Consider the following 46,098-nt stretch of genomic DNA (forward strand, 5'->3'; position numbering starts at 1 on the left):
TTTAAGTTTTGCTTTAAAACTGTTTTTTGCTTTTGGTATTGCGTTTGAAATACCTGTTGCCATCATGCTGTTATGCTGGAGTGGCGCAACAACAACGAAAAGTTTAAAAGAAAAACGACCTTATATCGTGGTAGGTGTATTCGTGGTTGCCATGTTCTTAACACCTCCTGATGTACTGTCACAAACATTACTAGCATTACCCATGCTGTTATTATTTGAATTAGGTTTAATTTTGGCTGCATTCTATACCGCCAAACCTCAACAGGAATCCGAGGAATAAAATGAAAAAACAACTCATTCCCTTCGTTGCTCTTTTAACTATTGCTGGTACTGCACAGGCAGACGAAGTTAACTTACAAGCATTGCAAGCCTGTACTTTTGTTGAAAATGATTTTAACCGCTTACTTTGTTACGACAACGTAATGGCAGGTAAATCACTTTCAAAACCGGCTACAAAAAAACAAATTGAGCAACCTGTAACTAGCTCAGCAGCTCCTGTTGCCGCAGCAGCCGCAACAAGTGAACAAGCTCTAAAAACAAAAAATGAAGACTTTGGTTTAGAACACAAAGAAGTTGCAAAAAAAAATGATGACGAAATAACCGCAGTGGTTAAGAGCGTTAGAAAAGCGCCTTACGGGGAGCTGATTATAGAACTAGAAAACGGTCAACAGTGGCGCCAAGTAGGCTCAGATAGAATGAAGCTAGAGGTGAGCGACAAAGTCATAATTGAACGAGGCGTTTTCAATTCATTCTTGTTAAGAATCGAAGGGCAAAACCGTTCAATTCGTGTTAAGCGTACTGACTAATGAACTATTCGCTAGTTGATGCTGGCGTCAATTTAAGCAATCATCAATTTGATGATATTCATCAAGCTGTGTTACAACGTGCCGCAGAGGCAAATGTAACACAGATGCTTCTTATTGGCTGCGATCTGCAAAGTAGCCAAGCCTCTCTTAAACTCGCCAAACAGTTTAAGCAATTTTGCACAGCTGGGGTCCACCCTCATGATGCAAAAACTGCAGATGATCAGCTTGAAGCACACTTAACAACTCTCAGCCAACACCCTGAAGTGGTTGCAATTGGCGAGTGTGGCCTCGATTACAATCGTGACTTTTCTCCTCGCGATGTTCAGCGCAGCGTTTTTAGACGCCAGTTACAGCTTGCTGAGCAACTAAATATGCCTGTGTATTTGCATGAGCGAGATGCCAGCGAAGATATGCTCGCAATCTTGAGTGATTACAAGGTACGAGGCGTACTACACTGCTTCACGGGTGACGAAAACGCACTCCAAAGTTACCTAGCAATGGGGCTTTATATCGGTGTTACGGGCTGGGTCTGCGATGAACGCCGTGGTGAACAACTACAAGCCTTAGTACCAACTATCCCTTTAAATCGCTTGTTAATTGAGACTGATGCGCCCTTTTTAATGCCGAGAAATATTAGGCCTAGACCTAAAACTCGCCGTAATGAGCCTCAGAACCTTCCTTATGTATGTCAGCAAATTGCTGATTTAAAAGGCTCAGAATTTACTGAAGTGGCAAAACAAACTACACTAAACTTTCAGCAATTATTTTCCATAAAGGGTTAAGATGAAGCGCCTATGGTCACTTTGTGGCGTAATCTTCGTTGTTTTATTTACTCCTTACTTGCAGGCTAACTCCATTGTTGTTAGTTCACAATTCAAATCTCAACATACGCTTAATGTTGAGTACACCCTTGATCCTATCACTCAACAGCAAGCCTTTAGCAGTAACAATGTAACTTGGCATTCAAGCCAAGGCGAAACCCTAAATCTAGGTATGACTCTAAAACCAATGTGGCTCAAGCTATCGATAAGAAACACCTCATTAGATGTTATTCCACTGATATTATCGATAGATAACCCTTTACTCGATGAAGTGAGCGTGTTTCATCTTCAAGGTAGCCAATTAATATTTAACACAAAGATTGGGGATGCAGTCCCATTATCTAATCGGCAAATCAAAAATGAGTCTCTGTTAGTCTCATTAACCATTCCAAAAGCCAGCCACTCCGTTGTTTATCTTAAAGTTAAAAACAATGGGGGTTTAAGAGTACCTCTAAGCCTTTGGAAACCCTCAGAATACCTAAAGCATAAAAGTAAATTTAATTTATTGTACGGTTTATTAGTCGGTTTTATATTATCACTCGCACTCACTAATTTAGTGCTTTATGGCTTTTCTAGACGCCGCTATTTCGCCTATACAGGATTATTACTTACCTTGCTGTGGCTTTCTTTGGCTTACCTTTATGGCTTTGGTTATCGTTATTTACAACCTAGTGGCTCATCGTTTCAACAACTGACAATCCCAACTCTATTTTTTATCTGTGGTGCGTTATTTGTACCATTGCAAGGCTATATATTCGGCTTTACCAAATCTCGCTTAAACCGTTTTCAGTATTGGCTAGCATGGGCAGTTGTGCTTGCCACTATAACAATGTGGTTTTTGCCTATTCATATTGCTATCACACTCTGCTTATTGAGTTTACCTGCGGTGCTTATCATTTTTGCAGGTATTGCTCTAAAACAGTTTAATCATGAATATAAGCAGCCGTGCATTGGCTTTTTTGTTGCTTTGTTCGCTTTCTTCTGTGCCATTGTTTACAGTGCACTCGGTGTATTTAATCCATTTGATTTAAATATCGGAATGCTTTCGCTCACCTTCGTTTGCTTTTTAGTTTGTAGCTTGAGCTTGAGTTATGCGGTAATAAAATTGTTTTTGATGCAACGCGACGCTGAAGTCGCAGCGCAACAAAATGCACTAGCAGAGAGTAAAGCACAAGATACCTTAATGCGTGAGCGCCTTGAACTGCAAGAGCAAGCACGCCAAGATCTTGAAGCTAATATTGAAGAGCGTACCTTTGAGTTACAAGTGACCTTACGCGAGCTTGAAGAGAAAAACCGAGAGCTTGAACAACTCAATATGGAAGATGCTCTCACTAAAACCAAGAACCGCCGTTACTTCGATAAAAAGCTACTGATGGATATTCGTCGCTCGCGACGTGAACAAACACCTTTAGCCATCATCATGTTAGATATCGACCATTTCAAAGCAATTAATGACACCTACGGTCACTTAACCGGTGATCAAACCATTCAAGCAGCTGCCGATGTCATCAAACAGCATCTTAAACGACCTCTCGATGAAGTGGCACGCTACGGCGGCGAAGAATTTGTCGTGCTGTTGCCTAATACGCCACTGGCAGGTGCATTAGAAATTGCCGAACAAATACGCAAAGCAGCCCAAAATACTGATATAATAGTTGCCGGAACAACGATTAAATTTACTTTGAGTGCAGGTGTTTACAGCGCAATTGCTGAAGACATTAATAACCCAAGTTTTTTCACTGACTATGCCGACAAAGCCTTATATCATGCCAAGCAAACAGGTCGAAATCGCGTAGTGAGTTATCCTCTACCAGACTAGGAGTATACAAAGCATGGCCCAATCAGGACTCGACCTTTTCCCTTATACACGTATGCGCCGCATGCGTCGTGATGACTTCTCTCGTCGCCTAATGGCTGAAAACCAACTAACTGTAAATGACCTTATTTTTCCTGTATTTGTGCTAGAAGGTAAGAACCGCCGCGAAGCCATTGAGTCTATGCCAGGTATAGATCGTCTTTCTATTGATTTGTTGCTTGAGGAAGCGAAAGAGCTTGTAGAGCTAGGTGTACCTGCCGTCGCTATTTTCCCGGTAACACCGAGCGATAAAAAATCCCTTCTTGCTGAAGAAGCCTATAACCCAGATGCATTAGCACAACGCACTGTACGCGCACTTAAAGAAGCTTTTCCTACATTAGGTGTGATCACAGATGTTGCACTTGACCCATTCACTATTCATGGTCAAGACGGCATCATCGATGAAGACGGTTATGTGATTAACGATGTAACAACTGAAATCTTAGTTAAACAAGCGCTATCGCATGCCGAAGCTGGAGCTGATGTAGTTGCGCCATCAGACATGATGGATGGACGTATTGGTGCAATTCGTGAAGCTCTCGAAGCCGAAGGCCATATCCACACTCGTATCATGGCTTACTCAGCTAAATACGCTTCAAGCTACTATGGCCCATTCCGTGATGCGGTAGGTTCTGCAGGCAACTTAAAAGGTGCCGATAAAAAGACCTATCAAATGGACCCTGCCAACTCTGATGAAGCGATTCGTGAAGTAGCCCTTGATCTGCAAGAAGGTGCAGACATGGTGATGGTAAAACCAGGTATGCCATATTTAGATGTAGTACGCCGCGTAAAAGATGAGTTTGGTGTGCCCACATTTGCTTATCAAGTAAGTGGTGAATATGCTATGCATAAAGCAGCCATTGATAACGGTTGGCTTGCAGAAGATGCAATAATCATGGAGTCATTATTAGCATTTAAGCGCGCTGGCGCCGATGGCATCCTGACTTATTTTGCAAAACAAGCTGCAAAATGGTTAAAAAACAACTAACTTAAAAAAATGTTCTTAAAATAGGTCATTATTTCTATTTTATTAACATTTTGTATTTAATTTGTCATAGATTTTTCTTAAAGTACTGTGTCCCATATTGGGACTTTAATAATACATACACGGGAAAAATAATGATAAATACAAAATTAACGCCGCTCGCGCTTGTTATTGCAAGCCTGAGCGCGCCTGCTTCTGCCAACCTAATCATCTCTGAATATGTTGAAGGAAGCTCTAACAATAAAGCGGTAGAGCTATACAACACATCGAGTACTGAACTATCGCTTGACGGTTACACCATCTCTTTATACTCAAATGGTAACGGCGATCTAGCAGACCCTAATAACAGCTTAGCTTTAACCGGTACTCTTGCAGCAAATGCAACCTACGTTATTGTAAATGCGGGCTCTGCTGATGAGTTAAAAGCCAATGCAGATACTGAATCAACAATCACTTACTTCAACGGTGATGACGCATTAGTGCTAACTAAAGATGGTGCAATTGTTGATAGCTTTGGTCAACTGGGCGTTGATCCAGGTTCAGCATGGGATGAAGGCGGCGTTTCAACACAAAATAAAACACTGCGTCGTAAAGCAACGGTTACTACAGGCCGAACTGATGCAACCTCTGCGTTCAACCCAAGCGATGAGTGGGAGCAATTCGACCAAGACGATTTCAGCAATATTGGTCAATATGGTGAGAGCACAGAACCAACGCCTGAGCCAGAACCTGTCACTCCCCTTGAGTGTGGTGCAGCAAAAACCTTAATCAGCGCAATTCAAGGTGAAGGCGGCGACAGCCCGCTTATTAACACTGAAGTAGAAGTTGAAGGTGTTGTTACAGCTGACTTCCAAGGTGATGATCAACTAAAAGGTTTCTTCATTAGCTCACTTGCTGCTGATGTTGATACAAACCCACTAACTTCTGAAGGTGTATTTGTTTATTTCGCAGATACCGACGTTGCAGTTGGTGACCATGTGCGTGTAAAAGGTAGCGTTGCTGAATACTACAGTGCAACACAACTAGGCGATGTTAGCCAAGTTGAGATCTGTGCGACAGGTTTATCTACTGATGCAACCGCTATCACTTTACCAGTTACTGACGTGGCAGACCTTGAAGCTTACGAAGGTATGTTAGTAACCATCGCGCAACCTTTAGTCGTTAATAACAACTACGGCCTTGGTCGCTATGGTGAAGTTGACTTAGGTACTGAGCGTTTATACCAAGGAACTCAAGTAGCGCTTCCAGGCGATGCAGCAAATGCTGTTGAAGCTGAAAACCTGAAAAAACAAATCTTAATCGACGATGGTTCAACAAAGCAAAACCTTGATCCTATTGCTTACCCAGGTACGGGCCTTGATGCCTATAACACATTACGTTTAGGCGATACTGTTAATACGATTACCGGTGTAATGGGTTACAGCTTCGACCGTTATCGTATTCACCCTACAGTACAACCTGAGTTCACTGCAACTAACCCTCGTACAGATGCACCAGAGCTTAACGAAGATGCAGATCTACGTGTAGCAAGCTTTAACGTATTAAACTACTTTAATGGCGACGGCCAAGGTGCAGGCTTCCCAACTAGCCGTGGTGCAGATAGCGAAGAAGAGTTTACTCGCCAAGAAGCTAAATTAGTTAGCGCAATCACGGCTATAAATGCTGATGTGATTGGCTTAATGGAAATCGAAAATGACGGTTTCGGTGAAAATAGCGCCATTGCTAGCCTAGTATCTGCACTTAATGATGAAGATGCAGAAAATACCTACGCATTCGTTGATTTCGGCGTTGACCAAATTGGTACTGATGCAATCACAACAGCACTGATTTATCGATCAAATAAAGTATCTGAAGTTGGTAAGGCTGCTCATACTACAGTAGAACCTTTCGATTACAGTAATCGCCCGCCAATTGCACAAAGCTTCCAATCTCTTGAAAGCGAAGAAATTTTCACTGTTGCCGTTGCCCACCTAAAATCTAAAGGCGGCTGTGGTAGCGCTGAAGGTAATAATGCTGACCTAGGCGATGGTCAAGCATGTTGGAATGAAATCCGTGTTGCGGGTGCAAATGCATATGCTGATTGGTTAGCAACTTACCCAACTGAAGTTGAAGATGAAGATATCATCCTAGTCGGTGATATGAACGCTTATGCGATGGAAGATCCTATCCGTGCATTTGCAGATAAAGGTCTGAAAAGTGCAGTTGCTGAACTAGACGGCGACACATTAGGTTACTCTTATAGCTTCTCTGGCCGCATTGGTAGCCTTGACCACGCACTAGTCTCTGAATCTATGCTTGCTAAAGTTGTTGCTGCTACGGATTGGCATATCAATGCCGATGAGCCAATCAGCCTAGACTACAACCTTGAGTATAAATCATCGACACAACAAGCTAGCCTTTACGCTGACGATGCATACCGTGCATCTGATCACGACCCAGTGATTGTTGATATCCAATCTGCTGAGCCTGTTCCAGAACAACAAGCGCCAGTAATCGAAGTTCAGCAATCATTCGAAATCGTTGAAAACAGTGAGGTGGGCGCTGTGATTGGTCAACTTGTTTTCTCTGATGGTGACGCTGATTATACACCTGTCGTTAGCTTTAGCATTGAAGGTGAACATGCTGACGCGATTGCAATCAGTGCTACAGGTGAAATCACAGTAGCCAAAGAGCTCGATTTTGAAGAAGAAGACAAGCTTACATTAATGATCCGTGCAGAAGATAGCGCAGGCAACTTATCAGAAGCACAATTACTCTACATCAACATTACCAATGATGTGGCAGATGATGTAACCGAAGAAGTTGAAGAAGATGAAACTGAAGAAGAGTCAAAAGATGATGATTCTGGTTCATTTGCTTGGTTAAGTCTACTTGCTTTACCATTTGCACTTCGTCGTCGCATGAAAAAATAAGCGACACTGCATTAAGTAAAAAGGCCGCTTATCGCGGCCTTTTTTATACTTCACACTCTAAAACTGATTCAACTCTAGAGTTGGCTTTTGCCTTATAGAGTCTTTCAATCTCAATTTTTTGCTCATCGCTAACTTGCCAATTAAAGAATTGGCAGCTTTTTCCATTTACTAAATCCACTTTAAAAATAGTTAGAAATGCGAGCTGAGAGAACTCAACTGCAGCAATATCTTCAGTGTTAATATAACGCTTTTTAATTCCACGCGAATAACAAATTCCCGCTTTATAACAGTGCAAAAAGCGCAGTTGTAAGAAATTTAAAATAGTTATAAAGAGCAAAATAGGTAAAAGAAACAAAAGTAGCGATGTTCCAAGAAAAGTAACGCTTAATAAAACAAGAATAGCAAACGCTATCTTGGTTCCCTGTAGAGTCCAATTAGGACTTAACTTTATCGTTTTCATGAGGCTGAATCTTAAAATTTTAATGATAATAAGCTGACGTTTAATACAAAATGATTAAAGAATCATTCGATTGCTATTTTACAGAGTCTAAAAAAGGGACACAAGGTACAAAAAAATACTTTTGTACTAGAAAAAAGAAACTGGACCACAACTCATTATAAAACCGCTACTTTTTACTTATCACAGATTTAAATTAAAATATTATAATTTATACCACTCATACCAATCCGCTTAATTAAGTTGTCTATTTTGAGGCAATAAAACCTCAAAATGATTAAGTATTTTTGCGGGTTGGTATCACACCAATTCGTTTAATAAGCGGTCTATTTTAGGCAATAAAAAACCCGCAACAAGTGCGGGTTTTTTTAAAAGAAGTTAAAAGGCTAATTACTTAGCAGCTTTTTTCTCTTTTTCTGCAGCGATTACTGTTTCAGCAACGTTTGCAGGACATGGTGCGTAGTGTGAGAACTCCATAGAGAACTGACCACGACCAGAAGTGATAGTACGTAAGTGGCCGATGTAACCGAACATTTCAGAAAGTGGTACATCACCCTTGATGCGAACGCCCATTGCGCCAGCTTCTTGGTCTTTAATCATACCACGACGACGGTTAAGGTCACCGATTACGTCACCTACATTGTCTTCCGGAGTGAATACGTCAACTTTCATGATTGGCTCAAGAAGTTGTGCACCCGCTTTAGGGATAGACTGACGGAAAGCGCCTTTAGCAGCGATTTCGAACGCGATTGCTGATGAATCAACTGCGTGGAAAGCACCGTCGAAAAGTTCAACTTCAACGTCTAATACTGGGAAGCCAGCTAGAACACCTTCTTGCATCATTGATGCGAAGCCTTTCTCAACTGCAGGCCAGAATTCTTTAGGTACGTTACCACCAACAACTGATGAAGAGAACGTGAAGCCTGAGTTTTGCTCGCCTGGCTTGATGCGGTAATCGATCTTACCGAATTGACCAGAACCACCAGATTGTTTCTTATGCGTGTAGCTATCTTCGATTTCTTTCGTGATAGTTTCACGGTAAGCAACCTGAGGTTGACCAACAACTAGGTCTACGCCGTAAGTACGCTTAAGGATATCTACTTTGATATCTAAGTGAAGCTCACCCATACCTTTAAGGATGGTTTCGCCTGAATCTTCGTCAGTTTCAACTTGGAATGAAGGATCTTCTGCAACCATCTTACCGATAGCAACACCCATCTTCTCGTTACCGCCTTTGTCTTTAGGAGCAACAGCGATTGAGATTACTGGATCAGGGAAGATCATCGCTTCAAGTGTACATTCGTGCTTAGGATCACAAAGAGTGTGACCAGTTTGAACGTTCTTCATACCAATAACAGCGATGATGTCACCCGCTTGTGCTTCAGTAAGCTCAGTACGCTCGTCAGCTTGCATCTCAACCATACGGCCGATACGCTCTGTTTTACCAGTTGCTGAGTTAAGGATTGTGTCACCTTTCTTCATGCGACCAGAATAGATACGGATGAACGTAAGTGCACCGAAACGGTCGTCCATGATTTTGAATGCTAACGCTTTAAGTGGCTCATCTGCAGAAACAGTTGCTACTTCACCAGTAGGCTCACCTGTTTCAGGATCAGTTAGAGGTTGTGGGTCAACTTCTGTAGGCGAAGGTAGGTAATCTACAACCGCATCTAGTACTAGTTGCATACCTTTGTTTTTGAATGCAGAACCACAGTATGTTGGGAAGAACGCAAGGTCACGAGTACCTTTACGGATACAACGTTTGATGTCTTCTAAAGAAGGCTCTTCACCTTCCATATAAGCCATCATTAAGTCTTCGTCTTGCTCAACAGCAGACTCAACAAGCATTTCATGGTATTCATCAACTTTGTCTACCATGTCAGCTGGAACGTCTTGTACTTCGTAGTTTTCAGGAAGACCTGTCTCATCCCAAACGTATGCTTTTTTCTCAAGTACGTCTACTACACCAGTGAATTGGTCTTCGATACCGATTGGTAAAGTCATCACTAATGGAGTTGCGCCTAGTACTTTTTTAACTTGATCAACTACACGGTAGAAGTCAGCACCCATACGGTCTAGTTTGTTTACGAAGATTACACGTGCAACTTCTGATTCGTTCGCATAACGCCAGTTAGTTTCTGACTGCGGCTCAACACCACCAGAACCACAGAATACACCGATACCACCGTCTAGTACTTTAAGTGAACGGTATACTTCTACTGTGAAGTCAACGTGTCCCGGAGTATCGATAACGTTTAAGCGGTGGCCTTTCCACTCACAAGTTACAGCTGCTGATTGGATTGTAATACCGCGCTCAGCTTCTTGTTCCATGAAGTCAGTAGTAGACTCACCGTCATGCGTTTCACCACTTTTGTGAATTTTACCCGTAAGCTTAAGGATACGCTCGGTGGTAGTAGTTTTACCCGCGTCAACGTGGGCGAAAATACCTATATTTCTGTACTTCGATAAATCTGCCATTATTTTACTCTTAATAAAGTCGAAAAATTATTCGGCGGGAGTATAGCATTACTTAAAGCGAACATCACCATCGAAGTCGCTTAAAATGCAATCAATTTTATAAAATTTTTCTATGCTCAGGATAAGCGGCACTTTTTAACGTGCCGAACAGTGAGTTTATGCTACTAAAATCGCTAATTTAGCGCTGATTTGGCATTTAAATGATGTGATTAGCTACTTGTCATTTTATAACAACGCTCGGGTCGCCCGATACTTCCGTAGCTCTGATCAGCACTGACTTGCTCAGCTTCAAGCAAGTATTCAAGGTAACGACGGGCTGTTGAGCGGCTTACGCCGACTAAACCACCCATTTGCTGAGCAGTAAAAGCCGTGCCAATATTCGCTTTAAAAGCTTTTAAGATCTTTTGCAAAGTGAGCTGATCCACCCCTTTTGGCAACCTGACCGGGGTTTTTAACTGTTCTTGCGATCCAAATAAAGTATCGACCATAGATTGGGTTACTTCATCGGCATCTGACAAACATTGTTGCCTTGCTTCGAATCGCGCCAGCGCTTGATCTAAACGATTTAGCATTAATGGTTTTACTAAGAAGTCACAGGCACCAAGTTGCATGGCTTTTTCCAGTGTTTCTACTTCTTTTGCTGCAGTTAATAGCATTACTTCGCTTTTCATTTCTTCGCGGCGTAATTCATTAAGTAAATCAAGACCGTTGCCATCGGGTAAATGAATATCGAGCAAAATTAAATCGGCATTAATCGCCGATAATAGCGCTTTCGCAGTGGCAAGATTGCCTGCAATACCAACAACCTGATATTGCCCCTGACGCAGTGCTTGCCGCACCCCTTGTTGGCCAGCAACGCCATGAGGAAGTAATAAGTATTGCGCCAATAATTGGGCTACTTCAACTTCGTCTTCAACAATGACAACTGAGTAAGTCATGTTCTTTACCTTTTATTTATAGGCTGATCATTTTTTATTATTTTGGAATGTAGACACTTAAGCGTGCCCCCATCAGATCAGACTCACCTATTTCTAAACTACCACGACACGAATCTAAGTTGGTTTTAACTAAATAAAGGCCGATACCATGCTCAGCCCCTGACTTAGAACTGTATTGTGGTGTAAATATCACATCCTTGTCATCGCCTAAACCAAAACCGCTGTCTTCAACATCAAACAATAATGTTTTACTGGTTTCGTCAACCGTAACACGAACCTTAGGGGTACGTGTATCACTAGCTCGAATAGCAGCTTCAATTGCGTTATCAATCAAATTGCCAAGTATCGAGACAACCCGTTCAAGCATATCTTTACGGGTGATCGATCCTAATAAGCTATCTGGATTAAGCTCAAGTATCACGTTTAATTCACGGGCTTTATGGTATTTACCAACCAATAAACCTGCTAGTACCGGATCTTGGATCCTTTCGAGCAGATGATGGATCTGCGCTTGCGAGCCTTTACTTTCTTGACCAATTAGCTCAATCGCCTGATCCGTTTGCCCCATCTGAATTAACGCACCAATTAAGTTTAGCTTGTTCGAGTAATCATGCGTTTGCACTCGTAATAACTCAGCAAAGGCTTGCACTTTGGTTAATTGCTGCGATAAATATTCAAGCTCATCCGCAGGGCGCATACTCAGCAAAATGCCATCAGCCTGACCTTGCACTTGCAATGCATATCGCGACAACACAATGCGTTTATCGGCGGCAAACAATTCAAAACCAACAATCGGACGCTGTTGGTTATGCATTAAAAACTCGCTATGTTCAGGAAGTAAATCTGCAAGCTTAAGAGGCTGATGAATACAGCTAATCGGTTTACCGAGAATTTCGCAAGCACGTTGGTTTAAGTTACGCACGTTACCCTCAGGATCGAGAGCGATAATGCCGCTACGAACAGTGTTCAAAATAGCATCTTGCTCCGAGAACAACCGTGCTATTTCGTCAGGCTGTAAACCAAAAATAGCGTTACGTACCCGTTGACCGATATATACCGCAGCCAGAATGCTCAAGCCCACTAACAACAAGCCCCAAAGCATAATTTCAGCACTGCGAGCACGAATAAGCGGTTCAATTGACTGCACTAAAAAGCCAACCGAAACCAAGCCGATAACTTCGCCCTGCTCTGAAAGCACAGGGACTTTGCCACGAATAGACTCGCCCAAACTCCCTTTTGCAATCGACACATACCGCTCACCACGTAGCGCCGCTTTACTATCACCACCCACCATCGGCTTACCGAGCTTGTCGGGGTCGGGGTGAACAATGCGGCGAGTATTTTTATCGCCAATTACGATAAAGCTGGCAGCGGTGAGTTCACGAATATGCTCTATTTGCGTATTTAACTCATCAAGCCCTTGCTTGGTTTGCAATGCATTTTGTACGTCATCCCGTGAGGCAATACTGGTTGCGAGCGCAAGCGCTTTATCACCCATGTGGTTATGTAAGCTTTCTGCAGTGATCTGATACACCAATGCGCCAAACAACACAGCCTGTAAAACACATAGACCAGTAACCCAAATAATGAGTCGCGTTTCTAAGCGCTTAGGTTTTTTAACCATATGCTGAAATGGGTTTAGCTTATTGGTGTATCTCATATCAGTGCCTTGTTCTACGCATGTTGCTCTGCTTGCGTAGCTGCTTTTTCTTTACGACGTTGGACAATATAGTCTTTCAGTGGGAACAACAACACTAAGATCGAAATCACAAAAATACTCAGTGTTAATGGGCGGTCCCATAAAAAGCTCAGCGAACCATCTGAAATCATCATGGCACGGCGGAAGTTTCGCTCAATCATATCACCGAGGATAAAGCCAAGTAATAAAGGTGCCATCGGGAAAGCTAACAATCGAAGCACCAAGGCCACCAGCGCAAAGCCCACCATCATAAATAAATCAAAGGTGTTAAATGACACTAAATACACACCAATTAAGCTGAAGAATAAAATCATCACTGTCAGCACAGATTTAGGCATTGCCAACACTTTAGCAAAATATGGGATCAACGGCAGATTCAAAATCAGCAGTACAATATTGCCAAAGTACATACTGACAATGACAGCCCAAAACACGCTTGGGTTTTCTTGCATTAACATAGGGCCCGGCTGAATACCGTAGGCAATTAATGCACCTAGCATAATAGCTGTTGTACCAGAGCCTGGAATACCTAAAGTCAGTAGTGGTACAAATGAGCCAGTACAAGCTGCATTATTAGCCGACTCGGGTGCCGCTAAGCCACGCATCGAACCCTTACCAAATTTATCTTTCAGCGCTTTTGGAGCAAGGTTACGCTCAGTAGCATAGGCCATAAAGCTGGCAATGGTTGCCCCTGCGCCCGGTAAAACACCGACTATAAAGCCAAGTAAAGATGAGCGGCCAACCACAGGAGCCATATCTTTTACTTCTTCTTTAGTCAGTTTTGTTGAACCAATTTTTGGCGTATCAGGATCGTCAATTTTTTTATCTGGCTCAGCTTCTGGGCGCGCCACATTAATCAGTGCCTCAGCCAACGCAAACGTTGCCATTGCTACTAATAAAAAGCTAATACCATCTAATAAATCAGCTTGGCCAAAGGTAAAGCGCTCGGTACCTGAAGAGGGATCAATACCTACCGTTGCCAGCATTAAACCAAATACCGTCATCATCATGGCTTTTAAAAATTGCCCTTTATTAGAGAACGCAGCGATAGCCGTTAAGCCTAAAAACATCAGTACAACATAATCAGGCGACTGAAAACTTAATGACACTTTCGCTAATAATGGCGCAGCCACCATCAATAAAATGGCGCCAATGGTCCCGCCTATAAAGGATGAATAAGCTGCAATCGCAAGGGCTTTACCGGCCTTACCTTGTTTTGCTAGTGGGTAACCATCAAACGATGACGCTACTGTCCCCGCTACACCCGGCGCATTAATCAAAATAGAAGAAGTAGAGCCACCGAATATAGCCCCGTAGTAAACACCGGCCATTAAAATCATGCCCGAATCAGCACCGATGCTGTAAGTGATCGGGATCATCAACGCAATCGCGGTAATTGGACCAAGACCAGGTAGCATACCAATGAACGTGCCAACAAAGCAGCCTACAATCACATATAACAAATTGTTCCAGTCGAGTACGGTCGACAAACCTAACATAATTCCATCAAGCATAACTTAACTCCACAGATTGCCAGGTACTAAGTAAATGCCCAGTACTTGTGTCATTAAAAACCAAAAAACCACGGCCACAGGCACAGAAGCAAACAACAACACTGCCTTACGGCGTTCGCCCATGATAAAAAAGCCCGTAATTAAAAAGGCACTGGTGGCAATTAAAAAGCCGAACGGTTCAAGCATGGCGCTATAAGCAACCATTAAAACCAACAGTGCAAAGGTACGTAGTAAGTTGCCCTTACTGAGTAGCTCTGCTTTTTCTGCAGGCGCTTGCTTTAATAAGTTGGCACCAATCGATAGTACACACACCACGATACCGAATACTGCATACACTTTTGGTAAGGTTGCAGAAGTAACGCTTTCGTACTCTTCAAATGGCATAAGTGGAATTTGCCAAGCCACAAGGGCGTAGAGGGTAAAGAGGACCAAGAATAAACTTGGTCCTATTAGTTCACGGTTTAACATCGTCTAACCTTAGCCTCGGATAAAACCAAGTTCTTTCATTACAACGCGTAATTGCGCTTCTTGCTGCTCAAGCGATTTAATAAACGCTTCTTTTTCTTGAAATAGATTTAGCCAACCATTGCGGGCACGAACCGCTTCCCATTCAGGGGTTTGTTGCAACTTACGTAGCTTTTCTGTGTACTCTGCAAGTTTGTCTGCTGGTAAATCTGGGGTTGCAAAAAAGCCGCGCCAGTTTACGAACTCCATGTCGTAACCTAGCGACTTTAAGGTTGGAATTTCTGGGTAATCTGGCAATTTATCTGCAGAAGTCACCGCTAAAATACGTGCCTGACCACCATTAGCGACTTCGAGTGCTTCACTTAAGCCTGTTGAAAGTAAGTTGACCTCACCCGACAATAAACCAGCTTTCGCTTTACCACCGGCATCGTAAGGAATGTAACGTAATCGACGACCATCAAGACCCGCCGCTTTCACCGCTTGTGCAGCCACTAAGTGATCCATGCTGCCGCGCGCAGAGCCACCTGCTACTTTTACAGAGCCTGGGTCTTTTTTCATGGCATCAATAACGTCTTGCCATGTTTTAAATGGCGAGTCATTACGCACCACAAATGCACCATAATCAGCAATCATGCTGGCAACTGGTGTTAAATCGCGATAGCTGTAAGGAATTTTGCCTGATAATGCGCGCAGAACGATAGGCGTTGAGTTAACCATCAACATATCGCCTTTTTTAGTGCCCGACTCAATCAAGTAAGCAATTGCACGGCCACCGCCGCCGCCCGACATATTCTGAAACGATGCATTATCTTCAATGCCCGCTTTTACCATTGCTTCACCAACACCACGTGCTGTGGTATCCCAACCGCCGCCTGGGCCACCTGGTACCAAAAAGTGTAAGTTTGCCAATGCCAATGGGCTGGCTACTAATAATGAAGCTGCTAAAACAGATCTTTTTAATGATTTAAACATAGTCATAATGCACGACTCCTAAAATAAGTACTGCATACGAGCACTGATGCCCATACCTGAATCTTCATCACCTACCAGCGTAGAAGCACCGGCACCATCAACATCGCTGTAAATCAGGTTGCCCATAAATTTGATATCGCTGCTTAGGTAATATGATGTGCCTAATGTATAAGTGGTTACATCGGTACCTTGCTGTTTGCTGCTGGCGTTCATTTGTGACACACGTGCAACCAGCTCCCATGCATCTTTAATCCCTTTTGGTTGTACAAATAATGCTGAGCCTGCTTTGTAACGGCGCTGCTCACCGCCTAAGAAATAACTCGCCGAAACATGAAAGCCATCAAAACGCTCACCATCAAGTTCGTTGCTACTATCAACCGTATCGAGGTAACGGCTGGCATATTCAGCCTCTAGAGTGAATGCATTCGCTTGGTAGGCAAATTCAAGACCGCTTTGCGACATGCTATTTAGCGCTGCGGCTTCACCACCGACTGCGTAATCCACTAAGCGCACATTGGTTTCACGCACTTCACCACGGGCAAAACGAGCGCTCAAATCATTGTCGCCCATATCACGATAAGAATGCCAAGCACCTAAATGGATCACATCACCCGGCGCTGCACTTGACCAAGTTAAGCGACCTGTTACAGCCAATGTCAGTTTGTCATTTTCGTCATGGCCTGAAGCACCAAACGCATCGTTTTTGTAAACACCCACCGCGTAACGTAAGCCTGAATCTTTAAAGTATTGAGAAGCTGAGATACCCCAGCGGAAGAAAGGCGAGAAGGTGTTAGCAAGGGTGCTACGCTCAATGGTATTAATGTGTTTAGAACTGGTTAGCGCATTGAGCGACATGTCTTCACGGATTTTACCGGCTTTTACTTTTAAGCCGTTGTCGAATGCATAACGTACCCGCGCTAACACGATTTCAGCCGAGCCTTCAGAAAATTCGAGTAGTAATTTGTGATCCCAGTTACCATGTTCACTTTCAACATAAGTACGGATACGACGTGGGAAGAAGTCGCTGCCTCCAGCGCCATCATTGTCGGCATTGTAAGCACCGTCGAAATAGTTGTAATCAAGTTGCACGCGACCACCAAATTCTAGGTTGAAGCCGCTAGATGTTTTTAATGAATCCACTTCTTTTTGAAGTGCATCGAGTTGTTGCTGTAGTTGTTCAGTGTCGCTTTGTGCGAATGCTGATGTACTTGCTAACGCCGCTGCAACGGCTAAAGCGAGCTGTGTGTTACTTGCTTTCATGAATTACTCCACACCAGATTATAATTATTTGTTGTCGTTGATCGGCCTACTGCAAACGGCGATCTGGTTTGGAGCATAGTGTTAACGATAGATTAACGAAATGTTTAGGGGGTAAGTTGCATTGATGGTGATAAATGGCTTTTTGTTCATAAAACTCATGAACAAAAAGCACATTACTGGGGGTTAGTATAAAATCTAGGCAAATTAGCTGCTTAAAAGTCGCAAAACTAGCTAAAAGTCATCTCAGGAACGTCACCAGATACAATCAGCTTGCCCTGTGTTTTAGCAATAATCTCATCAACCGAAACACCCGGAGCACGCTCTAATAAATGAAATGCACCGTCTTTAATTTCTAAAAGTGCCAAATCGGTGATCACTTTATTGATACAACCAACGCCCGTTAACGGCAAACTACATTCGGTCAGCAGTTTTGATTCACCATGCTTGTTGGCATGGGTCATGGTACAAATAATGTTTTTAGCACCGGCCACTAAATCCATCGCACCGCCCATCCCTTTAACCAGCTTTTTCGGGATCATCCAACTGGCTATGTTGCCGTTTTGGTCTACTTCAAACGCGCCCAGCACGGTTAAATCAACGTGGCCGCCGCGGATCATGGCAAAGCTTTCTGCAGAGCTAAATATAGCCGCCCCCGTTGCAGCGGTGACCGTTTCTTTACCTGCGTTGATCATATCAGCATCAACTTGGTCTGCACTTGGGTATGGCCCCATACCGAGTAAACCATTTTCTGATTGCAGCATCACTTCGATGCCATCAGGGACATAATTAGCGACCAAGGTTGGAATACCTATACCTAAGTTAACGTAGTAACCATCCTGTAGTTCCATCGCCACGCGTTTAGCGATTTGTTCTCGTGATAATGCCATCAGCGTGCTCCTTATTGATTCTCTTGCTTAGTGGTAACTTTCTCGATGCGCTTTTCAAATTCACCTTTAATCACTCGGTCAATATAGATACCCGGCGTGTGAATTTGGCTTGGCTCTAGCTCCCCTGGCTCAACAATTTCTTCAACTTCAAGAACCGTAATTTTGCCAGCGGTTGCTGCCATCGGATTAAAGTTCATCGCCGTATGACGATAAATGCAGTTACCATAACGATCTGCTTTCCACGCTTTAACTATCGCAAAGTCGCCAGTAATGCTTGGCTCCAATAAATAGTCACGACCATTAATATTGCGGGTTTCTTTACCGTCAGCCACCGGTGTACCGACACCCGTTGCGGTATAAAATGCAGGAATACCCGCGCCGCCAGCACGCATTTTTTCAGCTAAGGTGCCTTGCGGTGTCAGCTCAACTTCTAGTTCACCATTTAATAGTTGCTGCTCAAATAACGCGTTTTCACCAACGTAAGAGGCAACCATCTTGCTGATTTGCTTGTCTTCAAGTAGCACCCCTAAACCAAAACCATCAACACCACAGTTATTCGATACCACGGTTAAATCTCGGGTGCCTTGACGTTTAATTTGCGCAATCAAGCCTTCAGGAATACCGCATAAGCCAAATCCACCGGCTATCACTGTCATGCCATCTTCAAGGCCAGCCATTGCTTCGCTATAACTTGTAACTACTTTATCAAAACCTGCCATTGGCTCCTCCTATTGTGCAGTCCAACCGCCATCAATGGCGATTGCTTGGGCGGTAATATTGCGTGCTGCATCGGCCATTAAAAAGCTAACGGTATGCAGGATCTCATCTAAGCCGATAAATGCTTTTTTCGGCATTGGTGCTAGCATAATTGTGTCGATCACTTGTTGCTCAGAAATGCCATGTTCTTTGGCTTGCGAGGCAATTTGTTGCTCCACAAGCGGCGTTTTTACATAGGCTGGACACACAGTATTAATCGTGATGTTGGCATCACCAGTTTCGAGTGCCATGGTTTTAGCAAAGCCGATTAAGCCATGTTTTGCAGCGATATAAGCCGACTTATATTTAGACGCCACCATGGCATGAATTGAGCCAATATTAATGATGCGACCAAAATCTTGCTCACGCATGCGAGGGAGTACCGCCTTGGTCATCATCGCCGGGCCAACGAGCATAACTTGCTGTAAGAACTGCCATTTATCAGCAGGAAAATCTTCAAGCTTCGCAACGTGCTGAATACCCGCATTATTAATAAGTACATCAATTGGCTGATTAAGCTCAGTGAAAAACTGCTCTATTGCATCACTATCAGCCACATTAAGCGCATACCCTTCGGCGCTACCACCTTGCTCAACAATGCCTGCCGCCGCTTGTTGTGCTGCTTGCTGATTTAAATCAGTCACAATAATAGTGTGACCTTGCATCGCCAGTTGCTGGGCAACATATAGACCAATCCCACTGGCTGCACCGGTAATTAAAACTGTTTTGCTCATCGGGTTACTCCTCTAAAAACTCACTGATAAGCTGCGCTTTCGGGGCGATTGAGAAAATGCCATCAAGGTGTCCCCAGCCCCCTTCAATTTCTGAAATCTCAACGTCTTTACCTGCCGCTTTCATGGTGTCAAAAACGGTGCGCATGTTTTCAGGGCGAAGCAGTAAGTCGTTCGTTGCGGGTAGTAATAATGTTTTGGCAGAGACATTTTTAAGTGCCGTTGTTAAATCGCTTTGCATACCAGCGGTAAATAGTTGTGATGCCCGGACCAAATAAAGTACATGGTTTGCATCTTGGGTTTTAGCTCGTGCCATTGCGCGCTGAGCGAGTACTTGGTTTAACTTAGGCAAGGTACGAATATCTTTTAATGCACCTTCATCCAATACATTAAAGTCAGGGAAGCTCGCGTTATAAATAATTGGATGCATCGCATCTTGCGTAATATTAAGCATGGTTGCCGCTAAACCATCTAACGGGCGCTCTTTGCCGTAGTAATTACCTTGCTGCCAGTTTTTATCTAGACGAATTGGTAACGCCCATTTTTCAAGTGCAGCGACTGTCCATGCATCCATCGTTGCAGCGCCAATCACATGAATTAAACGCTCTACTTTATCTGGGTAACGAGTTGCCCACTCAAGTGCTTGAAACGACCCCATTGATGCACCCATCACAGCATGTAACTTAGTGATACCTAGGTTGTCGAGTAAACGCTTTTGCACATTCACAAAGTCAGTAATCGTAACCACAGGGAAATCCAAACCATAAGGTTTACCTGTTTTTGGATTAGTTGACGCAGGGCCTGTGGTAATAACATTTTCATCATGCCAGTTGGCATTTACTAAAGTATCTGAGCTAATCACATAATATTTATTGGTATCGATAGCTTTACCTGGGCCGATAATCGCATCCCAATAACCCGGTAGGGCATCATCTGCTTTATATTTACCTGCGGCATGAGAAGTACCAGAGAAGTAATGAGTGATTAAAATCACGTTATCTTTATTGGCGTTTAGTTTACCGTAGCTTTCCCAGCCAATATCCACTTGCTCTAACGTCACACCAGACACGGTGGTAAAATCTTTTGTCGTAAAATGCTGCTTTTCCACCAGCATGGTGTCGGCTTTATTTGCAGCGCCAAACGCAGTGCTACTAAATACAACCAGCCATAGCAAAATTATTAATTTGGTTTTCATTGCTGTTCCTTAAAAGATAATAAAGAGTCCGAGTGCCAATGCGACACCGATAAGCGGAATGACCGCAGTCAGCGCTGCCATTGACCAATACGCTCGTTGATGCGTTTCTTTACAGATAGCGCGTATTGTTGTGACCACATAACCATTATGCGGCAAGGTATCGAGGGCTCCAGAGCTAATTGCCACTACTCGGTGCAGTTGTTCAGGGTTTACACCCATGTCTAAATAACCTGGTGCGACAAGGGGTAATGCAATGGCTTGCCCGCCAGAAGCAGAGCCAGTTAAACCAGCAATTACACTAACCGCAACCGCAGCACCAACCAACTCATTCCCCGGCATATGGGTCATCACATCGACAGCGGCGGTAAATGCCGGTGATACTTTCGCCACAGCGCCAAAACCAACCACAGCAGCGGTATTACCGATTGCCACTAAAGCGCCGGTTGTACCAACATCAATAGCGTTACCCATATCGTGAAAATGCTTAAAATTGATAATCACAATACTCAGTACACCACCAAGCAAAGCGACAATAAGCGCGGTTTGCTGCAGTACATCATGTAGCGTAAATGATAAAAGCAGCACCACAATCAGTGGGATCACACCCGTAATTGGATGCGGACGACGACGCTCAATAATGACAGGATCATCATCACGCGCTTCAAAGGTTTCGCCTTTAGCAACGGCTTTTTTGATCATCTTGTTCAACCAAAAGTAACCTGCTGTCGCCATGAAAATAGCGACCACTAAGCTCACTTCCCACGCTGCATAGGGTGACGTACCAAGGTGCTTAACCGGGATCCAGTTTTGAATTTCTGGCGAGCCTGCCGAAGTCATGGTAAAGGTCACCGAACCAAATGCCAGCGTTGCTGGAATAAAGCGGCGCGGTAAGTTTGCATCTTTAAACAGACTTAATGCCATTGGATAAACGGAAAACGCAACAATAAAGACGCTCACGCCACCGTAGGTTAAAACAGCACAGGCAATCACAACCGCAAGAACGGCGTGCTTCATACCTAGTTTACCCACAATGTAGCTTGCAACACTGTCTGCAGCACCGGTGTCTTCCATGAATTTACCGAACAACGACCCCAGTAAAAACATAAAAAACCACGCACTTAAGAAGCCTGCAAAGCCATCCATATAGGCGTTAATAAAGTTTGTATCTGCCGATACAGGGAAAATGGCCATGCCACTACTAAGTGCAACTAACAGTGCACAGATTGGCGCAGCGATAAATAAATTTACCCCACGCAGCGTTAAAATGATCAGCAGTATTAAACCGCCTAACAGTCCTATCATGCTCAGCATAGACATTCCTATAATTATTGTTATTACACAGATGAGGTGACATCGGAATAATGCTTTCAGTCTTACCCTAAGCGTTCAAAAAATACATAACACTAAGGTACTATCTGCTTTAAAAATAGCTTAATTGCTTGATAAATAAAGGGCTGTGACGGGTATAGCACTATGGTACTAATTCAATTTTTGCAACTATCTTCTACATTAATTGACAGGTGACACGGGCAAATCTTATTCAGTCTTCGGCAACATCGATGTGAGTGGCCATAAGACTAATGACAACAATAACAAGGAATACAACATGATAAAGCTTAACCCAAAAGTCGCGCCACTTACTCTGGCTGTATCACTTGCTTTGGCAGGTGTCAGTGCTCAAGCGGCAGAACAAGCCGAACCTGCAGCAAAAAAAGGTGAACTTGAACGTATTCAGGTAACAGCACGTAAAACTGTTGAAAACCTGCAAGAAGTGCCAGTCGCAGTCACTTCAATTGGTGCTGAAGAGCTGGCTGAAAATGGCATTGTCGTTATGACCGAAGTTCAGCAGTTCTCGCCAAATACCACCTTACAAGCAAGCCGTGGTACTAACTCTACAATTACTGCGTTTATTCGTGGTGTAGGTCAGCAAGATCCACTTTGGGGGTATGAGCCAGGCGTAGGTATTTATATCGATGATGTTTATCTTGCTCGCCCACAAGGTGCCGTGCTTGATCTGCTTGATGTGCAACAAATCGAAGTATTACGCGGCCCACAAGGGACGCTTTACGGTAAAAATACCATTGGTGGTGCAATTAAATACGTCACCAAAGAAATGAGCGGTGATGCTACCTTAAATATACAAGGCACTGTAGGTAGCTATAACCAAAAAGATTTAAAAATCACTGGCCAATTACCGATTGTTGACGAAAAACTTTACGTGGGTTTTGGTTTTGCAACGCTTAACCGTGATGGCTTTGGTGAGTTTTTAACATCGGCTCTTGATAACCAAGACCGCGAAAACTACAACAAAGACGTAACCGCAGCTCGTGTTACACTCGAATACACACCGACTGATGACTTATTCTTCCGCCTCGCGTGGGATAAAACAGAAGACAAATCAAACGCAAAAGGTGGTTACCGTTTACTACCAAGTATTCTTACTGATGCACCAGTTCCAGACAGCGTGTATGACTCATACACCAGCTTACCAACATGGAATAAAGTTGAACTTGAAGGCTACAGCCTAACTGCTCGTTGGGATATGACTGACCGCACTAGCATTAAATATATTGGTTCAAGCCGTGAGAGCTACTCACCAACCAATATCGACTTTGATAACACGTCACTGCAAATTTTCGATGTACCTGCTATTTACGATGATGAGCAAACGACTCACGAGTTACAGCTAAATCATCAAGGCGATAACTACAAATTGGTTTCGGGTCTTTACTACTATGATGGTGAATCTTGCGGTCAATTTGAGGCTATTTTGGGTATCTTAGGTCAAAGCCTAGGTGCTCCGGGTCTGACTCGTGAAGTAAGCGGCTGTAGTAACTCAAACAGTAAAGCAGCGTATATCCAAAGCTCGATTGATTTAACCGATAAATGGTCAATGACACTCGGCGCACGTTACACCAAAGACAAAAAAGAAGCGCAGGTTAACAATGGCCTAATCTTTGACATTGTTTACCCTGAATCAGGTTGGGTACCAGGTTACACTCGCCCAGAAGGTCAGCTTGTACCAACGGTACTCGATGATGAAGAAGAATGGTCACGCTTCACACCACGTGCTGGCGTTGAATACCAGTACAATCGTGACATCATGTTCTTTGCAAGTTATGCGCAAGGCTTTAAGTCAGGTACTTTCAATCCACGTGCAACCACTGCAGAGCCAGCTGCAAAGCCAGAAATCGTCGATTCATTCGAAATCGGTATGAAGAGTGAGTGGAACAACAACTTACGTGCAAACGTCACGTTATTCACCCTTGACCATAAAGACCGTCAATATATTTCGGTATTACCGGGCGATAGCGCAGCAGATCTGAACCAACGTTTAGGTAACATTGGTGAGTCAACCTCAGATGGTATCGAGCTTGAACTAAACTATGTTGCATCAGAATCACTCAGCTTTGATGCGTCAGTGGGTTACATCGATAGTAACTTCGATAACGTAATTGATTACGACCCAGAAACCGGTGAAGCATTCGATAAATCAGACCGCTTTACGGTATCAAACACACCTGACTTAACCTTTAACCTGGGTGCAACGTACCGTATGTACACAGAAATGGGTGACTTCGTTATCAATGGTAACTACTACCACAGAGGCGACTACGCGCTATTTGAAGAAGATAGCCTACTAACGCAAGATGCTTACGGTATTTTTAATATGGGTATTACTTGGTACAGCACAGATGGTCACTGGACGGCAGGTCTTTACGGTAAAAACTTAACGGACGAAGAGTACATGATTGGTGGTTACCAGTTCGTGGCACCGGATCCAACAGACCCAACAGATACCAGCAAATACACACCAGGTTTAGGTGGTGATAATACGCTAATTGGTTACTACGGCGACCCTCGCACTGTAGCCTTCACTGTTGGTTACCGTTTCTAAAATAGAATCTAAATCCTTGTGTGAGAAAGGTTTGTCTGAAACTTCCCCTCAGGCAAACCTTGTTTCAAAAGGCAAAATCACTTATAACATAACGCATTGGAGAATCGAGGGAATGTCTTTAGCTGTGAACACCATAATCGCCGATGATCACCCGTTATTTAGAAGTGCGCTGCGTCAAGCTGCCGCGACATCAGTGCCTGAAGAACATATTAAAGAAACCAGTGACATTGATGGTTTGTTTGCACTGTTAAGCGCTCATCCTGAGATTGAACTGATATTTTTAGACCTTACGATCCCAGGTGCAAATGGCCTGCAAGCCCTTTCGCAACTGCGTAACCACTACCCTGATATCTTGGTAATCATGGTCTCTGCCAATGAGACACCCGCCATAATCAAACAAGCGATGAGCCTTGGCGCTGCTGGCTATATTCCTAAGTCATCTTCTTTAGATGTTATTAGTGAAGCAATTAGTCATGTACTCAATGGCGACACTTGGTTACCACCTGAAGTGGATTTAACCGATGTGGTGATCAACGACGAACAAAGCGAATTTGCTCGTAACCTTGAAAAACTAACTCCGCAGCAATACCGCGTACTAGCGATGATTGCCGACGGTTTATTGAATAAACAAATCGCCTTTGAAATGTCGATTCAAGAAACCACAATAAAACAACATGTGTCAGCGATTTTACGCAAACTCAATGTTTATAACCGTACTCAAGCAGGCATTTTGTTTAACCAGCTTTCGCAGGTTGGCAAAATCGAAGAAAGCTAATTTAAGCATTCACTCCCAGTTTTAAAACTCGCTTTCCCAGTAGCGGGAAAAGCTCACGTTCCAAAAAACAAAAAGTTATTAATTTTCAATACCTTAATTTTTGGCACAAAATTCGCCTTAGCTATTCCATGATTATTTAAATTTATCAGTATCATGGATTTAGACAGCACACTAAAACGCAAACCTCAGCAATCAAAAGCTAAAAAATGGCTTATGGCTGCAGCCATTGGCGTGTCGGCTCTTGGCGCTTTAATGGTGTATCAATGGGCTACACCCACTGTAGTTGCTGCAAGCCAACTGCAAATAGCAACCGTAGAACAAGCCGATTTTGTGGTAAAAATACGTGGCTTTGGTCGTTTAAAGCCAAAGTATCAACGTTATTTAACCAATACCGACACCGCAATGGTCGAAGCTATCCATGTATACCCCGGCACTATCGTTAAAAAAGACACAGTGATTTTAAGCCTCGTCAACCCACAGCAAGCACAGCGTTTATCGGTCGCTCGGCTAGAACTTGCTCGCCAAAAAGCCAGTGTTAATGAGCAAAGAATTAACCAGCAAAGTGAACTACTTGAGCGCCAAGCAAATCTCGCCATATTAAAAAGTGAGCTGCAAAGTGCAGAGCTTAGAGTCGATGCTGAAAGCAAACTGATCGAGCAAGGGATTGTTTCAAGCCTCGATTACAAACGAAGCATGCTAAACGTTGCACAGCTTACAGAGCGCGTAAGTATCGAGCAACAACGCCTTGCACAGCTTAAAGAAATGCACTTACAACGTAGCAAAATACAGCAAGAACTATTAAGCCAATTTGAGCTTAATTATCAAGTTGAGCAACAGGCTTTTGATCAGCTGCAAATAACGTCAGGTATCGATGGCATGCTGCAAGAATTGAATGTTGAACTTGGCCAAAACCTCGTGCCGGGTACCCGCCTTGCGGTGGTTGGCTCAAATAAAGCACTCAAAGCAGAGCTAAGCGTTAAGCAAGCAGATGCCGAAAAAGTGGCACTCAATATGGCAGCGAAAGTAAATACTTTTAGCCAAGCAGACCACGGTGAAGTTGATGCCAAAGTCACCCGAATTGACCCTATTGTTACCGATGGCCGAGTTATTATCGAACTTGATTTACAAGGCACACTGCCCGCTAATGCTCGCCCCGATTTAAGCATCGAAGGCTATGTCGTTAGCAACATTATTCCCGATGCATTAACCATTAACGTGCCACAAAAAGCACAAGCACACAGCGAAGCCACGCTGTTTAAACTTAATCCAAATACCCTGTTAGCAACGCCAACCAATATCGAATTTGGTACACTCAGTGACAATCAAATTCAACTTTTGAGCGGTGCCACCGTGGGCGAACAGCTGATCATTTCAGACCTTTCTAAATGGCAGCATTTGGCAACAATAAAAATCGAACAGGACAGTTTATGAAAACCAATACGCTTATCTCATTAAACAAAATCGCCAAAGTTTATCGCGGCCAAAATGTTGAAACCTATGCATTAAAAGACATCAGCCTGAATATTAACCAAGGTGACTATATCTGCATTAGCGGCCCATCTGGCTGTGGTAAATCGACGTTACTGTCATTATTAGGCTTACTCGATAGCCCAACTGCTGGCGACTATTTCATTAAAGAAGTCGACACAAAAACCCTTGATATGGATCAGCAAGCTGAACTTAGAAACCTTCACATTGGTTTTATATTTCAGTCGTTTAACCTAATTGATGAATTATCGGTATTTGACAACGTAGCACTGCCGCTCACTTATCGAGAGCCAGCCATGAGCCCAAGCGAAATTGAGCTTGCTGTAAAACAAGCTCTTGATGAAGTTGAGATGGGCCATCGTGCTCAGCATAAACCAAACCAATTATCAGGTGGTCAGCAACAGCGTATTGCTATTGCCCGCGCATTGGCTGGCAAGCCAAGTATTTTATTGGTGGATGAGCCAACCGGTAACTTAGATTCAAAAAATGGTGATGCCGTCATGGACTTGCTTGATGAGCTGAATAAAAAAGGCACCACGATTTGTATGGTAACCCATGATTTACGTTATGCCGGACGTGCAAAGACGCAACTTAAATTGCTAGATGGTGAAATTGTTTCTTACTCTGAAGCTCGCCAAGCACCTAGCAGCGACACTGCTGAGCAAGTACTCGAAAGTGCTGAGGTGATGTAATGAAATTAACCAAAACACGCGCCCAACTGAGCTTAGCGTGGGCATCATTAATGAATGCACCGGGCTTTGTAACAGCAGTTATTGCAACACTTGCTTTAACACTGGCCACCTTATTTGTGGTGCTTAGCCTTGTTAACAGCTACTTTTTAAAGCCCCTTGATGTGTACGATGAAAGCCGCATGGTGGTGGTTGAGCAATCACTTACTTATGATGACTACGATGCTACCGGCTTTCAAAGCTATCAGTCGATGGTGCATTGGCTTAAGCATAATCAAAGCTTTGAACAAAGTATGATGATCAATGCGGGTGAGCAAATCTTTGCAAACCTAGATGGCGAACCGAAAGAGCCTGTGCTGTATGTTGGCGGCAACTATTTTGACTTATTAAACACACCATTTTTAATGGGACAAGGTTTTGACCTTGGAGAAACACTCGAAACTCCTGATGACCGCGTTGTTATCTCTGCTAACTTTTGGCGCAAGCATTACAACAGCGACCCGAACATTATTGGTAAAACACTTTCAGTCATGGCGGGTGAAACCGATTATGTTCACCGTATCGTCGGTGTTGTTGATGACTCATTCAGCCCTCCTTACATGTTTAAAGCAAGCGATGTTGAAGTATGGTTTCCATCAAGTGCGGACCGCCGCTTCTTTCACAATGATGATTGGCAAAGCCCGTGGACAAACACTTTTAAAAACCTAAAACTGATTGCCGTTTTAAAGCCTGGGGTCACCATAGATCAAGTTAAAGTCGATTTAAAACAGCAAATTGATACGGTTAAATCAGAGTGGCTAAACAACGGGGGGATCACCGATGTAAAACCTGAAGTAACTCCTTATCGTGACGTTGAGCTGGGTAATAACGATGACTTAAGCTTAATGATGTTAGCCGGTGCAGTAGGGCTACTGATTATTGCAGTACTGAATGTAAGCACTTTATTCTTCTCGCGCGCTCTTGCTCAACATAAAACCCTCGCCTTACAGGCGGTATTAGGCGCTAAACGCAGCACGCTATTTAAAAGTATCTTTTTACAGTCACTGATTTTAATGACCTTATCGGTAAGCATTGCGCTGTTTTTATCGGTATGGGGCATACGTTTATTTAAAGTACTAGCAGAAGGCCGACTGCCACTGGTTAATAGCTTGGCCGTGGATAGCACGTTGGTCATTGTTGCCATCATACTGTGTATTGCTCTTGCTTATATTTTCTCTGTAATTACAGCGCGTTTGGTGAATTACAAAACCCTAAATACGCAAATGCAGAACAGTGGTAAAGGCGGGGTTTCACAGGTATCTGGCCGTACAGTGCGTATTTTAATTGGTTCACAAATGTTTGTTGCCGCGCTGCTTGTGAGTTTTTCGGTGATGGTAGTGAGTAAAGCCATGGGCACGATTAACCGCCCACTCGGCAGTGATACCGAAAACCTATATTTTGCCAACCTTTTCCAGCCAAATAATCAGATGTCATTGGCGGAGCGCTACGAACATATGCTGCAATACAAGCAGGTTTTGCTTGATAGCCAAGGCATTGATGATGTTGCCTTGGGTCACAGCCCAGTATCAGCAAGACAAAATGCCAACACCCTGACTGATGTAAACGGTAAAAGCTCAATTTTCTTCCCTAGTCAGTGGGTAGGGCCTGATTACTTTGCGTTAGTTAACACCAAAATTCTCGCTGGCCGCACCTTTAGCGAACAAGCTATACGTGGTGAAACTAACGAGATACTGGTATCAGTCAGCGTGGCAGAGAACTTATTACCAGGCCAAGACTATCGAAATATTATCGGTAAGAGCTACCAAGGCTTAGAAGAAAAGATGTATGAAGTAGTGGGTGTAACCGAAGATTTTAATCACCCTAAATACTACGATGAATCGTTTGGTCGTCACATTTGGTGGCCAGCAACACCGTATAGCTACATGTTTACTATCAAAGCTTCTGAAGGCGTTAAGCTGACTAATAAACAAATACTTAATACGCTAAAAGAAAAGAACAGCGACCTAACCATGTGGCAGTTTAATGACCTGCAAGAAGAGTACGACAATTTACTTTATATGAGCCGTCTGACTGTGGTTCTGTGTAGTACCTTAGCGCTATTTACTCTATTATTAGCAGCAATCGGTATTTTTGGGGTACTGAGCTACAACCTGGGTCTGCGCCGCTATGAGTTTGGTATTCGGATGGCATTAGGTGCAAAAAAAGCACGCTTATTCAAGCTGATGAGTGTTGAAGCTATTATCCCTGTGCTCATTGGTTTTGCGGTTGCTCTCGCCGCGGTAATGGTGGGTTTTTACATGTTACAAGGACAGCTCATGTCTTGGCTGATACTTGATGTAAGACTGCAATTACTCGCTTGGAGTATAACCTTATGTATTGCGCTATTCGCTTGCTTTAGACCTTTGGTTTTACTGCTTAAAGCAAAACCTATGGCCGCACTACGTAACGATTAACAGCACAAAATGGTGGCTTAAGTTTTAACTTAAGCTACCTCAACAGGATAATAAGAAAACATCATGGACAAAATCTTAGTCATAGACGATCAAGCTGATGTGCGTCTGGCTGCTACTGTTGCATTACAACAACTGGGCTTACATTGCCTTGAGGCCGAAGGCCCTGAACATGCCCTTGAATTATTAAAATCAGAGCACATTAGCCTGATTTTGCTTGATATGAACTACAAGCTCGACACGACCTCAGGTGAAGAAGGGTTACGCTTTTTAAAGCAACTAAATCAATTAGGTTCGACCATACCTGTCATTGTGATGACCGCATGGGCCAGCATTGACGTCGCTGTTAAAGCCATGCAATTAGGGGCAGTCGACTTTGTTGAAAAGCCATGGAATAACTTGCGCTTAACCGCCGTTGTACAACAACAACTCAAGCTCAAGCAAAGTAATCACGACAACGCATGCTTAAAGGCGCTTACCAGTGACACACAAGCACATTACATAGCTCAATCAGAAATCATGCAGCTGTTGCTTGCCAAAGCTGAGCGCGCAGCTAAAACCGATGCCAGCATTTTAATTACCGGCGAAAATGGCACTGGCAAAAGCTTATTGGCACATTATATTCACCAGCACTCACTCAGAGCTGATAAACGCTATGTCAGCGTGAATGTTGGCGCCATTGCGCCGACGCTATTCGAAAGCGAATTATTTGGCCATAAGAAAGGCTCTTTTACTGATGCCAAAGAAGACCGCCTAGGGCGTTTTGAAATTGCCGAAGGCGGTACCTTATTTTTAGATGAAATTGCGACTTTAAGCCTTGAGCTGCAAAGTAAAATGCTCCGTGTGCTAGAAAGCAAAGAATTTGAAGTGCTAGGCTCAAGCCAAACCAAAACCGCGGATGTTCGGATTATTTCTGCTACCAATAGTGAATTAGCTACGACCATTGAGCAGGGTGAGTTCCGCCGTGACTTATTATTTAGGCTCAATACCATTGAACTACACATTCCACCGCTTCGCGACAGAAAAGACGACATCGCTCCTTTAGCTGAACACTTGTTGTTAGTGCATGGTAAAAAATACCAACGCGCGAATATGGCGCTCAGTAATGATGCCCTAAAGGCGCTAAAAAATTACAGCTGGCCTGGTAATATTCGTGAGCTAAGTCACTGCATTGAACGCGCGGTGATCATGAGCGATAACAACAATGTTCAAGCCAATGACCTCATTTTAGATCAACCAAGTTGCGAGCAAACAAATAGTAATGCAGAACAAGCTTTGCCACTATTGCCCCTTGAAGAGCTTGAAAAACAGATGATTCAGAAAGCACTGCTGCAATTTAATGGCAATGTTATCGCCGCAGGAGAGTTTTTAGGATTAAGTAAATCGGCTATTTATCGTCGCATTGATAAACATCAGCTCGATTTAAAAGAAGTAGAACGCTAAATGAGTAGCAAGTTGTCGTTAGAGCAGCGTATTCGACGCTATTTTTATATGGTTATAGCGGTGCTATTAACACTTGGCATTGCCCTTTCGCTCAGCTTAAAACTAGATTGGTTTGCCAGTATCAGCCTGTTATTGCCGTTTATTGGGATAAGCGCTTTTGCTTTAATTAAAAGCTACCGTGTGATCACCGATGTGGTTGAACGCTTTGGTCTGCAACTAGATGCACTGGCAAATGACGAAAGTAATAGTTGGCATTTAGCATCTTACCAAAGTGGACGAGTCGCAGCGCTTAAGCAAGATTTTGCCAAGCTCAGCAATAAAATAGCCAAGAACAAACGCCATTATATGCAAACAGAAGAGTTTGTTTTTGAGTTTGCCAGCATGCTGGACTTACCCATCGTTATACTAGACCCCCATGGCTTGATTTACTTTAGCAATAAGGCGTTTATCAACAGTATTAACCATCGCCAAATTGAAGGTAAATCGGCCAGCGACTTAGGCATTGCTCTGCATGATGGCGAATGGCAACAAAACAGTGACTCGCTGTTTAAACAACGTTTTCAAATCTCATCGCAGACTTTTTGGCGGACCGGCAGAAACTTTGAATTACTAACCTTCTTTTCAATTGAGCAACAGCTTCGCGATAACGAACAACTTGTTTGGCAACGTTTAATTCGCGTGTTAAATCATGAAGTGCGTAACTCACTCACGCCGATTTATTCGATGAGTCAATCATTGCAAACCCTCAAGCGCCAAGGACAAATTAGCAGTCACGATGATCTCGCTCAAGATATGCTGCAAGTAATAGAAAAACGCGCTCAGCACTTGCTTGATTTTGTAGCCAGTTACAGTGCGTTTGCCAAGCTACCACCCGCACAGAAGCAGGCAATCAGTAGCGAGCAATTAAACACGCGTTTAAGTGCTATCTTTCCTGAACTAGTGATAAATAGCAGTGAAGAGTTACTTATTAATGCCGACTTCGGCCAACTAGAACAAGCATTAATAAACCTGATAAAAAATGCTTTTGAAGCAGACAGCAATTCAGCCCCTACCCTCACTTGGTCAAGACAAGGTGATAACTTAAATATTGCAATTAGCGACCAAGGTTGTGGTATTCAAAACCCCGATAACTTGTTCGTGCCATTTTACTCAACCAAAGCAAATGGCACAGGTATAGGACTTGTGATCACCCGAGAACTTGTGCGCAACCAAGGTTTTGAGTTATCGATAAACTCAAAACCCCAGCAAGGCACACAAGCTATAATTACTGTGCCCTGCTAACTTATTTTACAAATGTGGCTTTCACACGCTTAGATAAACCTAAATAAAAAGCAAAACTTCAGCGCCATTTTCTAGGCATTTATATGAGCCAAATTAAAAAAGCCCTAAATAGTGAATTTTATTTGGCTCAAGCCGCGAAATTCAGTAATTTGTCATATAAAGCTAAACGTAATTAGAAAATAACAATGAAATGGATGCACTTACAACTTAAGCTACTGGCTGTTTTTTTATTCTTTGTGAGCTGCTTTGCAGCCGCAGAAGAGTATCAAGTTGCGCCCGCAGCTAACTGGGTAAAACAACATAAGTTACTCACCCCTGAGATTCCTCGAGACCAAATACGAGACGGGACTTTCTACCTGATGCTCGACACTCAGCTTCAGGTATCTGAGCAAGCCCCACAGCAACGCTTTAATCGTACTGTAATGCAAGCGGTCAATCAGTCTGGGGTTGATTATATTAGCCAGCTGAATATTGATTTTGACCCAAATTATCAATCTCTTACGCTCAATAGTTTAGGCATTATTCGTGACGGCCAATATATAGATAAACTAAATAGTGCCGAGCTACAGGTGTTACAACGCGAGACTGACTTAGCAAGTCGTATATACAATGGCACCTTAAGCCTAAATGTCATTATTGATGATATGCGGGTCATGGATATTTTAGATTACAGCTATACGGTTTCGGGCAGTAACCCGGTTTATCAGCACTTCAGCACCAAGCGCACACTGAACTGGTCGGTGCCGATAGTGCAGCAATTTATGCGGGTAAAGTGGCAAAAGCCTACGCCCTTATATATCAACTTTATGAATGGCGAGTCGCCAGTTACTAAAACCAAGTTAGATACGGGCTTTGACTACCAGATTAGCCAACACAATGAGCCGACCCTTAGCTCTGCAAGCGAAGTACCGCATTGGTATTCGCCTTACAAGGAAGTGTACTTTTCTGAAGTAAATAATTGGCAAGAGGTAGTCAATTGGTCGTTACCTTTGTACCAATCTGCCATCGAAGTGAGCCCTGCTATTGAAACAATTGCTCGTCAAATTAAGTTTCAACATGCCGATTTAGAGTCTCAAATTGTGGCTGCCCTGCGCTTTAGCCAAGACGAAGTACGTTATTTGGGCCTAGAAATGGGCACCAACTCACACCAGCCTACTCCAGCATCAGAAACTCTGGCACTGCGCTATGGCGACTGTAAAGACAAAACCGTCTTGCTCATTTCTTTACTTAAAGCGCTCGGGGTAGAGGCTCATCCTGCTTTAGTTAACACTGAAGACCGAAAACGTACTGCTAGTTTACCGGTCTCTCCTAGCTTATTTGACCATGTCATTGTCACCTTAGAGCATCAAGGTAAGCGATATTGGCTTGATCCGACCATTTCGTATCAGCGCGGCGATTTAGAAAATTTAGCTCAACCGAACTACGATGTAGCGTTAATAATTAAACAAGGTGAAACAGGCTTTACGGATATGTTCACTGAGCCTGCCCTAAAACGCATACAGGTTTTTGATAATTATCAGATCCCAGAAGGTATTGATGAGCCAGTTAGTTTCTCAACTCAATATAAATACGGTGACTTTGAAGCAATTAGCCGCCGCAGTTCAATCGCTAAAAACAGCTTAAAAAGCATAGAAGATGATTACCGCGAATATTATCAAGATACCTACAAAGGCTTAAAAACTGCCAAACCTATGCTAGTTGAATCCCCAGAGGACACCGGTCAGCTAATTACCAATGAGCACTATACTATTGATAACTTTTGGCGACCTGAGGGTAATGATTTTCAAAACGACTTTTACGCCAGTGAAATTCAAAACTCAGTTTATAAGCCGGAACAGCGAGAGCGTAACAATGCACCAATGTGGTTTCGTTACCCAAATAATATCGAAACAACCATAAAGGTTACGTTTACTGACTCTAATTGGCAGTTTGATGATGAGCAGGCCACAATCGATAACCCATTTTTTCATCTCGAGAAACGCGTGACATTTAAAGACTCGGTGTTGACCTTATACTTTGATTACAGTGCTAAGCAGGATCATATTCCAGCCGATCAAATAGACCTTTACCTAAGCGAGCGTAAAAAACTCAATAACGCGACCCATTACGGCATCATTAAATACGGCACAAATAGCGCCACAACCACACCAGCGGATGACGAAACCAACTGGTATAGCGTTTTTATTTTAAGTTACTTAGCGGCAATCATCTTTTTCATCGCGGCTTGGCGTTTTGAAGTTCGAAAACGTCCAGAATTTGAAGGTGCGCAGTTTTACCCTGTAAGCAACAGTAAATTTTACCTTTATAGTTTATTCAGCTTGGGCATATTTATTAATTACTGGAGTTATCGCAATTGGAAGTTTATTAAGCAGCAACAAAACAGCCATATGATGCCCATTGCCCGAGGTATTTTTGCGCCTTTATTCTTTTTTGCACTGTTTCTTCAACTTATAAAACATAGCGAACAAACCTTTAACAAAAATAAAATATTACCAACTGCGGTTGCTTTTGTAATTTGGCTAATGATTATTGTATGTGAAATAGCAAGTTCACTAGGTGACTATGGTATGTGGCTATTCTTAATCATTCCTTTATTGTGGCTACCAATTGTTAATTACATTCAAAACCTGAACCAACCTAAAGATGCGTTAGGGTACAACTCAAAATGGCGTGCAAGACAGCTGCTAATTTCTGTATTCGCGACGCCTTTACTACTTTATGGGCTAATTGCTGAATTATACTTATTGCCTAATTCAACCATAGTTACAGGTGACAAACTTTGGTCTTATCAGGTTAACTTTTTAAAGCGTCAAGAGATTATGCCTAGTGATGAAAATGTGGAGTATTTTTATAGCGATGCATTTTTTGATTTCAGAGATGATGGCAATGGCATGACGAAAAATACGCTTTTTAGTTACTGGAAAAATGAACAAGGTGTAATTGAAAAAGATCTGCTCTACTTTAATGAAATAAAAGAAGTGAAAGCAGACTATGCAAAAAGTCCTCTAACAACATCTTCACTTACCGTTATTGATCATGACGGTAATGAGATGCTTTTATTCTTAAGCAATGAAGACGACCTAGATAGACGCTTTGTTGCCAAGGTTAAGCAACGCCTCAAAGAGTCAACCTTAGCAACTGAGCAAAACGCAGATTAAGTCAGTCGCTTAATCATGCGTTTTAAGGCGGGCGCTTTCAGAGGCTTATAAAGCAATGGATAGCCCGCATCGAGCACTAACTCGCGTATGCCTTCATCATGATTCGCGGTATTAACGATGGCTGGTAAGCGTGTTAGTGCCGCTTGCTCAATCACTTCAAGTCCCGTTACTCCATCATCAAGCTGATAATCAATAATCAACAATTGCGGCAGGGCTTGACTTGCCTTTAACTGCTCAAGCTCCGCTAAGTTAGTGGCTATTGAAATTTCACAGCCCCAATTTTCGAGTAGCTGCTTTAATGCCTCTAACACGTTGCGGTCGTTATCAAGCAACCAAATACGCAATTGCCCCAGCTCTGTTTCTTGTGATGCTTCAGCGCCTTTCGCTTGCGCAGGCGCAGCACTCACTCTACAAGGCAGGGTAAGGGTAAATTGCGTGCCTTTACCAAGTTCAGACCCCATCACTAAGGGTATTTTAAGTAAGTCACATATACGTTTAGTGATTGCCAACCCTAAGCCTAACCCCTCGGCGCTTGGCTTTGCACCAAGCTGTTTAAACTCTTGGAAAATAGTTTGTTGATCGCTCGATGCAATACCAATCCCTGTGTCTTCAACAATAAAGGATACATGGTCATCGTCGTACTGCATTTTTAAGCGCACTTCACCTTGCTCGGTATAACGAATCGCATTACTCAAAAGGTTACGTAGTACTCGACGTAACAGCGCTTTGTCGGTATGCAAGCGCACATCACAGGTTTCAATAATGAACTTTAAGCCTTTTTCACGGGCAAGGGCTTCGTAGTCATTACGCAGAGGCTCAACCAACGAACTGGCAGCAAACTCGCTCATTTGTACTTTAAATGAGCCTGAATCGAGCTTAGTTAACTCTAAAATACTCGATAATAACTCTTCGGCGCTGCCCAATGAATTCTTAATATTCATCGCCAGCTCTTTAAGTTCGGTGTCTTGGGCTTTTTCATTCATTAAAGAACAAAACAAACTCGCAGCATTGAAAGGTTGCAGTAAATCATGGCTAGCAGCGGCAAAAAAGCGTGTTTTACTGACCGTTGCTTGCTCCGCCACTTGCTTTGCCATCGACAACTCTTGGTTTGCTTGAGTCAATGCCAAGGTGCGGGCTGCGACTTTTTCTTCAAGGCTAACATTTGCTTCGGTTAACGCTTTTTGTTGTTTTACGAACTCGGTGATGTCGGTATAGGTTGTTACAAAGCCGCCACCTGGCAGTGGGTTACCTTGCATTTCAAACACGCGACCATCATTGTGCGAGCGCTGGTATTTATAAGCACTGCCTTGGCGTAAATAGGCTAAGCGTTTTTCAACTTCGCTGGTCATGCTCTCGCCGCTAAATAAACCGCGCTCGGCATTAAAACGAATAATGTCGGCAACCGGGCGGCCTATGTAAAGCGCATCATCTGGGTAGGCGAACATGTTTTTGTAGCCTTGGTTCCAAGCTACCAAGCGCAGCTCACTATCAACTACACTGATCCCTTGTTGAATATTTTCGATTGTTGATTGCAGTAAGTCACGATTAAATTTAAGCACTTGGCTTGCTTCATCAACAAACTCAGCAACCTGTTCTAGAGGCTGGCGCTGCTCATTTTTCGCCACATCTAAAATAAGTCGTGCCGATGCGCCGCCGATCACCGCTGACATCTCGCGCTCAACTAATAGCTCTAACTCGACATTGGCAGGGCGTTTCCACTTACTTTTATCATCCGGAAAATAATGATTTACCAAAGACTGTGCTGCTTCTTTTTCGGCAAATCGTTGCAATAGTGCACCTAGGTCATGGTAGCTCAAAGGCTGTAGATGATTGCTTACCTTCGAATCATTCAGCTGCGAAACAAACTTATTACTCTGTAAGCGTTCAGCTAAGGTTGCACGACTAAATAAAGGCACTAAGAAATACACTAAACAGTTCGCACCTAACGATAGCAATAGAGCTTGGCTAATGCTTTCCATGCCTAGTGAGAATAAGTCGGTTGGCGCTAACCAGCTTATTCCCCACGGTCCATTCACAAGCCATAAGCTATCGCTTCCTAAACCTCCAGCGATATTCGGCAGTAAAAGTGTGTATCCCCAAATAATAAAGCCGCTTAAAATCCCCAATTGCGCACCGCGACACGAGGCTTGTCGCCACCATAAGCCTATAATCATGGCCGGCGAAAATTGCGCGACTAAGGTGAACGACATCAAACCCACATTGGCAAGGGTTGTACTTTCGCCCAGCACTCGGTGAGTGAAATAGCTTAGCAATAAAATCAATACGATAACGATTTTACGTGCATGTAATAGGTTATTTTTATCAAGCCCGCGACTGCTCGATGTAAGTTGCGAGCGGCGTAAAATAAATTGGTTAATAAAGTCATTAGTGATCATCACTGAAAGCACAATTGATGACACTATTACCATACTGGTTGCCGCTGAAAAGCCACCTAAAAAGGCTAATAACGCCACAAAGGCATCATCAGCCGCCATAGGTAAAGCCAATACAAAGGTGTCGTAGCCGACTTCTTGACCTTGAAAGTAAATTAATCCGGCATATGCAATAGGTAAAATAAATAGGTTAATAAGTAAGAGGTAAATCGGAAATAGCCAACGCGCCGAGGCCAGCTCTTTATCGTTATTTTTTTCGATAAAGCTCATGTGGAATTGTCTTGGCAAACATAAGGTCGCCAAAATACCAAGCAAAGTATGAGCAACATACACATAGGTTGGACTTTGTGTGGCCGCCACTTGCTGATCAATATTTAGGTCATGCGCTTTTTCAAACAGCGCCACTGGGCTGTCGAATAGAGCAAAGCATACATACAAACCCACCGCTAAAAACGCCAACAACTTAACCACAGACTCGAAGGCAATACTGGCTATCAAACCTGGATTATGTTCGCTGGGCTTTAACCGCCTCGCGCCGAATAAAATAGCAAACAGAGCCAATACAATCGTGATGTAAAAAGTACTATCGGCCCATACTTCATGGCTTTGTGTGGCAGCGCGGTCGGTAAGTAAGTTGATACTTTGTGCAGTTGCACTTAGCTGTAAAGAGATATAGGGCACAATGGCAATCACTGAAATCAATGAAATGAGTCCAGACAAACTCGACGACTGACCATACCGAGTCGCAATAAAATCTGCCATTGAGGTTATTTTTTGCTGCCGACAAATATGCGCTATGCGGCAATAGACTTGCCAGCCAAAAATGAATAACAAAATAGTGCCAGCATAGGTCGGAGCCAACCACCAGCCGTTGTATGCAGCTTGTGCTGTAGTGCCAAAGAACGCCCAAGAGGTGCAATACACCCCAAGTGATAAACCATAGGTTAAGCCTTTAAAAGGCAATACTTTTCTTTTATCAGCCCAGCCTGCAACCGCAAATAAAATTGCCAGATACACAATTGCAAGAAGGCTTATTGACCAAATTGAGAACATCGCATGTGATTATTTTAATTGTTATAGCCCCAGCATAGTTTTTATTGCACGTAATTTACAGCCTAACTTTAGTGCTAATGCATTGTATTACGGAAGTTTAAAAAACAAACACAAAGAAATGAGAATTATTTTCAATTGAGTATTGACAGATACGTAAATCTAATTGATAATCACTATCAACAAGACAATAAAGTGTTATGACTTGTTCGGAATAAACTGATTTGTTTCTCGACCCTGAAACACGTGTGGCCCACGATAAAGCTAAGATCGCCTGTTGCTAATCGCAACGCCCCTTGATATTGGCAACAGGTGATCGCCCTACTATTTTACTTGCTACATTGCTCATATCGGTGACGGTAGATATGAAACTCAAAAAGCCCTTACAGGGCTTTTTTTATGTCTAAAATTCGTACCAAACCTGCAAAAAAACTAAATGAGAATTATTTTCAAAAAGGTGTTGACAGTATTGCAAACCTAATTGATAATTAATCTCAACAAGCCAAGCGAAGTATGATGACTTGTTGAGATTGAATTTGTTTCTCCCCAGAAACGCGTGTCGCCACGTTAAAGCTTTAGCTTATATGTTGCTAATCGCAACGCCCCTTGATATTGGCGACATATAAGCGACCCTACTTATTTTACTTGCTACATTGCTCATATCGGTGACGGTAGATATGAAACTAAAAAAGCCCTTGCAGGGCTTTTTTTATGTCTAAAAGTTAATGCGTTAACTTTATCGACGGTTCTTACGTGCACGTGCACGGCGTTGTTTTTTCTCTTCTTCTTTAGCGGCTTTTTTCGCCTCTGCAGCAGCGCGAAGCTGTGCAACCATTTGCTCTTCTTCTTCACGCATGGCCGGTGTTTCCATGGTAATACGACCAATAATGCCATCGCGTAATTCGTTGATAAGAATTTCAGACATTTTGTAAGTATCGATTTGATTACCACCGCGGATACAACCACGCTTTTTACCTGCCATTTCAACAAACTCCCAGTCAGACTCTGGTAGCTCATCAATTTTATAGCGGCTTTTTAAAAGCTCTGGGTATGCATGCAGTAAATATTCAGCGGTGTAACTTGCCACTTCTTCGTAGTCGATAGCGGTATCACGAATTGCACCAGTTGCCCCTAAACGATAACCAGAGTTTTCGTTCTCTACTTTAGGCCATAACATACCTGGCGTGTCGTAAAGCATAATGCCATCGTCAAGCTTAATACGTTGCTGCGCTTTGGTTACCGCAGGTTCATTACCTGTTTTTGCCACGATACGGCCGGCCAAGGTATTAATAAGAGTTGATTTACCAACGTTTGGAATACCCATGATCATGGCTTTAATTTGTTTATCAGCGCCTACTTTATGCGGCACTAACTTTTTACAAAGCTCATTAATACGGTGCACTTCACCCGCTTTATCATTACCAAAATCAATCGCTTTCACACCACTTTGCTGCTCAAAGTAGTCTTTCCAAGCTTGCGTTAACTTAGGATCAGCCAAGTCCGCCTTGTTCATGATTTTGATCACCGGCTTGTCGCCACGCAGCGCAGTAACCATTGGGTTTTCACTACTGTAAGGAATACGGGCATCAAGTACCTCAATGATCACATCCATCTGTGGCATGATTTCTTTAATTTCGTTTCGGGCTTTGTTCATGTGACCCGGGAACCACTGGATGGCCATTTTTAACTCCTACAAGATAATTTCACGGTATTTTAACTGGCTCGGCAACGAATTGCGCTATAATGACGCAAATTTTTTCAAGTAAGCAGTTATGGCTCTTAAATCAACCATTATTAAAGCGCAATTATCGTTAAGCGATATGGATCGCCACATTTATCAAGATTTCAATTTAACTCTGGCACAACACCCATCAGAAACCGAACAACGCTTGATGATCCGCTTGTTGGCTTTTGCACTAAATGCCCGTGAAGGCTTAGAGTTTACTAAAGGCTTATGCGCCGATGATGAACCTGAGCTTTGGCACATTAACTATAGCGAAGAAATTGAATTATGGGTTGAGCTTGGTTTACCTGATGAAAAACGCCTGAAAAAAGCCTGCAATAAGTCGAAGCAAGTTGTTTTATATACCTATGGTGAAAATAACCAAGCGATTTGGTGGCAAAAACATCAACCTAAGTTGTATGATTTTAAAAACTTAAGTATTTTTAGTCTCGATTATGCTGCGACTCAGGCATTAGCCGACTTAGCTGATCGTAATATTAAGCTCACTATTACCATTCAAGACGGTGAAGTATGGGTTAGCTCAGACACAGCAAATATCGAAATTAAACCGCAACAGTTAATGTAAGGAATGCGATGGCTATTAGGCAAGTTGTAGTATTACACGGACTATATATGTCAGGCTTTGTGATGCGCCCACTGTGCGCGCGTCTTGAAAAGTCAGGACTAAAAATACTCAATTTGACCTATAACACGCTCTCTCCCGATAGAGCGGCGATTTTCGATAAGATTGATCGCTTTATTGGTGGTAAACCTACCGCCTTAGTTTGCCACTCAATGGGCGGCTTGGTTGCTCGCGCTTACTTAGAGGCCAATTCTCTTCAAAGCCGCCATGTCGAAAAGGTGATCACCTTAGGCACCCCGCATAAAGGCAGCCATATTGCCAAACAAATGCAGCTGAAGGGCTTTGAAATGCTGTTAAAAAATAGCGTGGAGTTTCTATTATCTGAGAATGGCAATTGGCCGTTTAATGCCAAGCTTTATAGTATTGCTGGTGACTTACCCATAGGGCTAATGCCACTGATTGCTAAAGGCAGTGTCTCTGATGGTACAGTTTTGATAGATGAAACCAAGCTCAATGGCATGGCAGAACATAAGGTGTTTCATTTGAGTCACACCAGTATGATCTACTCACGCCAAGTGATGGATTACATCATTAAGCTTATAAATCAAAGTGAGTGATACTTTAATCTTCAGCACTTGCAGCCACTTTATATGAGATTAAAACAATGATCCCTAAGATCAATGGTACAGGTGCTGCAATATAGCCAAAGGTATCAAAGTTTGCGAAGCTAGCACCTGCTAGATGACCTACCAAACCGATAACAAATGCAAGTAATGCGATCACGACAACGACTATTTCAGCTTTGTTTTCTTTAACTGTTTTACCGTCCATTTTTCTTCTCCTGGTTAAATGCGGTAAAGTCATTATGCGCTTCTGGTTCGTTGTTTTTTTGACCTAAATCAAGTTCTAAATCAGCGTGTTTCTCAGCAGGTGCAAACCTTGTTTTAGATCATACTTTCTGCCTAATTTTAAAATATTCGTAAAATAAGGTAGATTTTTTGCTCAGTTGCCCCAAGTCTATTAAAAGTAATTCAAAGTTATATTGATAGTGCATAAATGGACAACACCAACCTTTGATAGGTAAAACCTATCACTGTGTTCGAATTAAACCATTTTACAGATTAACCAAGATGGCTAATACTTAACACCAAGCACTAGCAAGTAAACACTTAACGGTTTTTTTAAGGAGCAATCTATGTCACAGGTAAATGCAATTGGTTTAAACAGCGCAAAAAGTGAAGATATCGTAAATTCACTAAACTCTTTACTAAGCTGCTACCAAATTCAATATATGAACGCACGCGGCTTTCATTGGAATATCAAAGGTCGTAACTTTTTTGAATTACACCTTAAATTTGAAGAAATTTATAACTTACTACTTGAGAAAGTAGACGAGATTGCAGAGCGTATTTTAACGTTAGGTGGTACACCGGTACATGCATTCTCTGAATACATTGAAGCAAGTAAGATCAGTGAAGCTAAAAATATCACTGAAGGCACTGCTGCAGTAGAAAACCTTTTAGCAGGTTACAGCACGCTTATTCAAATGCAGCGTGAAATCTTAGCACAAGCTGGTGATGCAGATGACGAAGGTACAGCATCATTAATGGGCGACTACATTAAAGAACAAGAGAAACTTGTTTGGATGTTAAAAGCTTACCTAGGTTAATATTCAGAATTGACACGAAAAAGCCCTCTCTTGAGGGCTTTTTTATATTCAGAAGGTATTATTTTAACCACTTTCTTAAATTATCGTACTCGGGTCTTATTTGAAAAAAGCTTTCAGCGTCTTGGTGAAAGTTAATATCCATTTCGACACCAGACCAAACTGTTTCTAATAAATTGCGGGCAATGATATTCGCTTTGATGTAATCAACGCGTTTGTAGCCTCGTGCTTTGACAGCCTGAAAGTATACCTTAGCAGTTTCAATACTATCGGCAGTTGCTAATTCAAATTGTTCCAAATTAACCACAGCATACTGAATTGAAAACTCTGGGTACTTCATGATTTCTTGAGCAACTTCAATACTAAATGAAGCAACGGCTTCTTTATTAAAACTGCCACTCATTTCCACATAAATCACCGGCGGCTCAACAAAATAACGCCAATCACCATGGGCTTTAAACATGCTTACCCCTTTGAAATACAACTTAAGTTTACGCTTATAAAATTTATTTACCTATTTATCTAAGCCTTTATTCGATAATAAAGCAATAAAAAAGGCCATTTCTAATGCCTTTTCTTCAAGGCTTTTAAAACGACCCGATGCACCACCATGGCCTGCATCCATGTCGGTTTTAAATACCAAAATGTTGTCATCGGTTTTAAGCTCACGTAGCTTAGCAACCCACTTCATTGGCTCCCAGTATTGCACTTGAGAGTCATGAAACCCGGTTGTAACAAGAATATTAGGGTAAGCCTGTGGCTTAATATTATCGTACGGTGAGTAAGCCTGAATCACATCATAAAACGCAGGATCATTTGGATTACCCCATTCGTCGTATTCATTGGTCGTCAGTGGAATACTCTCATCAAGCATGGTGGTTAGCACATCTAAAAATGGCACATGACACCCAATACCTAAATAAAGCTCAGGTGCTTGGTTAACCACAGCGCCCATTAATAAGCCACCAGCACTGCCACCAGACGCGAATACTTTCTCTGGGTGTGCATAGCCTTGCTCAGTAAGCGCATGCGTAACATCAATAAAATCGCTAAAGCTATTTTGCTTATATTGCTTTTTACCTTGCTCATACCAGTGACGCCCTAGCATTTCACCACCACGAATATGTGCAATCGCATAAACAAAACCGCGGTCAAGCAAGCTTAGTGAGCTACTTGAAAAACTAGGATCGATGGTAATACCATACGCGCCATAGCCATATTGCAACAGCGGATTACTTCCATCTTTATTAAATTGGTCGATACGATAAACCAAAGATACCGGCACTTGCTCGCCATCTCTTGCAGTAACCATTAAACGTTCTGAGCGATAATGCTCTGGGTTAAAATCACCCAATACTTGCTGTTGTTTTAATAAGGTTTTGTTACCTGTTTTTAAGTCAACATCATACAAAGAACCTGGCGTAGTTAAGCTTGAATAGTAAATACGCGCAGAGCTCACATTCGGCTCTGGATTCATGGCAATTGCAGCATAATAACAAGGGTCATCAAACTCTAAAGTAAGACGCTCGGCTTGCTGATCCACCACTACAAAACGTGTTTGGCCAAGCTCTCGCTCGGTGAGGATAAGGTAGTCATCGAAAATCTCGACCCCTTCTAACAATACGTTCTCGCGATGTGCTGTATGCTCTTGCCAACGATGTTTATCGGCAATGGTGCTTTGCGTCGCGGTCATTAAACGAAAGTTTTTCGCTTGCCAGTTGGTCACAATGTAAAAGGTATCACCTAGCTTATCGACATCGAACTCATGGCCTTCTTCGCGTGGCATTAAGGCGCTAAATCCACCTTCTGGATTATTGGCATCAAGCACCCAAGTATCGTTTGTTTCTGTGGTCGCAAGGTCAATTATGATCAGGCTTTCATCGCGGCTTTTGCCAAGCCCCATAAAGAAGCTTTTATCTTGCTCTTCATAAACCAGTACGTCATCAGCTTGCGGGGTGCCTAAAACATGGCGGTAAACCTGAAAACCCAATAAGGTTTGCAGGTCTTTTTTCACATAAAACACCGTTTTATTATCATTAGCCCACACCACTTGGCCTTCGGTGTTTTCCAGCACATCACTAAACATCTCACCGCTGGCAATATTTTTAAAACGCACGGTATAAATACGACGACCTTCAGTGTCTTCAGAGTATGCAAGTAGCTGCTCGTCAGGGCTAATTGCAACTTCGCCTAATTCATAAAATTCGTAATCGCCAGCTAATTGATTTACATCTAACAGCAAGTGCTTGTCGCGTGCCTCTATTGAGCTACTGCGATAATGGCGTGCATATTCATCGTCGCCACGTACTTCTGAGTGATACCAATATTGGCCATCTTTCACGGGTACCGTGTTGTCGTCTTTTACAATGCGGTCTTTTAGTTCATTAAATAATTGTTCGCGCAGTGGTTTTATATCGGCGAGTTGCTCATCGCAATAATCGTTTTCGGCGTTTAAGTGCGCTAATACATCTTTATTTTCACGCTCATCATCACGCATCCAATAATAGTTATCGGTGCGAGTTAGTTGATGAGTAGTTAATGGATGAGGCTGTTTTTTTGCAACAGGAGGATGCGCTAATAAAGACAAAGAATACGAATTTGACGACACAAGAAAAAACCAAAATAAAAAACGAATTGCTGGCAGTTTATCACAGAATTATACCAATCAGCTTAATTAAGTAGTCTATTTTGAGGCAATAAAACCTCGTTGATAACAAGGCAAAAATTTCGTTATTTAGTTGTTCTAAATGAGAAATTTTTAACGCAGTTA

Annotated in this window: 35 protein-coding genes (1 of these 35 cut by a window edge); 17 read left to right on the forward strand and 18 right to left on the reverse strand. The window is 42.8% G+C overall.

Annotated elements, in window-relative coordinates; genetic code table 11:
• The 6 genes from tatC to JIG37_RS02225 all read left to right on the forward strand — a co-directional run.
• On the forward strand, positions 1–280 hold the 3' end of the coding sequence (tatC, locus tag JIG37_RS02200) for a twin-arginine translocase subunit TatC (protein WP_063700986.1). It extends 461 nt beyond the left edge of the window; the window shows 280 of its 741 coding nt (coding positions 462–741); its start codon lies off the left edge, out of view; it ends in the stop codon at positions 278–280.
• A 1-nt stretch (position 281) separates the two neighbouring features.
• Positions 282–806, forward strand: a complete 525-nt coding sequence (locus JIG37_RS02205) for a hypothetical protein (protein WP_054552340.1) — start codon at positions 282–284, stop codon at positions 804–806.
• On the forward strand, positions 806–1,588 hold the full coding sequence (locus tag JIG37_RS02210; protein WP_138599080.1) for a TatD family hydrolase: 783 nt from the start codon (positions 806–808) through the stop codon (positions 1,586–1,588). Before JIG37_RS02205 ends, JIG37_RS02210 begins: the two co-directional genes overlap by 1 nt.
• 1 nt (position 1,589) lies before the next feature.
• Positions 1,590–3,446, forward strand: a complete 1,857-nt coding sequence (locus JIG37_RS02215) for a diguanylate cyclase (protein WP_199528614.1) — start codon at positions 1,590–1,592, stop codon at positions 3,444–3,446.
• Between the two features lie 13 nt (positions 3,447–3,459).
• Positions 3,460–4,470 (forward strand): porphobilinogen synthase, encoded by a 1,011-nt coding sequence (gene hemB / locus JIG37_RS02220; RefSeq protein WP_194442461.1) that lies wholly within the window; start codon positions 3,460–3,462, stop codon positions 4,468–4,470.
• A 131-nt stretch (positions 4,471–4,601) separates the two neighbouring features.
• Positions 4,602–7,379, forward strand: coding sequence for an ExeM/NucH family extracellular endonuclease (locus JIG37_RS02225; RefSeq protein WP_199528615.1), 2,778 nt, complete (start codon positions 4,602–4,604; stop codon positions 7,377–7,379).
• Between the two features lie 43 nt (positions 7,380–7,422).
• On the opposite strand, the gene JIG37_RS02230 is transcribed toward JIG37_RS02225, so the two are convergent.
• From JIG37_RS02230 to JIG37_RS02290, 13 genes are all read right to left on the reverse strand, one after another.
• Positions 7,423–7,839, reverse strand: coding sequence for a hypothetical protein (locus JIG37_RS02230; RefSeq protein WP_138599083.1), 417 nt, complete (start codon positions 7,837–7,839; stop codon positions 7,423–7,425).
• Between the two features lie 387 nt (positions 7,840–8,226).
• Entirely contained in the window at positions 8,227–10,314 is a 2,088-nt protein-coding gene (gene fusA, locus JIG37_RS02235) for an elongation factor G (RefSeq protein WP_138599084.1), read from the reverse strand.
• Between the two features lie 209 nt (positions 10,315–10,523).
• A complete protein-coding gene (locus JIG37_RS02240) occupies positions 10,524–11,252 on the reverse strand; it encodes a response regulator (protein WP_199528617.1) in 729 nt (242 codons plus the stop codon).
• Between the two features lie 37 nt (positions 11,253–11,289).
• Positions 11,290–12,912, reverse strand: coding sequence for a sensor histidine kinase (locus JIG37_RS02245; protein WP_194442463.1), 1,623 nt, complete (start codon positions 12,910–12,912; stop codon positions 11,290–11,292).
• Positions 12,913–12,926: 14 nt separating this feature from the next.
• The gene (locus JIG37_RS02250) at positions 12,927–14,465 is read right to left on the reverse strand and encodes a tripartite tricarboxylate transporter permease (RefSeq protein WP_054552331.1); all 1,539 of its coding nucleotides are present in this window, start codon (positions 14,463–14,465) and stop codon (positions 12,927–12,929) included.
• A 3-nt stretch (positions 14,466–14,468) separates the two neighbouring features.
• Positions 14,469–14,933 (reverse strand): tripartite tricarboxylate transporter TctB family protein, encoded by a 465-nt coding sequence (locus JIG37_RS02255; protein ID WP_054562934.1) that lies wholly within the window; start codon positions 14,931–14,933, stop codon positions 14,469–14,471.
• A 9-nt stretch (positions 14,934–14,942) separates the two neighbouring features.
• Positions 14,943–15,902, reverse strand: a complete 960-nt coding sequence (locus tag JIG37_RS02260; RefSeq protein WP_194442514.1) for a tripartite tricarboxylate transporter substrate-binding protein — start codon at positions 15,900–15,902, stop codon at positions 14,943–14,945.
• A gap of 18 nt (positions 15,903–15,920) precedes the next feature.
• Positions 15,921–17,162 (reverse strand): porin, encoded by a 1,242-nt coding sequence (locus JIG37_RS02265; RefSeq protein ID WP_138599087.1) that lies wholly within the window; start codon positions 17,160–17,162, stop codon positions 15,921–15,923.
• Between the two features lie 227 nt (positions 17,163–17,389).
• Entirely contained in the window at positions 17,390–18,049 is a 660-nt protein-coding gene (locus tag JIG37_RS02270) for a 3-oxoacid CoA-transferase subunit B (protein WP_054562936.1), read from the reverse strand.
• 11 nt (positions 18,050–18,060) lie between these two features.
• Complete coding sequence (locus tag JIG37_RS02275; protein ID WP_063527828.1) at positions 18,061–18,768, reverse strand: CoA transferase subunit A; 708 nt, start codon at positions 18,766–18,768, stop codon at positions 18,061–18,063.
• A 9-nt stretch (positions 18,769–18,777) separates the two neighbouring features.
• A complete protein-coding gene (locus JIG37_RS02280) occupies positions 18,778–19,539 on the reverse strand; it encodes a 3-hydroxybutyrate dehydrogenase (RefSeq protein ID WP_054552326.1) in 762 nt (253 codons plus the stop codon).
• A 4-nt stretch (positions 19,540–19,543) separates the two neighbouring features.
• Positions 19,544–20,731 (reverse strand): homoserine O-acetyltransferase, encoded by a 1,188-nt coding sequence (locus JIG37_RS02285; protein ID WP_199528619.1) that lies wholly within the window; start codon positions 20,729–20,731, stop codon positions 19,544–19,546.
• A gap of 9 nt (positions 20,732–20,740) precedes the next feature.
• A complete protein-coding gene (locus JIG37_RS02290) occupies positions 20,741–22,042 on the reverse strand; it encodes a GntP family permease (RefSeq protein ID WP_199528621.1) in 1,302 nt (433 codons plus the stop codon).
• Positions 22,043–22,337: 295 nt separating this feature from the next.
• On the opposite strand from JIG37_RS02290, the gene JIG37_RS02295 reads away from it, so the two are divergent.
• The 8 genes from JIG37_RS02295 (at position 22,338) to JIG37_RS02330 (ending at position 35,913) form a co-directional block, all read left to right on the forward strand.
• Positions 22,338–24,629, forward strand: a complete 2,292-nt coding sequence (locus tag JIG37_RS02295) for a TonB-dependent receptor (protein WP_199528623.1) — start codon at positions 22,338–22,340, stop codon at positions 24,627–24,629.
• Positions 24,630–24,741: 112 nt separating this feature from the next.
• Complete coding sequence (locus JIG37_RS02300) at positions 24,742–25,404, forward strand: response regulator transcription factor (protein ID WP_054552322.1); 663 nt, start codon at positions 24,742–24,744, stop codon at positions 25,402–25,404.
• Positions 25,405–25,557: 153 nt separating this feature from the next.
• Positions 25,558–26,835, forward strand: coding sequence for an HlyD family efflux transporter periplasmic adaptor subunit (locus JIG37_RS02305; RefSeq protein WP_199528625.1), 1,278 nt, complete (start codon positions 25,558–25,560; stop codon positions 26,833–26,835).
• Complete coding sequence (locus JIG37_RS02310; RefSeq protein WP_130050224.1) at positions 26,832–27,584, forward strand: ABC transporter ATP-binding protein; 753 nt, start codon at positions 26,832–26,834, stop codon at positions 27,582–27,584. Before JIG37_RS02305 ends, JIG37_RS02310 begins: the two co-directional genes overlap by 4 nt.
• Positions 27,584–30,034, forward strand: coding sequence for an ABC transporter permease (locus JIG37_RS02315; protein WP_199528626.1), 2,451 nt, complete (start codon positions 27,584–27,586; stop codon positions 30,032–30,034). Before JIG37_RS02310 ends, JIG37_RS02315 begins: the two co-directional genes overlap by 1 nt.
• Positions 30,035–30,097: 63 nt before the next feature.
• On the forward strand, positions 30,098–31,474 hold the full coding sequence (locus tag JIG37_RS02320; protein WP_166341227.1) for a sigma-54 dependent transcriptional regulator: 1,377 nt from the start codon (positions 30,098–30,100) through the stop codon (positions 31,472–31,474).
• On the forward strand, positions 31,475–32,755 hold the full coding sequence (locus tag JIG37_RS02325) for a HAMP domain-containing sensor histidine kinase (RefSeq protein WP_199528627.1): 1,281 nt from the start codon (positions 31,475–31,477) through the stop codon (positions 32,753–32,755).
• Between the two features lie 185 nt (positions 32,756–32,940).
• Positions 32,941–35,913, forward strand: coding sequence for a DUF3857 domain-containing transglutaminase family protein (locus JIG37_RS02330; RefSeq protein ID WP_199528628.1), 2,973 nt, complete (start codon positions 32,941–32,943; stop codon positions 35,911–35,913).
• Here JIG37_RS02330 and JIG37_RS02335 read toward each other — a convergent pair.
• Positions 35,910–39,359: a PAS-domain containing protein gene (locus JIG37_RS02335; protein WP_199528629.1), complete on the reverse strand. Its 3,450-nt coding sequence runs from the start codon at positions 39,357–39,359 to the stop codon at positions 35,910–35,912. The two genes, JIG37_RS02330 and JIG37_RS02335, sit on opposite strands and share 4 nt — an antisense overlap.
• Positions 39,360–40,092: 733 nt before the next feature.
• Positions 40,093–41,037 carry a ribosome biogenesis GTPase YlqF gene (gene ylqF, locus JIG37_RS02340; protein ID WP_054552314.1) on the reverse strand — a complete coding sequence of 315 codons (945 nt, stop codon included), beginning with the start codon at positions 41,035–41,037 and terminating at the stop codon, positions 40,093–40,095.
• 91 nt (positions 41,038–41,128) lie between these two features.
• Between ylqF and JIG37_RS02345 the strand changes: the two genes are divergently transcribed.
• Together JIG37_RS02345 and JIG37_RS02350 are read left to right on the forward strand one after the other, a co-directional pair.
• Entirely contained in the window at positions 41,129–41,665 is a 537-nt protein-coding gene (locus tag JIG37_RS02345) for a YaeQ family protein (protein ID WP_054552313.1), read from the forward strand.
• Positions 41,666–41,673: 8 nt separating this feature from the next.
• Positions 41,674–42,279, forward strand: coding sequence for an alpha/beta hydrolase (locus tag JIG37_RS02350; RefSeq protein WP_138599097.1), 606 nt, complete (start codon positions 41,674–41,676; stop codon positions 42,277–42,279).
• 4 nt (positions 42,280–42,283) lie between these two features.
• Here the strand turns inward: JIG37_RS02350 and JIG37_RS02355 are convergent, their stop codons facing one another.
• Complete coding sequence (locus tag JIG37_RS02355) at positions 42,284–42,493, reverse strand: hypothetical protein (RefSeq protein ID WP_054552311.1); 210 nt, start codon at positions 42,491–42,493, stop codon at positions 42,284–42,286.
• 364 nt (positions 42,494–42,857) lie between these two features.
• Here JIG37_RS02355 and JIG37_RS02360 point away from each other — a divergent pair, with 364 nt between their 5' ends.
• Positions 42,858–43,331 (forward strand): Dps family protein, encoded by a 474-nt coding sequence (locus JIG37_RS02360; RefSeq protein ID WP_054552310.1) that lies wholly within the window; start codon positions 42,858–42,860, stop codon positions 43,329–43,331.
• Between the two features lie 58 nt (positions 43,332–43,389).
• On the opposite strand, the gene JIG37_RS02365 is transcribed toward JIG37_RS02360, so the two are convergent.
• Both JIG37_RS02365 and JIG37_RS02370 read right to left on the reverse strand, forming a co-directional pair.
• Entirely contained in the window at positions 43,390–43,791 is a 402-nt protein-coding gene (locus JIG37_RS02365) for a hypothetical protein (RefSeq protein ID WP_054552309.1), read from the reverse strand.
• A gap of 51 nt (positions 43,792–43,842) precedes the next feature.
• Complete coding sequence (locus JIG37_RS02370) at positions 43,843–45,936, reverse strand: S9 family peptidase (RefSeq protein ID WP_199528630.1); 2,094 nt, start codon at positions 45,934–45,936, stop codon at positions 43,843–43,845.
• Positions 45,937–46,098 lie beyond the last annotated feature (162 nt).

It is taken from the genome of Pseudoalteromonas sp. bablab_jr010 (assembly GCF_016464105.1).
Classification (GTDB): Bacteria; Pseudomonadota; Gammaproteobacteria; order Enterobacterales; family Alteromonadaceae; genus Pseudoalteromonas; species Pseudoalteromonas simplex.

Coding starts and splice junctions, on each gene's coding strand:
- JIG37_RS02310 (WP_130050224.1), top strand. CDS start 26,832: ATGAAAACCAATACGCTTATCTCATTAAACAAAATCGCCAAAGTTTAT.
- JIG37_RS02355 (WP_054552311.1), bottom strand. CDS start 42,493: ATGGACGGTAAAACAGTTAAAGAAAACAAAGCTGAAATAGTCGTTGTC.
- JIG37_RS02205 (WP_054552340.1), top strand. CDS start 282: ATGAAAAAACAACTCATTCCCTTCGTTGCTCTTTTAACTATTGCTGGT.
- JIG37_RS02320 (WP_166341227.1), top strand. CDS start 30,098: ATGGACAAAATCTTAGTCATAGACGATCAAGCTGATGTGCGTCTGGCT.
- JIG37_RS02295 (WP_199528623.1), top strand. CDS start 22,338: ATGATAAAGCTTAACCCAAAAGTCGCGCCACTTACTCTGGCTGTATCA.
- JIG37_RS02215 (WP_199528614.1), top strand. CDS start 1,590: ATGAAGCGCCTATGGTCACTTTGTGGCGTAATCTTCGTTGTTTTATTT.
- JIG37_RS02230 (WP_138599083.1), bottom strand. CDS start 7,839: ATGAAAACGATAAAGTTAAGTCCTAATTGGACTCTACAGGGAACCAAG.
- JIG37_RS02260 (WP_194442514.1), bottom strand. CDS start 15,902: ATGTTTAAATCATTAAAAAGATCTGTTTTAGCAGCTTCATTATTAGTA.
- JIG37_RS02345 (WP_054552313.1), top strand. CDS start 41,129: ATGGCTCTTAAATCAACCATTATTAAAGCGCAATTATCGTTAAGCGAT.
- JIG37_RS02360 (WP_054552310.1), top strand. CDS start 42,858: ATGTCACAGGTAAATGCAATTGGTTTAAACAGCGCAAAAAGTGAAGAT.
- JIG37_RS02275 (WP_063527828.1), bottom strand. CDS start 18,768: ATGGCAGGTTTTGATAAAGTAGTTACAAGTTATAGCGAAGCAATGGCT.
- ylqF (WP_054552314.1), bottom strand. CDS start 41,037: ATGGCCATCCAGTGGTTCCCGGGTCACATGAACAAAGCCCGAAACGAA.
- JIG37_RS02255 (WP_054562934.1), bottom strand. CDS start 14,933: ATGTTAAACCGTGAACTAATAGGACCAAGTTTATTCTTGGTCCTCTTT.
- JIG37_RS02285 (WP_199528619.1), bottom strand. CDS start 20,731: ATGAAAACCAAATTAATAATTTTGCTATGGCTGGTTGTATTTAGTAGC.
- JIG37_RS02290 (WP_199528621.1), bottom strand. CDS start 22,042: ATGCTGAGCATGATAGGACTGTTAGGCGGTTTAATACTGCTGATCATT.
- JIG37_RS02250 (WP_054552331.1), bottom strand. CDS start 14,465: ATGCTTGATGGAATTATGTTAGGTTTGTCGACCGTACTCGACTGGAAC.
- JIG37_RS02225 (WP_199528615.1), top strand. CDS start 4,602: ATGATAAATACAAAATTAACGCCGCTCGCGCTTGTTATTGCAAGCCTG.
- JIG37_RS02300 (WP_054552322.1), top strand. CDS start 24,742: ATGTCTTTAGCTGTGAACACCATAATCGCCGATGATCACCCGTTATTT.
- JIG37_RS02265 (WP_138599087.1), bottom strand. CDS start 17,162: ATGAAAGCAAGTAACACACAGCTCGCTTTAGCCGTTGCAGCGGCGTTA.
- JIG37_RS02335 (WP_199528629.1), bottom strand. CDS start 39,359: ATGTTCTCAATTTGGTCAATAAGCCTTCTTGCAATTGTGTATCTGGCA.
- JIG37_RS02245 (WP_194442463.1), bottom strand. CDS start 12,912: ATGAGATACACCAATAAGCTAAACCCATTTCAGCATATGGTTAAAAAA.
- JIG37_RS02210 (WP_138599080.1), top strand. CDS start 806: ATGAACTATTCGCTAGTTGATGCTGGCGTCAATTTAAGCAATCATCAA.
- JIG37_RS02270 (WP_054562936.1), bottom strand. CDS start 18,049: ATGGCATTATCACGAGAACAAATCGCTAAACGCGTGGCGATGGAACTA.
- JIG37_RS02365 (WP_054552309.1), bottom strand. CDS start 43,791: ATGTTTAAAGCCCATGGTGATTGGCGTTATTTTGTTGAGCCGCCGGTG.
- JIG37_RS02280 (WP_054552326.1), bottom strand. CDS start 19,539: ATGAGCAAAACAGTTTTAATTACCGGTGCAGCCAGTGGGATTGGTCTA.
- JIG37_RS02315 (WP_199528626.1), top strand. CDS start 27,584: ATGAAATTAACCAAAACACGCGCCCAACTGAGCTTAGCGTGGGCATCA.
- JIG37_RS02350 (WP_138599097.1), top strand. CDS start 41,674: ATGGCTATTAGGCAAGTTGTAGTATTACACGGACTATATATGTCAGGC.
- fusA (WP_138599084.1), bottom strand. CDS start 10,314: ATGGCAGATTTATCGAAGTACAGAAATATAGGTATTTTCGCCCACGTT.
- JIG37_RS02305 (WP_199528625.1), top strand. CDS start 25,558: ATGGATTTAGACAGCACACTAAAACGCAAACCTCAGCAATCAAAAGCT.
- JIG37_RS02325 (WP_199528627.1), top strand. CDS start 31,475: ATGAGTAGCAAGTTGTCGTTAGAGCAGCGTATTCGACGCTATTTTTAT.
- JIG37_RS02240 (WP_199528617.1), bottom strand. CDS start 11,252: ATGACTTACTCAGTTGTCATTGTTGAAGACGAAGTTGAAGTAGCCCAA.
- hemB (WP_194442461.1), top strand. CDS start 3,460: ATGGCCCAATCAGGACTCGACCTTTTCCCTTATACACGTATGCGCCGC.
- JIG37_RS02330 (WP_199528628.1), top strand. CDS start 32,941: ATGAAATGGATGCACTTACAACTTAAGCTACTGGCTGTTTTTTTATTC.